The sequence below is a fragment of the Streptomyces sp. NPDC057099 genome, assembly GCF_042671245.1.
Taxonomy (GTDB): Bacteria; Actinomycetota; Actinomycetes; order Streptomycetales; family Streptomycetaceae; genus Streptomyces; species Streptomyces purpurascens.
The window spans coordinates 1-54756 of record NZ_JBHUTX010000019.1 but is presented as its reverse complement, the minus strand read 5'-3'; the positions used below and the strand labels follow the sequence as shown (position 1 = coordinate 54756).

Here is a 54756-nt window from a genome sequence, read left to right as displayed (position 1 = left end):
GTCTCGGCCGCGAACTCGGCGGTGGTGCCGAAGGCGGCGCGGGCGCGTGGAGTGGTCCACAGGAACATCTCCAGCACCAGGATGTAGGCGTGGAGGGCGGCGAGAGCCAGCACCGCGAGGGTGGCGAGGGTCGTCATGCACGCATCATTCCAGGCGTGCGCCGCGACCCCCGCCGCGCCGTCCTCGTTCCGCCGTCTTCGTTCCGCTGCCTTCGTTCCGCCGTCCTCGTTCGGCCTCCCCGGGAGGCGGCGGGCGGTGCCGGGTGGCAGATTGCGGGCAGTGGAAGGCCGGTCCGGGCCGACGCGTCCCCGCGTGTGCCGCTCGGGAGCCCGGCCCGGCCTTCCCGCTGACCCGACACGCGGGATCCACGGGGCGGGATCTACGGGGCGATGGCCTTGCGCAGGGTGTGCAGGCACAGCGTCATGGCGGAGTGCTTCGAGGCGCCGGCCGTGCGGGTGTGCGCCCAGGCCGAGTACAGCAGGGACCAGACCAGGTTGCGGACCCACTCGTCGTCCAGCTCGGAGTCGATGCTGCCGTCCGTGTGGCCGCGCCGGACCGTACGCAGGAAGTGCTGGTCGGCGGTGGTCTCCTCGTCCCAGCCGGACCAGGTCGCCAGTTGCGGCGTCTCGAACATCAGGGTGAGGCCGTCGCCGAGTTCGAAGTACTCCTGGCAGAGCCGCTCCAGGGCCTTGGCGGCCGGGCCGTCGTCGAGCCGGGCGCGCTCGGTCGCCGCCTCGACCTTCTCCAGGATGTCAGTGCCGATGGCCGTGAGGAGGTCGGAGCGCTCGGGGAAGTAGCGGTGGACGGTCGTACGCCCCACACCCGCCGCCGCGGCGACATCGCCGAGCGACGCGGTCGGGTCACCGGCCAGCAGGCCGATGGCGGCGTCGATGATGGCGCGCCGCGTGCGTGCCCGTGTCCCGCTCCCGGCCGCCCCGCCGCGCTCCTCAACCATGCGCATACGGTAGCGCGTCCTCCATGATGAAAATCCCTTGACCGTTATGGAACATCGATGTTCCACTCGGCATCATGACTGTTCCGGATGGCACGTCTCCCAAGGTGTCCGTTCCGCGGCTGCGGATCCTCTGGTCGTTCGCCCGGCCGCACCGGCGCTCCCTGGCCCTGGCCCTCGTCCTCGCCCTGGTGGCATCCGGGATGGGGCTGGCCACCCCGATGGTCACCAAGGGCGTGCTCGACGCGCTCGGCGGCTCGGACTCGCTGCGGGGGCCGCTGCTGGCCCTGCTCGTCCTGCTGGTGGTCGGCAGTGTCGTCATGTACTGGCAGTGGACGCTGCTCGGCGCGCTGGGCGAGCGCGTGGTGCTCCGGGCCCGTGAGTCGATGGTGCGGCGGTTCCTGCGGGCCACCGTTCCCGCCGTCACCCGTCGCGCGCCCGGCGAACTGGTCACCCGCGTCACCTCCGACACGGTCCTGCTGCACCAGGCCGCCACCGGCGCCCCGGTCGGCCTGATCAACGCCGTCGTCATGCTTCTCGGAACCCTGGTCCTCATGGGCGTCCTCGACCTGGTGCTGCTGGGCACGGTCGCGGTGGCGGTGGCGGTGGTCGCCGTCCTGTTCGGCGTCCTCATGCCGGGGATCGCGACCGCGCAGCGGCGCGCCCAGGACCACCTCGGACGGCTCGGCGGCAATCTGGAGGGCGCGCTGCGCGCGATCCGCACGGTGAAGGCCGGCCGGGCCGAGGACCGCACGGCCGAGCGCATCGTGGCCGACGCGCGCATCTCCGCCGAGCACGGCGTCCGCGCGAACCGCCGCGAGGCCCTGGCCTGGACGATCGCGCTGGCCGGCATCGAGCTGGCGATCATCCTGGTCCTGGGCGTGGGCGCCTGGCGGGTCTCCGAGGGGGACCTCGAGGTCTCCAGCCTCATCGCGTTCCTGCTCTACGCGTTCGGGCTGATGGACCCGATCAGCGAACTCAGCCAGAACGTCACAGCGCTCCAGTCCGGGATCGCGGCGGCGGAGCGGATCCGGGAGACGGACGACCTGGATTCGGAGGAGACGGGCGGGGGCGTGCGGGATGTCCCTGTCCGGGAAGGAGGCGTCCAGGACACCCCCGTACTGGAACTGCGGGACGTCACCGCTGCCTACGGCCCCGACGCGAAACCGGCGGTGCGCGGTGTCGACCTGGTCATCCCGCGGCACGGGCACACCGCGATCGTCGGGCCCTCGGGCGCGGGCAAGACGACCCTGTTCTCCCTGGTGCTGCGGTTCCTGGAGCCGACCGGCGGTGAACTGCTCCTGGACGGCCGCCCCTACCGGGACCACAGCCACGACGCGATCCGGTCGCGCCTGGCGTACGTCGAGCAGGACACCCCGGTCGTGCCCGGGACGATCCGCGAGAACCTGCTGCTGTCCCGCCCGGACGCGACGGACGCGGAACTGCGCCGGGTCCTGGACGAGGTGCGGCTGGCCGAGAAGGTCGACGCCCTGGACGACGGGCTCGACACGCCCCTGTCCGGCGCGGCCGTGTCGGGCGGCGAACGGCAGCGCATCGCGCTGGCCCGGGCCCTGTTGCGTACGCCGGACCTCCTGCTCCTGGACGAGGCGACGGCCCAGCTCGACGGGCTGACCGAGGCCGCCGTCCAGGAGTGCGTGCGCGCCCGCGCGGTCACCGGTGCCGTGGTCACGATCGCCCACCGGCTGTCGACCGTGATCGACGCGGACACCATCGTGGTGATGGAGGCGGGCCGGGTCCGTGCGCGGGGCAGCCACGGGGAACTGCTCGCCAGGGACACGCTGTACCGGGAGCTGGTGGAGGCCCTGCGTATCGCGGCCCCCGCCGACTGTCCGGAATCAACCATTCTCGGTTGACCAACAGCCCCAGGTTTGATCAGCTGTCCCACCTGTCTTGTTCGATTCTGATCGAGCGTTTTCGGGCTCCCTGGGGGGGAGCTTGTGACAAGTGGGGGAGTTTCCTTGATGCATCACGATGCCGTCGCGCCGCGCCGCGCCAGATTCCGCCACGGCGCGGCCGCGTTGACGCTGCTGGCGGTGACCGGCGGAACGGCTCTGACGGGGGCTTCGGTCGCCGGCGCCGCCGCGCCGGCCGGGAAGGCGTGCACGCCGACGGAGGGCTTCTCCGGGTGCCGGCTGTTCGATCCGACCGGCGTCCGCGAGGAGTTCCAGGTACCGGCCGGTGTCACGGCACTGGACGTGCGAGCGTGGGGCCAGGGCGGCGAGGGCACCCCTCACGCCAATGGCGGCGCGGGCGGCTACACCGCGGGCACGCTCCGCGTCACGCCCGGGGAGCGGCTGTCGCTCGCGGTCGGCGTCCGGCGCTTCGGTGACGCGCTCGGCGGCGCGGGCGGCACGTACTCCGCGGCCGGCGGCAACAGCAGCGGCGTCCGCGGCGGCGACGGGAAGCCGCTGCTCATCGCGGCCGGTGGCGGCGGCGGGGGCTACGGCAGCATGGATGCCGGCCAGGGAGGCCCGGGCGGAGGTGAGCGCGGCCAGGACGACACCGAGACGGAGCGCGGCGGCAAGGGCGCGGCCGGTGCCAAGGGCGGCGCGGGCGGCGGCAACGGTTCCGCGGGCGCCGACGCGTCCGGGGGCGGCAAGGGCGGTGCGGGCGGCGCCGGTTCGGGCGGCGAAGGCGGTGGCGGCGGCGCCGGTCACGCGGGCGGCGGCGGTGGCGGCGGTACGGACGAGGCCCGGGGCGACGTCGGCAGCGGCGCCGGCGGCAGCAGCTACGTCGACGCGGACCGGGTGAGCGACGCCCGTCTGCTCAGCGGCACCCGCACGGTGGCCCCCGCGAAGAACGACCCCTTCTGGCAGGGCTCCGACGAGCCGGTGCGCGGCGGCATCGCCGAGGGCGGCGTCAACACCGACCTCTCCGGCAACGGGCGGATCGTGTTCCAGTGGAGGACGTCCGCGATCGCGGAACTGGCCCAGGTCTCCGGAGCCGGCCAGACCACCCAGCCGGGCGCCGGCGCCGACCCGATGGCCGTGGTGGCCCGGGACAAGGCCGGCAAGCCGGTCGAGAACGCCTCCGTGACCTTCACGATCGAGGACCCGGACAAGCTGGGAGCCTTCTTCTTCATCAAGAACGGCGCCGACACCACGAAGCTGGCCGTGCCGACCGACGCACAGGGGCGCGCCGAGTCCGCACCGCTCCAGATGGGCGGCAAGGAAGGCGAGTTCACGGTCCGCGCCGCGGTCGACGGTGTCTCGACGGTCTTCACGGTGAAGGTGAAGAAGTCCGCCTACACCGTGTCCGTCGCGAGCGGCGACGACCAGCAGGCCGAACAGGGCGAGGCCTTCGCGGACGCCCTCCAGGCCCGCGTGGTCAAGGCGGGTGCCTCCGCACCGGCCGGTACGGAGGTGGAGTTCCGGGTCGAGGACGACAGCGACGACGCGCCCCGCTTCGAGGACGGCGAGCAGGTCGTCCGCGTCAAGACCGACGCGGCGGGCAAGGCGACGGCCCCGACCCTGACCGCCGGCGAGGGTACGGGCACGTACACCGTGGCCGCGTCCGTCGGTGACGCCATGACCCAGTTCGCGGTCGAAGTCGTCGAGGGTGATGACGCACCCGCCTCGCCCTCCCCGAGCCCCACCACCGACCCGAGCCCCTCGGCCGACCCGAGCCCCTCGCCCAGCGCGAGTGAGTCCGGGACGACCGGCGGCAGCGGTACGACCACGGGCGGCGGCACCTCGACGAACCTCGACGGCGGCAGCCTCGCCTCCACCGGCGCGGGCGGCATCGGCATCCTCCTCGCGGCGGCCGCGGCTCTGGCCACGGTCGGCTTCGCGGCCTTCCGCCTCGCCCCGCGCCTGAGGCTCCGCTCGCGCGACTGAGCCGGCCACCAGGCCGTACGGAGCCTGCCGTCAGGCCATGACGACCGCCCGTACCCGATCACCGGGTGCGGGCGGTCGCCGTTTCGGCCGTGAGAGAAGTGGCAGATGAGGGAAGGGTGCGTTTTGCGGAACCTTTGCCTGCGGGTCGGGCGTTGGTTCGGTGAGCGCGCGGGAGCGGGTTCGTGAGATGACTCCGACTATTACCGAGGTGACTCAATGGCAGTGTGGGACAAGCTCAAGGACCAGGCCAAGGCCTTCCAGCAGGGGCAGAGCGGGCACGGCGCGGCCGGTGGGCACGGGGCGACCGGCGGGCACGGCTCGGGTTCGCGGTCCGGCGGTGGCAGCAAGGCCCAGCTGGTCGGCCTGTTCAAGACACAGCTCGGGTCGCTGAAGAACGAGCTGAAGAGCGGTGCCTACCGGGACGCGAGCATGGCCATGTGTGCCCTGGTCGCGGCGGCCGACGGGCAGGTGGATCCGTCCGAGCGGCAGCAGGTCGAGTCGATGATCCTCAGCAACGACGTGCTGCAGAACTTCCCGCCGGAGCAGCTGCGCCAGCGCTTCAACAAGCATGTCGACCAGCTGACGATGAACTTCCAACACGGCAAGACCGAGGCGATGCAGGAGATCGCCAAGGCCGCCAAGAAGCCCACCGAGGCCAGGGCCGTGATCCAGACCGGCATGGTCATCGCCGGGGCCGACGGCCACTTCTCCCAGGCCGAGGCGACGGTCCTGCGCGAGGCCTGCGCGACGCTGGGGGTGTCTCCCGCCGAGTTCCAGCTCTGACCAGGCCGATGGGCGAACCGGCTCACCGGTACGGCGGCCTCGCGGGGCCGCCGTACCGATGAGGAACCGTCACCACATCCGGTACGGATCGACGCGGGACCGACCGAGGTCTTGGACAGGCCGCCCACGCCGCTGCTGTCCTCGGCGCATGGACTCCTTCTCGGACAACACCAGACATTCCGAAAACACCGGATCTGCCGGACCTGCCGGACCTACCGGACGTGCTGGATACGCCGGATACTCCGGGTTCAACCGGAACCGCGGGCCGCGCCGGAACGCCGTGCGGGCCGTCACCGCGGGAGCGGTGGTGCTGGCCGTCGCCGCGGGCGGGGCGTACGCGGCCGGTCTCGGGCCCTTCGCGCGGGACACCGGTCCCGACCCCGCCGCCGTGAAACAGGCCCGCGCGTTCCTCGCCGACTGGTCGGCCGGCCGGCTGCCGAGCGCGGCCGGCCGTACGACCAGCCCCGAGGCGGCGCAACGCGTGCTGGACAGTTTCACCGCCGGACTCGAGATCACGAAGCCCGCGCTCAAGGCCGGGGCCGCGACCGAGGCGAAGAACGGCACGGTCACCGTCCCCTTCACCGCCCGGATGCCCGTCACCGGCCTGGGCACCTGGACCTACGAGTCGAAGCTGCCGCTGCGTCGGCAGAGCGGCGGCAGCTGGAAGGTGGACTGGGCGCTGTCCGTCGTCCACCCGCGCCTGAGCGGCACCGACAAATTCCGCCTCGAACGGGAGGAGACCAAGCCCCCCGAGGTCATCGACCGGCAGGGCACGGCCCTGTCCGGCGACGAACTCCCCTCCCTCGCACCCCTGATGACCCGGCTCGGCGGACATGGCACGGACTCCGGTGCGCGCGGGGCGATCCACCTGGTCGACCGGGCCACCGGGGACGTCGAGCGCACGGAGGCCAGGTTCGGCGCGCGGACGGTCCGGGACAAGGGCCCCCTCCGCACGACCCTGCACGCCGGCTGGCAGTCCGCCGCCGAGCAGGCCCTCGCCACCCAGGCCGAGGGCAAGAACGCCGCGCTCGTCGCCCTGCGCATCGACGACGGCGAGATCCTGGCCGTGGCGAACTCCCCGGCCTCCGGCTTCAACCGCGCCCTCTCCGGCACCTATGCGCCCGGCTCCACCTGGAAGATCGTCACCAGCAGTGCCCTGCTGCTCAAGGACGCCGTCAAGCCGGACGACGTGGTGGACTGCCCCAAGTACCTCATGGTGGGGAAGCGGTTCCAGAACGTGGAGCTCTCCGAACACCCGGGCGCCACCTTCCGCAAGGACTTCACCGAGTCGTGCAACACCGCCTTCATCAGCCTGCGCGACCGGCTCTACGACGGGGAACTCGGGGATGTGGCCCGTAAGTACTTCGGCGTGGGCCAGGAATGGCACGTCGGGGCTCCCACGTACGACGGCTCGGTGCCGGCGCCGAAGGACGAGACCGAGAAGGCCGCCTCGATGATCGGGCAGGGCCGGGTGCAGGCCAACCCGCTGCTCATGGCGTCCGTGACCGCGACGGCCGTGTCCGGCACCTTCCACCAGCCCTCGCTCACCGACGGCAACGAGGACAGGACCACCACGACCCGGCTCCCCCGGGACGTCGTCACCCAGCTGCGCGCGATGCTGCGGGCGACCGTCACCGACGGCACCGCGAACGTCCTCTCCGATCTGCCCGGCGAGATCGGCGCCAAGACCGGCACCGCCGAGGTCTCCGACGCGCAGGACAACAACGGCTGGCTCGTCGCCCACCGCGGCAACGTGGCCGTGGCGTGCGTCGTCGAGGAGGGCGTCACCGGCGGCGGCTCCGCCGGGCCCATCGTCCACAGCCTGCTGGCCGCCGCTTCCGACGACCCCGAGTGACAGGAGCACCCCGCATGTCCGTCGACGGGCCCCCTTCGTCGTCCCGCCGCGCCCTCCTGGCCGCCGCGGCCCTCCTCCCCCTCGCCGGCTGCGGCACGGACGACGACCGGGACACCGACACCGACACCGGCCGGGCAGGCAGCACCCCCACGACCAGCCCGCCCACCCCCGCGCCTCCCGTCCGTCGCGCCCGTCTGGCGGACCTGGAGCGCGAGTACGGCGCCCGCGTCGGCGTCCACGCCCTCGCCACCGGCACCGGCGCCACCGTGATCCACCGCGCCGACGAGCGCTTCGCCTTCTGCTCGACCTTCAAGGCACTGGCCGCGGCGGCGGTCCTGCACCACAGCTCCCTCCGGGGCCTGGACCGGCGCGTCACCTACACACGGGCCGACCTCGAGTCCACGTCGCCGATCACCGGGAAGCACGTGGCGACCGGCATGACCCTCCGCCAACTCTGCGACGCCGCCGTCCGGTACAGCGACGGCACGGCCGGGAACCTGCTGATGCGCGACCTCGGCGGCCCGGCGAAGCTCACCGCCTATCTGCGCGAACTCGGCGACAGGGCCAGCCGCATGGACCACTACGAGCCCGAACTGCACGACGTACGACCCGACGACCCCAGCGACACCACCACCCCCCGGGCGATCGCCACCGACTTCCGCGCCCTGCTCCTGGGCACCGCCCTGCCCGCCGGCGAACGCGCCCTGCTCACCCACTGGCTCTCGCGCAACGCCACCGCCGTCGGCGCCCGGCGCATCCGAGCCGGGCTCCCCGAGGGCTGGGAGGTGGCCGACAAGACCGGTACGGGCAACTACGGCAGGGCCAACGACATCGCCGTGGTCCGCCCGCCCCGCACCGAGCCGCTCGTCCTGGCCGTCATGACCGACCGGCCCGGCTACGAGGCCGAGCCCTCGGACGCCCTGATCGCCGAGGCGACCCGGAGGACCGTCGCCGCCCTGATGCGGTGACGGGGGCTATAACGGGGCCATGATCTATCACGCCGTACCGCTCACCGTCTGGAACACCGCCCCCGGCCCGACGTACGCGCCCGACTCCCTCGCCGAGGAGGGCTTCGTGCACTGCTCCCCGGACGAGGCGACGACGCTGGCCGTCGTCAACGCCTTCTACCGGGAGGCGACCAGGCCTCTGCTGGTGCTCGCCCTCGACGAGGCGCGCCTCACCGCGCGGGTCGCGTTCGAGGCGGCGGCCCCCGCTCCGCCGCCCGGGGTGGCCGAAGGCGTCCTGTTCCCGCACGTGTTCGGCCCGCTCGACCGGGACGCCGTCGACCACGTCCTCGAGGTGCGGTGGGACGAGGAGGGCCGGGCGGCGGGGCTGAGCCGGCGGGACTGAGGGCGACCGGATGACCGGTTGAACGAGTACGACAGGATGACCGGGTGAACGAAAAGCAATCCCCCGTCGCCACTCAGGCCCTGCGCCCGGTCCGGGGTGCCGCCCGCCTCGCCGTCGTCGCTCTCGCCCTCGCCGGAGTCGCCTGGGCGGCCCGGGCGGTCTGGCACATCCGGCTCGCCCTGGCCGGTCAGCCGGCGTCCGGCCCGCCCGACCAGGGCGACGGCGTACACCGTCCCCTGAACGCGCTGGAGAACTCCTACCACTTGGTCGACTCCACGGGCGGCGCCGTCACGGCGGTCTGCGCGCTCGTGTTCCTGCTCTGGCTGGACCGCGTGCGGGACAACGCCCGGGCCCTCTCGGGCCAGGACGCCCGGTACCCGTACCTGTGGCTCTTCCTAAGCTGGATCGTGCCGATCGTGAACCTGTGGATACCCCGGGGCATGGTCGCGGACGTCCACCGGTCGGTCTTCCCCGACCGGCGGCTGCCCGCCGTCGTGAACTGGTGGTGGGGCCTGTGGCTGGCCGGTCTGGCCGGTGGAGTCGGCCTGATCTACGCCGACTCCACCGACGACGTCATCGCCCGCGCCTACACCGGCGTCTGGCCCCTGCTCGCCGCCGACCTGGCGATCATGGCCGCGGCCGGCACCGCCGCCCTCATGGTCCGCACGCTCTCCGCTGCGCAACAGCAGCGCATCGACGAGGTCGCGCGGACCGGCTCCTAGCCCCCGGTGGCCGGATCGGCCGCGGCGCAACTGCCGCCGTCGCGCGGGACCTTCAGGGACACGAGGTAGCCGTCCATCGCGTCGCGGGTGCAGTCGCTCCGGTCGTAGACGCGGTGTCCCGCTCCCTCGTACGTCAGCAGGACGGCCGTACCGCGGGTCTGCCGGCGCACCTCGGCCGCCCAGGAGAGGGGGTTGGCCGGGTCGTGCCGGGAGTGCATCATCAGCAGCTTCGGGGCCTCGGAGACGCGCAGCCGGTGCTGCGGGTTGTTCACCCGCTCCGGCCAGCCGACGCACCCGGCCAGCGCGGCGTGCACGCGGGGCGAGCCGCGCATGTGCGGTGCCGCCTGCCGCTCGGCCGCCGTCAGGCGTGCGAACTCCCGGTGGTCACGCGGCCGGAACCGCCAGTCCTGGCGGAACACCGAGAACGGCTCCGCCTTCAACGCCTCACCGGTGTCCGGCGGCCCAGCGGTGTCCAGCGGCTCACCGGTCTCCGGCCGCTGCGCGTCGAGTCGCGCCACGTACGTCGCCGCCTCGGCCCGATCCGGTCCGTAGAACATCTTGAAGACGCTCTGGGCGATGTCGTTCGCGCCGAGGGTCCGGCCCGGCCGCTCCGGATCCCGGATCTCTCCCCGGTCGGCCCGCTTCAGCAGTGCGTCCCAGACGGCCGGGACGTCGCGCCCGTGCAGGGCACACGAGCGCGTACGGTCGCACCACTTCACGAACTGGTGCCATGAGTCCTCGGCGGACCTCGCAGAGGAGACGAGGAACTCCCGTGTGCCGGTGATGCTGTGGTCGATGTTCGCGGTGAGGGACATGGCTCGGATCCGGTCGCCGTACAGCTCCGCGTACTGCTCGCCGATCAGCGTGCCGTAGGAGTGGCCGAAGAAGTTGATCCTCCGCTCGCCCAGTGCCTCGCGCAGGGCCTCCATGTCCTCGCGCAGCTCGCGGTTGTAGGCCGCCAGCCGTTCGAACTCCTCCTGGTCGCGCGGATACGCGGAGGGCCGCGCGTCCAGCAGAGCCTTCGAGCACATCACCGGACGGCTGCCGCCCACGCCCCGCGGGTCGAAGCCGACGATGTCGAACCTGGACCGCAGTTCGGCACTGAGCTGGGCCTCGGCCCGCGTCAGGGTGTAGTTCACGCCGGAGTCGCCCGGTCCTCCCGGATTGACCAGGAGGACGCCGACCCTGCGGTCCGGGTCGGTCGCCTTGCGGCGGGCCACGGCCAGGTCGAGCGTCTCGCCCTCCGGCCGGGACCGGTCCACCGGCAGCCGCAGGGTGCCGCATTCGGCCGAGGTGTGATCGGGGCACGGCTTCCAGTCGATCGGCGTCCCCGACGACGGGGACGAATCGGCCCGAGCCCCCGCCACATCTCCCCCGCCGCACCTCCCCCCATCAACAGCGCCCCGGCGACGAGCGCCCCGGCCAACCCTCTTGACCATGAACGCACCGAGTTGCTCCTGTCGTCCGACAGGTGCCTCGGGGTTGCCCCCGACAGCCCCCTACTGACCCACCAGTCCGTTCGACGGCAGGTCCCGCGCCGGGGTCGGTGTGGCCGACGGGGTGCGGGACCCGGACGTCGGGCGGGAGGTGCGGGGGTCGTCCGTGCGCCGGCCGGTCGTGTCGGGGGTCGGGGCGTCGGACGCGGAGGTCGGCACGGAAGACGGCGCGGAAGTCCGCGCGTAGGGCGGTGCGTCGGTCGGGGCGGGCGACGGCGCCGAGGACGACGCGGAGGGGGAAGGGGCGGGCGACGACGGCGGGGTGGGCAGTGGCGTGGTCGCGTCGGGCGGGGCCATCGGGATCGTCGGGGTGGCAGGGCGGTCCGGGGCGCCGAAGCGCAGGGGGAGCGCGATGAGGGCGGCCACGGCACAGCACACGCCGGCGGCTCCGGCCGCGGAGCGCAGGAGGCGTCGGCGGCTCGCCCTGCGGCGGACGGCGTCGTACTGGCCGGGTGGTGCGCCCAGGTAGTCGGGAGAGGAGGGGCGCAGGATCACGGCGAGCGGGTCGTCGGCGCCGAACCCGGCCTCGCCCGGCTCACCCGGGTCGTCGTCAAGGCGTGTGGTCAAGGCTTCTCCTCAGGTGGACGCGGAGCAGTTCCCGGGCCGCGTGCAGGTCGGCCTTGACGGTTCCTTCCTTGCGTCCGGTCAGTGCGGACACCTCCCGGATCGGCATGTCAGCGTAGTAGTGGAGGAGGATCGGCACGCGCAGTCGCTCCGGGAGCGACTGGACGAGCAGGCGCACCGAGGGGTCGGCCTGCTCGGGGTGGGGCCGTACGGCGGCTTCCGAGGTGACGCGGTGCATGGCCCGGCGCTCGCGCTCCAGTTTGCGCCAGTGGTCCCGGACGAGGTTGGCCGCGGTGACGTAGAGGAAGCCGCGGGGCTCCTCCACGGACGTCCAGCGGGCCCAGAGCCGGGTGAACGCCTCCGAGGCGATCTCGTGGGCCGTCCCGTCGTCGTCGACGAGCCGGCGGCACCAGCCGGCGAGGCGCGGGTAGAGGGCGGCGAACAGTTCGGACGCGGCCTTCTCGCGGGACCGTTTCAACGCTCTCCAGGGGTCGGGGACTCGGCGCCGCTCAGCGCGGCGAAGACGATCACGTTGTCCGCGTATCCGTCGCCGGTACGCGCTCCGCCGCACGTGATCAGCCGTAGCTCCGGGCGGTCCACGTTCCCGTAGACGTCGTCCGCCGGGAAGTCGGTTTTCGGGGTGGTCCGTACGGCCGTGACGGCGAACTCCGCCGCCGTGCCGTTCTCCAGGCGCGCCACGATCCGGTCGCCCCGGCGCAGCCGGTCGAGACGGCGGAAGACGCCGTCGCCGTACGTCCCGACCGTGACATGACCGAGGATCACCGACGGCCCGGTCCGGCCGGGGGTGGGCGAGTGCCGGTACCAGCCGGCCCGGTCGTCCGCCGTGACCGGCGGCACCTCCACCGTGCCGTCCGGGGCCAGGCCCAGCCGGATGACCGGTGTGTCGACGCCGATGGCCGGAACGAGCAGCCGGACCGGAGCGGAACGGGCCAGGGGACGCGCCCCCTTGGCCGGTACCGTCCGGGGCTTCGGCTGCCGTGCGGTGGTGGTCCCGGGGCTGCCGCACGCCGTCAGCAGGGCCGCCGGCAGCGACGCCAGTGCCGCGGTCGTGAACGCGCGCCTGGAGAACGCGGTCATGCCCCGGTCGCCCGGCGGCGGCGTACGACGAAGACCGTCCCGCCGCCCAGCGCGAACGCCGCGGCGGCGCCCGCGCCGATCGCCGTGCCGTCGCTTCCGGAGGACGAGGACGCCGGCGTCACACCGGTGTCGGGCGCGCCGCTCGGCCGGACGGAGACCTGGCCGTCGGCCGGTGCCCGGGTCGGCTCGGGCTTCGGGGCCGGGGTGCTGTCCGTCGCATCCGGTGCCCGGGTCGGTTCGGCACTGGCCTGCGGCGGGGTGCTGCTCGCCGGGGTGGACGTCGGGACCGGGCTCGGGGTCTTGCCCCCGTCGGCGAACGCGGGCCCGGTGCCCAGCAGTACGGCGGTGCCCGCGAGGGCCAGGGCGCTCAGGACGGTTCGGCGCATGGAATCGCTCTCCTTCGTCGGTCCCGCCCGATGGTCGGTCGGCGGGGTGGGTGACGGGTCGTGCGGAGAGACGAGGCGGCGGGGCGGCGGGTTGTAAAGAGATGGCAAAGTCCGATGGGGTGCGGGGCCCGCTGGGCAACACCCCCACCACCGGGTGCCATGACACGGCACCGTGAAGGGATGGCCCGTTGAGCTCCTCACCCGACTTCCCCACCGTCCCCCGCACCGCCGACGTCGTGATCATCGGCGGTGGTGTGATGGGCACGAGCATCGCCTTCCACCTGGCCGAGGCCGGGGTGCGGAACATCGTCGTCGTGGAACGCGGCGAGCTGGGCTGCGGCAGCTCCGGCAAACCGATCGGCGGCGTACGGGCGCACTTCTCCGACCCGCTCAACATCGAACTGGGCGACCGGAGTCTGCGCGCCTTCCGGGACTTCCCGGAGCGCCCCGGGGCCGACATCCGCCTCGACACCGTCGGCTATCTCTTCCTGCTCACCACCGAGCGGCAGGCCGCCGACTTCGAGGCCGCCGTCCGGCTGCAGAACTCCCTCGGCGTCCCCAGCCGTATGACCGACCCGGCCGAAGCCCGCCGCCTCTGCCCCTACGTCAGCACCGACGGGCTGGTGGCCGCCGCCCACTCGCCCGCCGACGGCCACGCCCGGCCCGCCCTGGTCGTCCAGGGCTACGCGCGTGCGGCCGCCCGGGCGGGGGTCGTCCTCGCGACCCACACCACCGTCACCGGCCTCGACACCCGCGGCGACCGGGTCACCGCCGTGCACACCGACCGCGGGCGGATCGACTGCGCCACGGTCGTCTGCGCCGCCGGCGCCTGGTCGGCACGGATCGGCGACCTGGCCGGCGTCCCCCTCCCCGTACGGCCGGTCCGCCGCCAGCTGACCTTCACCGCCCCGCTCACGCCACCCGCCCCGCGCATCCCCTTCACCATCGACTTCTCCTCCTCGGCGTACTTCCACAACAGCGACGACGGGCTTCTGTTCGGCCTGGCCGACCCCGCCGAGCCGGACGGTTTCGACACCACCTGGACCCCCGAGTGGCTGGAGCTCTTCCGCGAGGTCGTACGCCACCGCGCCCCCGACCTCGCGGCCATGGAGACGGCGGGCGGCTGGGCCGGGCTCTACGAGGTCACCCCCGACCACAACGCCCTCATCGGCCGCTCGGGAGAGGTCGTCAACTTCCTCTACGCCACCGGCTTCTCGGGCCACGGCTTCCTCCAGGCCCCGGCGGTCGGGGAGATCGTGCGCGACCTGTACCTGGACCGGGCACCCTGCGTCGACGTCGGCCCGCTCAGCGCCGACCGCTTCCGGGCGGGGGCGGGGATCCGGCCCGAGTCGCATGTCGTCTGAGCCTCCGGATATTCGGCTGCGCGAGGAGGGGAGGGCGGCTAGCATCGCCGCGATGACGACCTCCCTTGACAGATTGGGGGTCCCGTCCGCGCCAGGTGAGTGCTGATGCTCACCCACACCGCGAACGGGGACACCCCGACTTCCTTCTGGCCGCGCGTGCGCGAGTTCGCCGTGCCGCCCTCCATGATCGAGACCGCGACCGTCCGGCGGCAGGCCGGCGACTGGGCGGGTGCGTGCGCCGCCGCCGGTGTCGACGTAGACCTCCAGCCACGCGCCGTGGCCCGGGCGTACGGCAGGGAACTCGCCGCCCGGCTCCGCGCCGACCTGCGTCACCTGGCTCCCGACCTGCTGCGCTGGCACCTGCCGAGGATCGCCCCCGACGGGCTGCTGCGGCCGGGGCTGACCATCGGCCTGGCCCGGTACGACACCACGGGCCCCGCACCGCTGCAGCTCGTGGTGCGGACTCCACCGGCCTGGGCCGACGCCGGTCAGCGGCTCAGCCTCGCCCTGTGGGACGCCTCCGATACGACCGTCCGGCGTCATCCGCATCCGCGCCCCAGCCGACGGTTCCGTCTCGACCTGCACCGGCACCTGTGGGATGCCCGCCGGGTGGGGGAGCTGCGGATGCGGGCGGGGGCGGATCTTCCCGCCGCGGACGGTCGTTCGGCGGCCGGGCCGCCGCCGTACGGCCATCGCTGCGCCGTCGACCGGTGGGCGGCCGAGGCGGAGATCCTGCTGCGTGCCGAGGGCCGGTCGACCGGCCGGGTCGGTGTCCGGCTCGGGGCCCGCAACCGGCTGGTCCTGGACGTGTCCGACGGCACCCCGGTGGTGACGTCGGACGCCCCCGACCCCGCACTGCCCGTCCTGCCCGACGCGGCGACCTGGGTGCTGCCCGACCTGGAGCTGCTCCGGACCGGGGCGATCGATCCCGGGCGGCTGCATCCGCTGGTCGCCCCGGCGCTGGGGGTGGAGCGGACGGACACCTCGCGGGCACCGGAACGGGCGGGTGACCCACGGCTGGTGGACTGCCGGGGAGCCCGCCACACCATCGGCCTGGTCGACGGCGCCCTGGCCGCGCTGGACCACGACCCGGACGAGATCCGGCGCGAGGAACTGCTGGCCGCCCTGGGCGGACCACCCCTGCCCTGTCTCCAGGCCGTCGACCGGGCACACCGCCGCCCCGACTGCCTCACCGGCGTACGGGAACGCCTCCGGCACGGCGACGTCACCGGGGCGCTGGCAGCCGTGGAGAGCCTGCTGGGCCCCGAGGCGGTGCTGCGCGACGGCCCGCTGCGGGACGCGCTGGAGACGGCCGCGCGGCGGCGGATCGCCCACGGACTGTTCCGGGCGGGCCTGGAGGGGCCCTCGCCCGGCAGCCTGCGCCCCTGGGACCTTCGCCGCTCCCGGGGCCAGGGCCCGCACCCCCGCCACATGTGACCCAGAGCCCCTCAGCCCCGCACTTTTCACTCCTCCCAGACCCACAGGTGATCACACATGCCCACACGCAGCACGCCCCTGGCCGACACCACCGCCCGCCTCGACATCGCCGCCGACCTGCTGACCCTCCTGCGCGACCACACCACCGAACCCCGCCCCGACAGCCAACTGGAAGCCCTCACCCTGGCCGTGGCCGCGGATCTTCCCGTGCTGCTGTGGGGAGAGCCGGGCATCGGCAAGACGGCCGCCCTGAACCAGCTCGCCGATGCCCTGGACCTGCCGCTGACCACGGTGATCGCGAGCGTGCACGAGCCGTCCGACTTCTCGGGGCTGCCGATCGTCGGCGACGACCCCGCCGAACAGGGCGTGCCCCTGGCCCCGCCGGACTGGGCGGTGCGCCTGGTGCGGGCCGGCCGGGGACTGCTGTTCCTCGACGAACTCTCCACCGCGCCGCCCGCCGTCCAGGCCGCCCTGCTCCGGCTCGTGCTGGAGCGGCGGATCGGCGCGCTGCGGCTGCCGCCCGGCGTGCGGATCGTGGCCGCCGCCAACCCGCGTTCCTCGGCCGCCGACGGCTGGGAACTGAGCCCGCCGCTCGCCAACCGCTTCGTCCACCTCCAGTGGGCGCACGACACCGACGTCGTCGTCCGGGGCCTCGGCGGGACCTGGCCCCGGGCGACCCTGCCCCGGCTCGACCCCGCGAAGCTGCCGGACGCCGTGGCCTTCGCCCGCCGTGCCGTGTGCGAGCTGCTCACCGCACGGCCCGGGCTCGTGCACCGGCTGCCCAGCGGAGAGACCCGGCGGGGCGGGGCCTGGCCGTCGCCCCGCAGCTGGGAGATGACGCTGCATCTCATCGCCTTCGCCACCGCGGCCGGCTCCTCCCGTGACGTGCTCTCCCTGCTGGTCCGGGGCACCGTGGGGGACGGGCCGGGTCTCGAACTGCTGGCGAGCCTGGACCGGATGGACCTCCCGGACCCCGAGACCCTGCTCGCCGACCCGGCCGGAGCGGTCCTGCCCGAGCGGGGCGATCTGCGCCAGGCCGCGCTGGACGCCGTCGTCGCCGCGGTCCGCAGCCGCCCGGAGCGGCCCCGCTGGGACGCGGCGTGGGCCCTGCTGGTCAAGGCGGTGGAGAGCGGGCCCCCGGACGTCGTGGTCGTCCCCGCGACCACGCTCGCCGCCCTGCGCCGGGAGGACTGGGACGTACCGGCGGCGATCGAGCGCCTCGCCGGGGTCGTGTCCCTGTCCGGCAGGGCGGACCGCGCGGCGGCCCGGACGGCGGCCGCGGAGAGGGCCGTGGCGAAGGCGGGCCGATGACGACCACGGAGACCGGAACCGGAACCCTCGACCGGGACAAGCTCTTCGCCGCCCGCCTGCACGCCGCCCGGGTCCGCCCCTACCTCGCCACGGCCCTGTTCGCCCTGCATGTCGTGGAGTCGCGCCGGGTGCCGACGATGGGCGTCGACCGGCACTGGCGTTGTTACGTCTCGCCGGTGTTCGTGGACCGTACGCCCGTCGAGGAACTGGCCGGGGTGTGGGTGCACGAGGTGTCGCACCTGCTGCGCGACCACCACGGCCGCAGCGACCGGGTCGCCCGCGAACGAGGGCTGAGCGGACCGGGGGAGCGGCTGCGGATGAACATCGCCGCGGACTTCGAGATCAACGACGACGTCTACGGCGACGGCCTCGCCCGCCCCGAAGGAGTCGTCGAGCCGGGCGATCTGGGGCTGGCGGAGGGCGAGTTGATGGAGGAGTACCTACGCCAGTTCAGCATCGGCCCGCGCATGCAGGACCTGGCCTGGCTGGACTGCGGCAGCGGCGCCGACGGCCGGGGCCGGGAGTGGGAGTCCGGCCCCGACGGCGCGCACGGCCTGAGCGAGCAGGAACGGGACGCCGTCCGCTTCCGGGTGGCGCAGGGCATCACCGGCCGCCCGGGCAGCGCCCCGCAGGGCTGGCGACGCTGGGCCGAGGAGGCCTTCCACCCGCCCCAGCCCTGGCGGGAGTTGCTGGGCGCGGCGATCCGCTCGGCCACGTCCGGCCCCGGCGCGGGCGAGGACTACACCTACGGCCGGCCCGCCCGGCGCTCGACCGCGATCCCCGGCATCGTCCTGCCGAGCCTGCGCCGCCGCCCGCCCCGGGTCTCCGTCATCATCGACACCTCCGGCTCCGTCAGCGACGCCGAACTCGGCAGCGCGCTCCTGGAGGTCGCCGAGATCGCCCGGGCCGTCGGCGGACGCCGCGACCTCGTGACCGTGGTGCCCTGTGACGCCTCGGCCGGGTTCGCCCGCCGCCTGTGCCGCGCCGAGGGCATCCCGCTGACGGGCGGCGGCGGCACGGACCTCCGCGCCGGCTTCACCCGCGCCCTGCGCTCCCGCCCGGCCCCGGACGTCATCGTGGCCCTCACCGACGGCCAGACGCCCTGGCCGAGCACCCGGCCTCCGTGCCGCACGGTCGTGGGCCTCTTCCCACGCGGCTACGACGACCACGCCTACGACGAGTCCGACCCCGAGTACGTCCCGGACTCGCCGCCGGACTGGGCCCGGGTCGTGGACATCGGGTCGTGACGGCTCAGGGCCGGTGCAGCAGCCCTCGTTCCATCGCCACCACCACCGCCCGCGTACGGTCGTTGACGTCGAGCTTGGCGAACAGCCGCAGCAGATGCGTCTTCACGGTGGCCTCGGCGATGACGAGGCGGCGGCCGATCTCGGCGTTGGTCAGCCCGTCCGCGACCGCGTTCAGGACGTCCGCCTCACGGGCCGTGAGCGGGATCTGGGCGGGCTGACGCATCCGGGCGACGAGGCGTTCGGCGACCCGGGGCGCGAGCACCGTCTCGCCGCGCGCCGCCGCGTGGATGGCGTCGGCCAGCTGCTCACGGGTGGTGTCCTTGAGGAGGTAGCCGATGGCCCCGGCCTCCACCGCGCGCTCGATCTCCGCGTCCGTGTCGTACGTCGTCAGGATCAGCACCCGGGTGCGGGGGAAACGCGTCACGATCTCGGCCGTGGTCGCCACCCCGTCCAGTACGGGCATCCGCAGGTCGACCAGGGCGACATCCGGCGCGTGGCGCTCGACGAGGGCGAGAGCCGCGCGGCCGTCGCCCGCCTCGCCGACGATCTCGATCCCGGACTCGGAGGCGAGCAGGGCCACCACCCCGGCGCGCATGACGGTGTGGTCGTCGACCACGATGACGCGCAGCGGTCCGTCGGTCATGCGCGGGCCTCTCTCGCTTCGGCCGTCAGGGGGAGCAGCGCCAGCACCCGCGTCCCGTCCCCCAGCGAACTCGTCACCGTCAGCCTCCCGCCCAGCTCCGCCAGCCGCTTGCGCATGCCGTCCAGGCCGAAGCCCGACGACTCCGCCACCACGAACCCGGTCCCGTCATCGGTGATCTCGAGCTCCACACCGTCCGGCTGCCGGGCCAGGACCACGCCGACCGTGGAGGCCCGGGCGTGCTTGCGTACGTTGGCCAGCGACTCCTGGGTGCAGCGCAGCAGCGCGATCCGGGTCTGCTGGTCGCACTCCAGGTCCGCCAGCTCGGCGTCGACGGTGAGGCCGGTGTCCTCCGCGAAACGGTCCAGGGTGCGGCGCAGGGTCTGCGCCACCGACCCCGCCGTCGCCTGGCCGGGCCGCTGCGGTGAGCCGACCAGCTCCCGCGCCTCCGCGAGGTTCTCCCGGGCGGTGGACTCGATCGACCGCAACTGCTGCGCGCTGCGGTCCGGTTCGGAGCCCAGCCCGGCCCGGGCCGCCTCGGCGAGCACGATGATCGAGGCGAAGCCCTGGGCGAGGGTGTCGTGGATCTCCCGAGCCAGCCGCTCCCGCTCGTCCGCCGCGCCCTGCCGCTGATGCGCCTCGGACAACCGGGCCTGGGTCTCCTCCAGTTCGGTGATGAGCCGGGCCCGCTCGGCGCTCTGCCCGACCACCGAGTGCGCCCACAGCCCGATCAGCACCCCCACGCCGACCACGAGCACCGTGGAGACGAGCGTCTCGGTGAAGAACTCCACCGTCCAGCCGTCCTGCCGCAGCACGCTCGCGACCAGGGTCGCGGCCGTGGCCAGCCCCAGGAACAGCACCGAGGCCCTCGGCGTCCGCCCGAACAGCCAGTAGTGCGGCAGCGTCACCATGAACAGCCCCGCGTAGTTGCCCCGCAGATACGCCAGCCCGCCCAGCGCGACCACCAGCACCGACAGATACACGTGCGGCCGTATGACGGGGTTGGCCGGGAAGCGGTAGAGGACCGCGTAGGACACCACCACCCCGCCCAGCAGGGCCAGTGCGACGTACTTGCTCCCGTCGGGCCGGTCGATCGCGGCCAGCCCGACGGCCATCAAGGCGAACAGCAGCCAGCACACCGCGTTCCAGCGGCGCAGCGACGTGGTCCAGAAGGCGTCGGCGGTGCTCGCGGTTTCGGCGGCTTCGGCGGTGGAGCCGGCGGATACGGTCATGCCGATCAACGTACGTCGACTCCCGGACGGCTGACTGGCCTTTTCTCCGGTACGGCGAGCGCCCGCCGCACCGCCCGCGAGGGCCACCAACTGGCCTCGCCCAGCAGCAGCATCGCCGCAGGCAGGACCATCACCCGGACCACGAACGCGTCGATCAGCACGGCCGCCGCCAGGACGAAGCCGATCTGCTTCATCTCGATGATGTGGAGGAAGACGAAACTGGCGAACACCGTCGTCATCACCACCGCCGCACTGGTCACCACGCTCGCCGAGGACCGGATCCCGTCCAGCACCGCCTGCCGCGTGGACACGCCCGCGAGCGCGGCCTCCCGGATCCGGCTGACCACGAACACCTGGTAGTCCATCGACAGTCCGAAGAGGATCACGAACAGGAACAGCGGCACCCGCGACCCGATCGACCCGGTGGAGTCGAAGTCCAGCAGGCCCTCCGCCCACGTCCCCTGGAAGACCAGCACCAGCAGCCCGAGCGCCGCCGCGGCGGACAGCAGGTTCAGGACGACGCCGAGCAGTCCGAGCACGACCGAGCGGAAGGCGTACACGGTCATCGCGAACGTCACCAGCAGCAACGCGACCAGCACCAGGGGCAGTTTGCCGTTCTGGTGGGCGGGATAGTCGGCGTACCGGGCGACATCGCCGCTCACGCCGTACTCGGCGCCGCTGATCCGGCCCACGGTCACGGGCAGGAAGTCGTCCCGGAGCCGGTCGAGGGAGTCGTAGGCCTCGTCGGAGTTGCCGAGATACGGCACCTTCAGTTCGAGGGTGCTGGTGCGGTCGTCGGACGAGGTCCGGATCCGCGACGCCCCGGTGAACAGCCGGTCGTCCGCCGCCCGGCCGGCCGCTTCCTTCAGCGCGGCGACGACCTCCGCCGACCGCGAGGCATCCGCACGCACGACCACCTGATGGGTCACCCGCTGCTCCGGGAACGCCTCGTTGAGCCGGTCGTACACCCGCATCGCCGGGATGTCGCGGGAGTGGGTGTCCCGGCTCATCTCGGTGATCTTCAGCCCGGCCAGCGGGACGACCAGGGCGAGCAGGGCGAGGACCGAGACGCACAGGGTGGCCAGGGGATGCCGGGCGGCGGGCCGCAGCAGGGCACTCCACACCCGGCCGCCGCCCCGCTCACCCCGCACCCGGCGTACGGGCCTGCCGCGCTCGGCCCGCCGCCGCGCCCGGCGTTCCGCCCGCTGCCCGAGCTTGACGAGCAGCGCGGGCAGGGCCGTCAGCGAACTCGCCACCGCCACCAGGACGACCACGATCGTGCCGGTCGCGAGGGAGGAGAAGATCACGTCGGAGGCGAGATACAGGGTCGCCGTCGAGGCGACCACCGCCATGCCGGAGACCACGACCGCCCGGCCCGAGGTCGCGGCGGCCAGCTCCACCAGTGCCTCGGAGGACAGCCGCCCGCCGGAGCGGGCCCGTTCCTCCCGCTCGCGCTTGAGGTAGAACAGCGTGTAGTCGACGCCGACCGCGAGGCCGATCATCAGGATGACGTTCGTGCCGACCCCGGCGTCGGGCGACACATGCGAGACGACCATCGAGAGGCCGACCGCCGCCGCGATCGACGACAGCGCCAGCAGCAACGGCACCCCGGCCATGGTCACCGACCCGAACACGACCAGCAGCGTGAGCAGGGTGACGGGCAGGGTGATCGCCTCGGACAGCGCCAGATCGTCACTGCGCTGCTGGTCGACCCCCTTGCTGACGGACGGACTCCCGGTCTCCTCCAGCAGCAGCCCTGCGTAGCCCTTCTGCACCGCCGAGGTCTGCGCCACGAGCGCGTCGACCTTGTCCTTGGCGTCCCGCTCCTCGCCCTTCAGCGCCACCTCGACCATCAGAATTCGGCGGTCCTCGGACAGCAACGGGTCGGCCACGCCCGCCACTTCCGGCAGCCGCCGCATCCGCTCGGTGAGATCCTTCGCCGCGGCCCGGGCGGCGCCCTGGTCCAGAGCACCGCCCGAACGGGAGGAGATCAGCACCTGCTCGGCGGACCTGCGCTCCAGATGCGCCTCGGCGGCGAGGGCCTCGGCCCGCCCGGCCTCGCCGACCCGGTAGTCCGCCGTCTTCGCACTGTTCGTACCGACGGCACTGCCGACCCCCAGACACAGCACCACGAACACCAGCCACCCGACGATCGCCCGCCAGGGGTGCCGCGCACTCCAGCGCGCCACACGCACAGTCAATGAGTTCATGCCCAAAAGGGTTGCTGAGCAGGGCAGTTGCCGGACAGAGGCACTCGGTTGAACCTGCCGTCCACCGGTCGGTGGACCCGGGCCCTGGGGAAAACCCCCGGCCCTTCAGCCTCAGCCGGGCTTCAGCACGACCGCCTGCCCGCCCGCCGGAGCCATCGCCACGTCGAGGGTGTCGGCCCGGGTCACGGTCCGGGTCCCGACCACCACCGGGGTCTGGTACGGGTTCGCGCCCGGGGTGCCGTCGGCGTAGACCGTCGCCGTGTACGTACCGCGCCCGAGGAAGGACAGCGGGAGGGCGAGCGTCCTGGACGACTCGTCGGTCATGGCGCCGAGGTACCAGGTGGAGCCACTGCGGCGGGCTACGGCGACGTACTCGCCGATCGAGCCGGCCAGGGTCCGGCTCTCGTCCCAGGTCGTGGGAACGGCGTTGAACCAGGGCAGCCCGGGCCAGTTCGCCGGGTTGCCGTACTTGGACGGCTTGTCGTACCAGAAGAGGAAGTTGAGCGGCTGGTAGTAGACGGCGGCCATGGCCATCTGGTGGGCGTTGGTCGTCTTGTCGCGGGACTGGCCGTAGCAGATCGTGTAGTCCATCGGGCCGCCGATGTTGCGGGCGAACGGCAGCGTCACATTGTGCGTGGCGGTCGGGAACTGCTCATTGCCGCGCACGCCCTCCAGGCTGATCCAGTTCGGGCAGGTCCGCTCGTAGCCGAACGGCCGGACGTCGTCGTGCATGTCGATCAGCAACTCGTGCTTGGCCGCCGTCTTCGCCCAGTCGATGATCTGGCCGGTCATCGACCGGGTGCCGTCGTTGATGAACCCGAGCTTGATGCCCCGCACGCCCCAGCCCTTGTAGAGACCGAAGAGCGAGTCCGCGTCGGTCAGCGCCAGCCGGTTGACGTAGAGGAAGACACCGATGCCCTGGCTCGTGGCGTACGAGATGACCGACGGCAGGTCGATCGCGGCGATCGGGCCGGTCGCGTCGGGTGTGGTGAACTCCGGGCCGTACCAGCCGGCGTCGTACTCGATGTACTCCAGCCCCCGGGCCACTGCGAAGTCGACGCCCGCCAGTCCGGCCGCGGTGGTGAGCTCGCAGCGGAAGACCTTTCCGGGCTTGATCCAGGAGGGGGCGGGGAGGGTGTTCGGCGGGGCCAGGTTCAGCACCAGCTCGGCGTTGTCGACGAGTTCGGCGTGGGTGGCGCCGATGACGACGGCCCGCCATGGGGTGGCGAACGGGGTGGTGACGGTGGAGGCCGTCTCCACGGGTCCGGTGCCCCGGGCGGTGTGCTCCATGAGGAAGGCGGCGAGGGTGTTCGGCTCGCCGGCGACCGAACCGAGCATCAGGCGGGGGTAGTCGACGCGCGCGGACTCACAGACGCAGGCGATGAGGCCGCCGGGGAGGGTGGCGGCCAGGGGGAGGTCGGTGAGCGGGCCGTTGTCCGTGGTGGCGGTGCCGGTGACGGGTATGGAGCCCGGGGCCACCGGCTCGTAGGCGTTCTCGTCGCGGGCGCTGTAGACGGTGGTGCCGTCCGGGAAGACGAAGGTGGTCAGTTCGTCGGTGATGGTGGCGGCGCCGTGGTCGAGGAGGAGGTAGCGCAGGGCGACGCCGGTCCGGTAGGCACGGACCTCGACGGCGAAGCGGATGCCCGTGCCCTTGTCCTTCAAGTCCCAGCGCTGCTCCTGGTAGTGGTCGGTGACGGTCGCGTTGCGTCCGTAGACCGGGGTCCAGGTGGAGCGGTGGGTGCGGTGCCGCTGTCCGGTCACCCGGACAGCGTTGCCGAGGACGGTGCCGTCGGCGAGCCGGATACCGAGGGCCGAGGCGCCGATCACCGTGCGGCCGTCGCGCCGGGCGGACCAGCTGAGTGTCCCGTGGGTGACGGACAGCGTGACGGAGGTGCCGCCCCTGCGGGCGGTCACGCTCTCTGGGCGGTCCGGTCGGCTGTCGGCGGCGTACGCGGGGCGCGTGGTGACGATCCCCGCCGCGGCCAGCCCGGCACCGGCGGCCGCGCCCTTGAGCACGTCCCGGCGGGCCCGTTCTCCCGAAGCTCTCATCGTGAGGGACCTTTCCCTTGCGGTAATAGGGTAGTAACCGTTTTCTGTGAGGGGCGAGAGCAGTTGTACGCGCCGCCGCGAAGGCGGGTCAAGAGGCCGGAGCCACCGGGAGACGCGAACACCCCGGGTGCCCGGGCCTGGTGCGGCCCGGGCACCCGGGGTGCCGTCGTGCATGGTCGTGCGGGGTCGGTCAGCGCAGGGCGCCGAGGCGGTCGAGCCGCTCGTTGACGCCGTTGCGGAGTTCGCCGAGGGTCGTGCCGGGAGGCGCCACCTTCGGTGTGGAGGACGGTGGCTGGGTCTCGTCCGCGCAGGTCGTGCCGCGCGCCGGGACCTTCAGGTCCACCAGGTAGCTCGTGACGGCGTCCGTCGCGCACGCGCTGCGCCCGAAGGCGGTGTGCCCCTCGGCCTTGAAGGTGAGCAGCCGGCCGTTGTCCAGCTCCCGGGACAGGGCCACCGCGTCCTGGTACGGGGTGTCCGGGTCGCCGGTGTTGCCGACGACCAGGATCGGGGCGGAGCCCTTCGCGCGGAAGGAACCGTCGTAGCGGCTGACCTGTTCGCCCTTCCACTGGGCACAGGCGGTGGCGTGCTGGTGGTCGTAGAGCGGCGGTCCGTAGGCGAGGGCCGGGCCGAGCAGCGGCGCGGCCTTGGCGAAGCCGGTCACCTTCCGCTTCAGCAGGGCCGTATCGCGCGGGTAGGCCTTGTCGGTGCACTCGACGACGACGTTCGGGTTGAGGAAGTCGTAGCTGGCCGCGGACGGCGGCCGGAGCAGGAACGAGGTGTTGTCGCGCTGCTGGGCCTTGCGCAGGGCCTCGCCTAGGGAGGGCCAGATGACCTTGCCCTCGTTGATGTTGAACAGGATGCGGTAGACGAGGGTGTAGCCGTTGGCCTGCCCGCCGTTCGTGGTCGGTACGGGGCTGGCGTCGAGGTCGGCCTTGAGCTTCTCGAACGCGGCCCGGGGGTCGCCGTCGCCGAACCCACAGGTCTCCTGGTCCGCCTCGCACCAGTCGAGGAAGCGGCTCATCGCGCCGTCCAGGGCCAGGTACTGGGGCCGGTCGTAGGCGTACGGCTGGTTCGCGTAGTGCTCGGGGTTGTAGGCGCCGTCGAGCGCGAGGGCACGCACCCGGTCGGGGAACAGGGCGGCGTAGACGGTGCCTATGTAGGAGCCGAACGACCTGCCGTAGTACGTCAGTTGCTCCTCACCGAGGGCCTGACGCAGCAGGTCGATGTCCCGGGCGACGTACTCGGTGCCGACGTACGGCAGCAGGTCGCCGGCGTTGTCCTGGCAGGCCTGGTCGAACTCGGCGGCCTGGCGCACGGCGGGCTCGTAGGCGTCCGGGCCGGGGGCGCCCTTCGCCGCGGTGATGGCCCGGGTGTACGTCGGGTCGTCCCAGCACTGGACCTGCGAACTGCGCCCGACGCCGCGTACGTCGTACCCGAAGACGTCGAAGGAGTCGCGCAGGGCGGCCGGCAGCTCGGCGTAGTTCCCGCGCACGAAGTCCACGCCGGAGTTGCCGGGCCCGCCGGGCTGGAGGAAGAGCGTGCCCTTCTTCTCGGCCTGGTCCGTGGCCTTCTTGCGGATGACCGCCAGGGTGATCGTCTTGCCCTGCGGGTCGCGGTAGTCCAGCGGCACGTCGGCGTTCGCGCACTCGAAGCCGTCCTGGCAGTCGGACCAGGCGAGGGACGGCACGGCCGGCTGCTTGCCGGTCTCGTCCGGCTGGGCCGCCATCACCTGGGCGGCGGTTCCGGCGACGGCGAAGGAGACGGCTGCGGCGAGGGCGATCTTCAGGCGCGGGAGGCGTCTGCGTGCGCGGGTGCCGGTGCCGTGATCTCGTGTGGTCACTGTTTCCCCTCGGGGGCGAGTGGTTTCGTTGAAGTTTCTAGCTCACTCGGGAGGGGAAGGGGAGCGGGAGCGGGCTCAGAGTTCCTCTTATGGGGGCCTTGTCACGGAATCTCTCCCATACCCACCGGTAGTTGCGACGCCGTTCACCTGAACTCCGGCCCTCACAGGCCGAAGAGCTTCGCCCCGTTGTCGTGGCACACGGCCCGCAGCCACTCCTCCCCGAGGCCCAGCCGCTCCAGTGCGTGGAGCTGGTGCGCGTACGGATAGGGAATGTTGGGGAAGTCGGAGCCGAGCAGAATGCGGTCGCCGAGCGCGGTCAGCCGGGGCAGGGCGCGGCGGGGGAACGGCATGAACCCCTCGCTGAAGTCGGTGAACGCCATCGTGGTGTCCAGCCGGACCTCCTCGTACCGCTCGGCGAGGTCGAGGAACTCCTCGTACTCGGGCATCCCCATGTGCGCGACGATCAGCCGCAGCCGGGGGTGGTCGGCCAGCACCCGGGCGATCGGCCCCGGCCCGGTGTGCTCGCCGGGCGCGGGCCCGGACCCGCAGTGGATCACCACGGGGATCCCGGCCTCGGCGAGCACTCCCCACGCCGGCCGCAGCAGTTCGTCGGCCGGGTCGTACGCCCCCACCTGCACATGCGCCTTGAACACCCGCGCCCCCGCCTCCACGGCCTCCCGGACATACGCCTCGACCCCCGGCTCCGGGAAGAGCGTCGCGGTGTGCAGACAGTCGGGCGTACGCCGCGCGAAGTCCACCGCCCAGCCGTTCAGCCAGGGGGCCATGCCGGGCTTGTGCGGATAGAGCATCGCGGTGAAGGCCCGCACGCCGAACTCCCTCAAGATCCGCGCCCGTTCGGCCTCCTCCTCCCGATAGGTGATCGGCCACTCCATTCCCCCGGTGAGCGGCCCCATCCCGTCGAAGTACTCCCAGACCTTGTGCAGCACCCGCTCGGGCATGAAGTGCGTATGCACGTCGACGAGGCCGGGGAGCCCGAGCCGGCCCCAGAAACGGCGGACCTCATCGCGCTCGAGGGGCTCGTGGGGCGCGTCACCGTGATCGTCCATGGTGCCCACGATCGGGGCGGGTGGGGTGGCGGGGCCAGGGCTTTGCGCGGGGGGTCCGTGAGGGATCCGTCACCCGGGGGTCGCGCTCGGCCCTTGTCTGCTGGTGGAGCCGGCTGTTCGACCGCCACTTCTCTGTTCCGGCACGCGTGCCGGACCGAGGCGAGGGCACGCCAGTGCCCTAATCGCGTTGACCGCCCCCGGCAGGCAGTGCTGGAGTCGGCACGTGGACAGCATCCCCGCCAACCGGCGGTTCTGGAACCGGATCAGCAGCGCCTACCAGCACGAGCACGACCCGCAAATCGGCGCCACACCCCGGCTGTGGGGCATGTACTCCATCCCCGACGCGCACCTGCACGCCCTGGGCGACGTCACCGGCAAGCGTGTCCTCGAACTCGGCTGCGGCGCCGGCCAGTGGTCCAGGGCGCTCGCCGCCGAGGGCGCCACCGTGGTCGGGCTCGACCTGTCCGAAGCCCAGCTCGCCGCGGCAGCTCGCGCGATGGGAGCGGCCTGCTACCCGCTGGTGCAAGGCGCCGCCGAACACCTCCCGTTCGCCGCCGACAGCTTCGACCTGGTGTTCTGTGATCACGGCGGGCTCAGCTGGGCGCCCCCGCACCTGGCCGTGCCGCAGGCCGCACGCATCCTGCGCCGCGGTGGACGCTTGGTGTTCAACGTCGCCAGCCCATGGTTCGAAGCCTGCTACGACGAAGCCGGCAGCCGCGTGACCACGACGCTGCAGCAGGACTACTTCGGGCTGGACACCATCGCCGAAGGCCAGGGTGCGACCAGCTATCAGCTCACCTACGGCGACTGGGTCAGGGTCCTGCGCGGCGCGGGTCTCGTCATCGACGACCTCATCGAGCCGCGGCCCGAACTCGGAACAGCCAACGGCTACAACGAAACCGACCCGCCTGACTGGGCACACCGCTGGCCGGCGGAACTGCTCTGGGTAACCCACAAACCGTGAGTTCCGCCGCGCCGGCGGACCCCGCGGCGCCGGCCGTCACCCAAGCGCTCATGGGATACGGCTCGCCCCGGAGCGCTCCAGGGCGATCCCGGCCGTTGTCACCGATAGCCGTGATGAGCAGGATGACGGGCATGGCGGTGTCCCCGGCAACACGGCAGCTCTGCGACGCATCAGGCCTTGGTCCGGCTGAGCGGAGGCCGGGTCGACAGGCTTCGTTCGTGGCTCGCCGAGGTCGAGCAAAGACCGGAGACCGTCTTGTGGTTCGGCGAGCCGCCCTCTGACGTCTCTCCGGAGACTCATGCCTTCGGGGTGGAGTTCATGAACGGCTTCATGGACAAGAGTGGAGCTGCATTCGGGGCGGCCCTCCCGCAAGAGGGCGTCCCGGGAGACCTTGCTGCGGGGGTCTTACGGGCACGGTGAGGCGTTGGCGAGGGCGCTGAGCACACTCGATCGGCACGGCTCGGGCAAGCTCGGCTGGGTGGATCCATACGGCGACACGCTGTTCAACGAGCAGGAAGCTCAAGTCGCCCGTCAGGAAGTCACCGCCCTGACGCAGCGGTGTACTGACGAGCAGCAGATGGCGGCTTTGCTGGACCTTGCCGAGCTTCTTGAAGCGTGTGCCGCGACGCGGGGCAGCTTTCTGTGGTTCATGGGCGACCAGCCGGACTTGACCATTGCTCTGTGGCGGGTCGGGGGTGAGCTGACGGACGCGGTGTGGTGGAGCAGCCGGCGGGCGAGGTCGTTTTCTCAGACGCGGCCTAGGCCGCCGTACTGCCCCGATCGTCGCTTGCCGGCATCCGCAGGGTGTGGTCACCGAAGTCGGCAACCAGGTCCAACCTGCCGCCGAGCGCCTCTACGTAGCGTGCGATGACATCAAGAGTGGCGCCCTCTCCGTGCTCGATCTGGGACACGCGGGCGACGCTCACCCCCATGCGGGCAGCCACGTCCTTCTGAGCCAACCCGTACTGCTTGCGCGCCTCGGCGAGTTGGTACCCCCGGGCTTCCGCCAGCAGCCGGCGCGAACCGGCTTTCACTTCGCCGGGATCCACACCCGCCGAGTAAAGCTCCTGCTCCAGGCTCTCCCAGTCCTGCGGGGTCTTCTTGGGCATGTGTACTCCTCAGTCCTCCGTGTCGCCGGTGTAGTCGCGATAGAGCTGTTCGGCCAAGGGGATGTCGTGGCGGTACCAGCGATCCCAGTTTCCCGCCTTGTCGCCGCCCAGGAGCAGCAGGGCCGAACGACTCGGATCAAAGGCGAAGACGATACGGATCTCGGACCGACCCCCCGAACCCGGCCTCAGTTCCTTGAGGTGATGCAGGTCCGACCCTTTCAGCCGGTCGACGAGGGGACGTCCCAGAGTGGGGCCCGCCTCACGCAGCGCTGCGACTGCCTGGGCGACCTGGGAGGCAGAGCCGAGATCCTCCTTGATCAGCCGCCTGAACCAGCCTGCGTACTCGGTGACTTTGATTGCCCAGCTCAAGACGACTCCCCTCGACTCCAGCATCTGCAGTTTAAGGAATCCCTTAAACTGCGGCAAGCGGAGCCCTGACTCATGTGGACGATCCCGGCGTGCAGACGTGGCCGCGCTGTCTGCCGATCATCCCGCCGCTCACAAAGGACCCTCACTCCCCGGACCCCCTATACACCGCCCCCACCCGCTCCCGAAACGGCCGCCGCCCCACTGCCTCCGCCACCTCCCCCAGCAACACCCCAAGCGGCATGGACAACTCCGCGTCCAGTCCCGCCATCGCCGTGGCCTCCCACTCCGCCTCGATCCGTGGGAGCAAGGCGTGGGCCTTCGGGGGGCAGATCGATCAGGCGGCAGTATCGGCGGCATCAGGCATGCGCCTCATTGTCGCCACGGTCGACGCCCGGTGGGGTGATCCCGATGGCTGCAAGGTTCCGCGCCTCCTGACTGGCCGGATCGAAGGGCTTCGCCGCGGTGAGGACGACCCGAGCGTTCTCGGGGGTGATCACCGTGACGTCGCGGGTGTTCCAGGGAGTGTCCCGTGGACCGTCGACCGAGTCCGGGCGCAGCGCACGGCAGGCCTCGACGAGTGAATCGACCTGGCCGAGCACGCACGCGAAACTGACGCTCATCGCCGGTGCCTCCTCCGGAACGCTCGCCGCCGAGACGAGGAGTACGTCCTGGAACGCCCACCGGCGCAGATGCACCAGCCTGCCGGGGATGCCGAACAGCTCGAAGAACCCGAGCCCACGAGTCCAGAAGTCCACCGACGCCGCCAGATCGCCGGTGGGGATCGTCACGAACGCGGGCATCCCGTAGATGCCGCGGAACAGCTCCGGCGCAACCGCGTCCGGCCCGGGATCGGGCACGGGACTCATCTCGAACGCGTCGTAGTAGTCGCTCATGCGCACCACCCTGCGGCCTCACGCGACGTGAGGGTCAAGCCGGACGAAATCCAGTGGAGCGGCGCCGCTGTGTGCCCTTACCGTGCTGCCGACCCAGGTCCCCTGAGCAAGGACGTGCCGTTGTACACCGTGTGAGACCTCCCGAGAGCTGATCTGTCGCGCGTCGCGCACATGCGCCGCGCTGCTTCTTGCTGCGGACTTCTCACTGGAACCGGTGCATTTCTGTGCTCGAAAACTGGGTGGTCATACCCACCTGCCTGCCGCTCGTCCAACGCCGTTGCCCCACATGCGCGTCCCAACGCTTCCGGGCGAACGGCAAGTTCCGCGTCAACGCCCACCACAAGCTGCTCGACGCCTGGCTCCTCGTGCTCTGCACCGCTTGCGGGGAAACGGCGAAGCTCACGGTCCTGGAGCGGATGAACGTGCGCTCCGTACGACCTGAGCTGCTGGACCGGCTGCACGCCAACGACACCAGTCTGGCAGCCGAGTTGCTCCAGGACCCGGTGGTGCGGCGCCGCAATCGCATCGCCCTCGACTGGGACGACGCCTGGCGTCTCGACACCGGCGGATGGGATCACCTGGACCGCGAGGTGATCGACGTATCGGTCCGCTTCGCGGCGCGGATCCCGGTCCGGCCGGTGCGACTGATCGCTGAAGGCTGCGGTCTTTCCCGGGCCGAGGTCGAGAGGCTGATCGGGGAGGGGAAGCTCGTTTCGGCGGTCCGGCTGGGCGGCAAGCTCTCCGGCGACTTCACCTTCACGCTCAAGCGCTGAGCCGTCTCCGTGTCAGTCGATGCGGGCGCACAGGTCGTCCGTAGTCCCCCGGACGAGATGGAATGCCTTGTATCCGGTGGCGCTGATGTCCATCGTGTAGACGCCGTCGACGATGTACAGGCCGCGCGGCAGGGTGCCCTGGTCCTCCCCTGTGCCGACCAGCACCGGGCCGTGCACGGCCCAGAGTTGTGAGCCGTCGGGCCGGTACTCGACGACGGCCGAGCCGCTCGCGTCGGCGTCGTAGGCGGCGCCCGTCGCGGTGTTCGTGACGCGGATGACCAGGTCTCCCTTGTAGGCGACCCGGCGCTCGGAACCGTCGGGGTGGGTGCTCAGGACGCGCCGCACCACCTCGTCCACGACGGGCTCGCCGTGCACGGGGAAGTCGCAGCGCACGCCGGCGGCGACTTCCCACGGCGTGGAGGGTGCCGGTTCCCAGCCGCCTCCGGTGGCGGTCGTCGCCGCCGTCGCGGGCTGCGTCCCGAGGAGCGCGGCAAGTGTGAGCGTCGCGAGGGCGGTTCGTCGCATGGTTCTCCCTGGTCGGAGGGGTGGAAGGAGGGCTCGCCGCAAGGGCGTGCGCCAGTCTGTCCCCGGCCTCTGACCAAAGCCTCACCATCCTCGGCGTGGACACGGGCACTCCTTCCGCGTCCTGGGCGACACTGGTCGAGTGATTGTCGAACGTGCGTACGCCCACCTCTCCTCGTACGACGAGGACGCCTGGCCCTGGTCGGTGCCCTGCGTCCGACAGCTGCTCGACGAGGGGCTGCGCTTCACCGCACCGGTGACCTTCCTGGTCGGTGAGAACGGCTCGGGGAAGTCGACGCTGGTCGAGGCGCTGGCGGAGGGGTTCGGTCTGGACTCCTACGGCGGCTCCCACGACTGGCGCTACGCCTCCCCGCGCGGCAAGTCGGCGCTCGGCGAGCGGATCAAGTTCGACGCGGCCTCGCGCGGGCGCCGTATGGTCACCAGCTGGTCGGCTCGCAAGGGCTTCTTCCTCCGGGCCGAGACCGCGCTCGACGCGCTCGGCAGGGAGGGCTTCTCGCCGGACTCGGTCAGCCACGGCGAGGGCTTTCTCGCGGCGTTCCGCGGGAAGTTCCTGCACGCCGGGCTCTACGTCCTCGACGAGCCGGAGGCCGCGCTCTCCTTCTCCTCCTGCCTCGAACTCATCGGGCACATCGACCGGTTGGCCAAGGAAGGCGGCCAGGTCATCTGCGCCACGCACTCCCCGCTCCTGACCGCCCTGCCGGGCGCGGACATCGTCGAGGTCGGCGAGCACGGCCTGCGCAGAGTCGCCTGGCAGGAACTCGGCGTCGTGGACCACTGGCGCCGCTATCTGGCCGACCCGCACGCCTATCTGCGGCACATCGTCGAACCGTAGACGACACCACCGGAGCGTCGTGCGGACCAGCCCTTAAGCTGCCCGGTACCCATGGAGTTCCAGCTGCTCGGTCCGTTCGCCGCCCGCCACGAGGGGCGGCCGGTCCTGGTGGGCAGCCGCCGCCAGGAACGGTGTCTGCTGGCGGTTCTGCTGCTGCACGCGGGCCGTGCCGTTGCGACCGGACGCCTCATCGACCTGCTGTGGGACGGCGACCCGCCCGCCTCCGCCCGCGCCACCGTCCACACCTACGTCGGCCGGCTGCGTGCCGCGCTCAGGCCGTACGGGGGGGGCCGTCGAGACCCGGCACGACGGGTACGCCGTAGAGCACGGCCAACACCGTGTCGACGCGGAGGAGTTCACGGCTCTCCTCGCGGAGGCGGCCGCCGCCGGGACCCCCGCCGAGCGGATTCGCCGCTACGACGATGCCCTAGGGCTGTGGCGGGGCGAGCCGCTCGCGGACGTGGCCGACGAGCGGCTGCGGACGCGGCTGGGCGGCATGCTCGCCGAACTGCGGCTGTCCGCCCTGGAACAGCGGGCGGAGGCGCAGCTCGCCGTGGGGCGGCACGACCGGGTCGCGGCGGACCTGACACCCCTGCTCGACGAGCACCCGACGCGTGAACGGCTGGTCGCCGCCCTGATGACCGCCCTGTACCGGGCCGGCCGCCAGGCCGACGCACTCCGGCTCTACGACAGCACCCGCACCCTCCTCGCGACCGAACTCGGCATCGAACCCCACCGTGACCTGCGCACCCTGCACGAACGCATGCTGCGCGGCGACCCCCGGCTGGACCGGCCCCCCGGCCCCGTCTACGCGGTACGGGTCGGCGACCAGTGGCTGCCGTGGAGTACGAGCGGACACCCCGCGCTGGAGTTCTGCAACACCTACGCCGGGTGGGGCGGGGACCCGCTGCCCGGATCGGACTGGCTGTCGGGCTACGCCGCGCTCGCCGTATGGGCCGGGCATCTGGACCTGATCGAGGAGCGGACGGTCGCCCGGCTGCGGGAACAGGCCGTACGCGAACCCGCCGAGGCCGGGGCCGCGCTCGACGAGGCCCGGCGGTTCCGTACGGACCTGTACGCCTGTCTGACCGATCCACAGGACGGCCGGGCCTTCAAGGCGGTGGCCGGGGTGGTGGAGGACGCCGCGCGGCTCTCGGTCTTCACCCGGGGCGAGGACGGCCTGGGACGCTGGCGGCCGTCCCCCTCCGCCGGGCTGCGCCTGCCCCTGTGCGCGGTGGCGCGCAGCGCGGCCGAACTGCTCGCCGACACCCGCCGCTTCACCGTCCGCGCCTGCTCCAGCCCGGACTGCGGCTGGCTGTTCCTCGACGAGAGCGGGCGGCGGAGGTGGTGCAGCCTGGGGACGTGCGGGGCCGCATGCACCCCGAAGGTCCGCTGACAGTCGCCTGCGTCAGACAGCGCGCGCGTTCCCGGTCGGCCGGAACCGGTCCGTAGCCGCCAGCACGGCATCCGTCGTGGCGTCCCCGGACAGCCCGTGTCCCTCCCCGCCGATCAGCACGAGCTCCGCGTCCGGCCACCCCCGCGCCAGCTGCCACGCGATGTCCGGAGGCCCGCTGATGTCCATCCGCCCGTGGACCATCACCCCCGGGATCCCGGCCAGCTTCCCGGCGTCACGCAGCAGGGCCCCGTCCTCCAGGAAGCCCGCGTGCCGCCAGTAGTGCGTGACGAGTCGGGCGAAGCGCATCCTGAAGTGCGGGTCCTCGTACCGGGGATCGGGCTTGTGCCCGGGGTGGGTGGACACGTGCACGTCCTCCCAGCGGCACCACTCCCGCGCGGCCCGCTCCCGTACGGCCGGATCGGGGTCGGCGAGCATCCGGGCGTACGCCTCCACCAGGCTGCCGTCGCGCTCCCCCTCGGGTACGGCGTCCCGGAACCGGGCCCATTCCTCGGGGAAGATCCGCCCCATGTCCCGCGTGACCCACTCGACTTCGCGGCGCGTGGTGTTGGTGACGCTGAACAGGACCAGTTCCGACACTGATCCCGGGTGCTGCTCGGCGTAGGCCAGCGCGAGGGTCACACCCCAGGAACCGCCGAGGACCAGCCACTCCTCGATGCCGAGGTGCCGCCGCAGCCGCTCGGCGTCCGCGATCAGATGCTGTGTCGTGTTGGCGGCGAGCGGGGTCAGCGGATCGGCGGCGTCGGGCGTGCTCCGCCCGCACCCGCGCTGGTCGAGGAGCACGATGCGGTACGCCGTCGGGTCGAAGAGCCGCCGCCAGAACGGCCCCGCGCCGGATCCCGGCCCGCCGTGCAGGACGAGAGCGGGCTTGCCGGTCGGATTCCCGCAGGTCTCCCAGTAGACGCGATTGCCGTCGCCGACGTCGAGCATGCCGTGGTCGTAGGGCTCGATGGGGGGATAGAGCTCGGTCATGCAGGACACACCCTCCCGACATATAACAGCGCTGTTAGATTAACAGGATGAGAGACACCCCGGATCCGGCCGCCGTAGGAACACTGCTCCGCCACGTCCTGGAACTGCTCGACGGCGACGTGTCCAAGATCTACGAGGAACAGGGCCTCACCGAGTACCGGCCCCGCTTCTCCCCGGTCGTACGCGCCCTCCTGGCCGAAGGCCCGCTGTCCGTACGCGACTTGGCGGCCGCGATCGGCGTCACCCACTCGGCCGCGAGCCAGACCGCGGCCCAGATGGCCCGCGCGGACCTCGTCACCCACACCCCCGACCCCCTGGATGCCCGCCGCCGCCTGATCGACCTGACTCCGAAGGCCCGTGCGCTGCTGCCGCGGATCGAGGCGGAGTGGGAGGCCACGGTGGCGGCGATGGCGGAGCTGGACGCGGAGTTGTCCATGCCGCTTGGGGTGTTGCTGGGGGAGGTGGTGGAGGCGGTGGGGAGGCGGTCGTTTCGGGAGCGGGTGGGGGCGGCTTATCGGGGCCCGGGGAGTGAGGGTCCTTCGTGAAGTGGGCTATACGCGGGTGCCGACGGCGATGGTGTCGTTGCCCGCGAGCCGCAGGATCGCCCGGAGGATGATCGGCAGACGGCGGTCGTCGAGGTCCTGCACGGCCGCGATGGTGGTGAGCCCGATGCCCACCATCGACAGGACCAGGCTGAGGAACGCGCGCTGCTGCTCATCCAGGCCCAGCGTGTACTGGCGCCCCGCCAGCCGTTCGAAGCAGGACATGGCGCCGCCGTTGGTGTCGACGATCAGGGCGTACCGTGCGGCGGCGGTGTCCAGGATCGTGCGCTCCTCAGCCAGCGCTTGAACGGCGGCCCGAGCACTCGGCGACTCCGCTGTGCGCACCAGTTGCTCGCACAGTTCCTGGAAGTCATGGGTGGGGGTCACGCCGAGGCCTCCGCGGAGTGTCGATAGCTGCCGAGGTGGGCTGCGGTGAGGCGAGCACGGGCTTGTCGGTACTCCCCGTACAGCCGGTCGCTTTCCGCGCAGGGGGGTTCGGCGTTCGCGCCCGTCTCGTCCGCGGTTCGACAGGTCCGGCAGCTCGCGCAGTGCTCGGCCAGACGCAGGAACGCGGTCTGCTCCGGTGTCCGGCCCGTCGGGCCGGGGGCGCTGAGGATCTCGTAGTGCTCGCACAGGGCGCCCAGGACCCGGGCGAGCCTGCGGGCGTACATCACGCCGCAGCCCGGTGCGGCGCGGCTGAGTTCGGGGGCACGGAGTTTGCCTCGGACCTCCTCGACGCAGGCTGTGGCGCCATGGCGGGCGAGGCTCCCCTCCGGCAGTCGTCCGGCCGCGCGCTCGACCTCGGGCGCGAGCAGCTCGAGGTGGCCGCGTAGTCGGGCGATGAGGGTGTCCAGCTCGCGGGCGGGTGGTGGAAGGGTGTCCGGTCCTGAGTCCGGGCCGAGCACCCGTTGCGCAGTCTCGCGCATGGTCGCGAGGTCTGGTGGGTCTGCTGCCCAGGCTTGCGGGTCCGTAGCGGTCATGGTGTCGACGCTCCTCGCAGGGTCTTGTCGTGCCGACAGACGCTAGAAGCGCGGTGTATGAGACCACTATTGATGTGCATATATGTGCATCCAAGGTCACGCCTTCGGCTGATGGCACTCTGGCGCCCTTGACCGGTGGCCTGGTGGCGGGTCAGCTGTGTTGCACAGTCCTGCACATCATCTTGATGGAGGCAGCCGTGCCGCTACTGTTCATCGGCATCGACCCGAACACCGGAGACCACGAATCACCCACCGTCTGGGTCGACGAGGAGAAGAAGGAACTCGTTTTCCAGGGGTGGAAGCCGTCGCCTGAACTCGAAGCGGAAGTATCCGCGTTCGAGGTGCCGGGCCATGCGGTCGGCATCCCCGAGAACGAAGCAGTGGTCCGTATCCCCGCCAGGATGGTGCCGATGATCAGGGAGGCATGCGATGCCGCCGAACGTGCCGCCGCCCGCGTTCACTGACCTGCTCGCCGGCGCCACCCGGTCCGCCGTCCACCTCGAGATGCGGGACGCGTACGCCGTCGACTACGAGTCCGGGCCGTTCGCCGAGTGGCGTCGCGGACACCGGCATGATCCCGCCGACCGGACTTCCTGGTGGCGGCCCTGGCTGAGCCTGGTCGAGGAGACGGTCGCGCGTGGCGTCGTGATCCGACGGGCCCGGATCGTGTCGGAACCGGTCAGCGAGTACACCCGGTTCCTGCACAGCTTCACTTTCACGAACGTCGCCGCCGGTGAGCTGGTGCGCTGGCTTCCCCGGCGCCGGGCCTCCGATCTCGCGCTGCCCGGCAACGACTTCTGGCTGTTCGACGACCACACGGTGTACTGGAACCACTTCACCGGCGACGGCGTATCCGTCGGCGGTGAAGTCTCCGAGGACCCGGCGGCGGCGAAGCTGTGCGCCGAAGCCTTCGAGGCAATGTGGCCTCGCGCCGTTCCGCACCACCAGTACGAGATCCACTGACCCGGTACGCATCAGACAGGCCAGCTCATGTCCTTCTCTCCCTCCTCGTCCGCCCAGGCCGCGCGCGAGGTGGTTGCCCAGCGGCTGCGTGACCTGCGCAAGACCGCAGGGCTGACGGTCACTGAGCTGGCCGGCCGATGCGAGTGGCACCACGCCAAGACCTCCCGGATCGAGAACGCGCGCACGGCGCCCACCGCCACGGACATCCGTAAGTGGTGCGGAGCGTGCGACGCTGTCGACCAGGCCGAGGCCCTCATCAACCAGTCACTCCACGCCGAGTCCATGTACACGGAGTGGCGCGGCCAAGTACGAGCCGGACTCAAGGCATTGCAGGCCAGCGAGCCCCGGCTCTTCGAGGACACGGAGCTCTTCCGGGTCTACTCCTCGACGCTTGTGCCCGGCCTGCTCCAGACGGAGGGATACGCCGCAGGAATCCTCGGGATCAGCGCACGCTTCCGTGATGTCCCCGTCGACGACAGTGCCGAAGCCGCACGCGCCCGCGTGGACCGATCACGCATCATCCACGAGCCAGGACACCGCTTCGTGTTCGTGGTCGAGGAGGATGCTCTGCGGCACCAGATCTGCGGCGCCGACGAGATGGCCGCCCAACTGGGCTACCTGCTCACCGCGGGAGCACTGCCCCAGGTATCCCTCGGCATCATTCCCATGTCAGCGCCCAGCCGGGCCCAGTGGCCGCGGGAGACCTTCCACGTCTACGACGATCGGCTGGTGTCCGTCGAACTCGTCTCGGCCAGAGTGAAGATCACCCAGCCCTCCGAGATCGCCCTGTACCTCCGGGCCTTCGAGCAACTCCGCGGCGACGCCGTGTACGGAGCGGATGCCCGAGCCCTGATCGTGGGAGCCATCGAAGCCTTGCGCTGATCTCTGCGGAGCCGACCGGAGTCTCGATCAAGTTTGCTTATTCTCAATGGCGTTGGAGCGGGAGCGGGAGCGGGCGTCGTCTACTGTGTCGCGCCATGACGGTCCTGATCATCGGCGGTAGCGGGTTCCTGGGTACTGAGCTGGCACGCCAAGCGGCAGCGGCCGGACACGCGACGGCCGCGACGTTCGCGTCCCGTCCCGGCACCGCTCCCGGGGTCGCGTGGCACGCCCTCGACCTGCGGGATCCCGAACGAGTCGAAGCCGTCGTGGCAGAGATCGGTCCGCGCCTCGTCATCAACGCGACGAGCGCCGAATCCGACTGGGCGGTCACGGCCGAGGGTCCTGTCCGGCTGGCGATGGCCGCTGCGGAGTACGGCTGTCGCCTGGTCCATGTATCCAGCGACGCGGTGTTCTCCGGCACCCGCATCCATTACGACGAAAACTGCCTCCCCGACCCTGTCACCCCTTACGGCGCGGCCAAGGCCGCAGCGGAGACAGGGGTCCGTTTCGTGCACCCGGACGCCGTCATTGCTCGCACCTCGCTGATCATCGGCGACTGGCAGTCACTGCACGTACGCCTGGTGCACGACCTCGCGGCAGGTACGCGGAACGGCGTCCTGTTCACCGACGACATTCGCTGCCCCGTCCATGTCGCCGACTTGGCCGCAGCCCTGCTGGAACTCGCGGCGGGCGACGCGACCGGCGTGCACCATCTGGCAGGAGCCGATGCCGTCAGCCGTCATGAACTCGGGACCCTGATCGCCAGGCGCGACGGGCTCGACCCCGCCCGACTACCCACAGGCCTGCGGGCCGACAGCGCACTTCCCGGAGCCCTCGAGGTCCGCCTCGACAGCCGCGCCACCCAACGCAAGCTGCACACCACGTTGCGCGGTGCCCGACAGTTCCTCGCGTTGGGATCTTGAGCGACTGCAGAGCGGGCCGTGTCGGCGCATGCTCACTCGTCCCACCCTGCCCGATCATCGGCGCGCCCGGTGAACGCCCGCCCGCAATGCCCGAGCAGCTCACGCACCGCAGGGCCGTGTGTCCCCTTCCAGATCAGGGCCAGTAGAGCCAGTGTCGTCACGTCGTCGAGGGGGCGGGTGACGAGCCGGTCTGCATGGCTCGTGGCCATCGACTCGCTGAGGACGGCGACGCCGAGGCCGCGGGCCGCGAGGGCCGCGATGGCGTCCGCGGCGCTGGCCTGGAGGGCGATCGTGGGGTGGAGGTCCTGTGCGGCACAGGCGCGGTCGAACACCGTGCGCAGGCCGGTGCCCGGGGGCATGCAGATGATCGGATGGGGTGCCAGGTCGCGCAGAACGACCTGCCGCTGTTCCGCCAGGGGATGCCCGGCCGCCACGGCTACGACGAGCCGTTCGCTGATGAGCGTCAGCGCCTCGAGCCCCTCGGGGGCGGGCGTCGCGGTTCCGACGAGGGCCAGGTCGACGGTGCCGGTGCGGACGGCCTCGACGAGCCGGTCGGAGTTGTCCTCCAGTAGGGAGATCTCGACCCCTGGGTGCGCTTGGTGGAACGCGGAGAGCGCGTCGAACAGGGGCGTGAGGGTGCAGCCGATGACCATCCCGACCACGAGCTGCCCCCGGATCAGGTCGGTCACCTCGTCGACCGCCCGGCCCACCGCCCCGGCCGCCGCGAGGGTCGCTCGGGCGTGGTCGAGTGCTGCCCTGCCCGCCGCGGTGAGGGTGGCGGTGCGGGTTGAGCGGTCGAACAGCTCGGCACCGAGTTCACGTTCCAACTGGCGGATCTGAGCGCTGACGCCGGACTGGCTGATGTGCACGCGCTCGGCGGCCCGCGTGAAGTTCCGCTCCTCGGCGACCGCGACGAAGTACTCGAGCTGCCTCAGTTCCATGACTGGGGATTCTAGTGAGCAGTAGATCCATCTGTTGGACTTCTGATCCCGGGGTGAGCACGCTGGACGCAGGCATCGACCCTCTACGACCTTCTACGACGTTCAGGAGATCCGCCATGCCGGAGTACGAGAAGGCCCTGCGCCCCGAGGACCTCACCCGCTTGTTCGTCGAGCGGTCCAACGCCGGTGACGCGGCCGGGGTCGCCGCGCTCTACGAAGAGGACGCGGTGCTGGCCTATCCGCCCGGTCAGCGGACGGTGGGGCGGGACGCGATCCGCGCGCTGTGGGAGAAGGTGCTGGCCGACCGCCCCCGCTTCGAGCCGGAAGCGCCCCTGCCGACGCTGGTCAGCGGTGACATCGCCCTGACCTCGACCCCGCCGAAGGACGGGACCGGCGCCCGCGCCCAAGTGGTCCGACGCCAGCCCGACGGCAGCTGGCTACGCGTCCTCGACCAGCCCGAGTTCACCCCGCCGCCCACCAACTGAACGCCCCTTCAGCCGATCCGGCCGAGTCGAGCGCGCCCCGCCGGGTGAACGCGACGTCGAACAGCCCGAGTTCGCCCCACCCGCCCGGCCGAACGCGCCCTCGGCCGACCCGAGTCGAGACCCGCCCCCAAGCCGAACGCCCCCCAAGCGACCCGACCAGATCCCACCCACCGCCCGACGCCCAACCCCAACCCCTACCCCTACCCCCTGGCCCCTACCGCCGGCGGCCCCCCGTACTCTCCCTCCGCACCAACCGCGTAGGCACCAATGTCGTCCCGAACTCCGCCCCACCCTCCCGCAGTTTGCCGAGCACCCCCTCCACACACAGCCGCCCCACCTCCGCGAAGTCCTGGTGGATGGTGGTGAGGGGCGGGAGGAAGGACGCGGATTCGGGGATGTCGTCGAAGCCGATGACGCTGATGTCGTCGGGGACCCGGCGGCCGCGTTCGTGGAGGGCGCGCAGCAGGCCCAGGGCCATCTGGTCGTTGGCCGCGAACACCGCCGTGCAGTCCGGCTCGTCGGCCAGGCGCAGACCGGCCCGGTAGCCGGACTCGGCGGACCAGTCGCCGCGGACCAGGGGCGGTGTCACCCGGCCCGCGGCCGTCAGCGTGTCGCGCCAGGCGTTGGCGCGGCGCTGGGCGGCGAAGGAGCCCTCGGGGCCGGCGAGGTGCCAGACCGTGTCGTGGCCGAGGTCGAGGAGGTGCCGTACGGCGTCACGGGCGCCGCCCGCCTGGTCGGTGTCGACGACGGTGTAGCGGTCGCCGGCGTCCGAGTCGGCCACCACGACCTGCACGCCGGGCGGGAGCGAGACCGTCGCCGCGTCGAGGAGGTGGATCTCCATGATGACGATGACGGCGTCCACGGCGAGTTCGCCCAGGCGGGAGAAGGCGCCGTTCACCTCGTCCTGGGTGGGGACGGCGACGGGCAGCAGGGTGACGGCGTAGCCGTGCTGGGCCGCGGAGGTGGCGATGGCCTCCAGGGTGCGGATGTTGCCCATGGTGGAGAGGGAGAAGGTGATCACGCCGAGGGTGCGGAACTCGCCCCGGCGCAGCGCCCGGGCCGCGCTGTTGGGGCGGTAGCCCAGTTCGCGCATGGCGTCCAGGACCTGCCGGCGGGTGTCCTCGGTGACGCCGGGGAAGCCGTTGGAGACGCGGGAGACCGTCTGGGAGGAGACGCCGGCGAGCTGGGCGACGTCGGCCATGGACGCGCCCTGGCGGGGTCGGGCCGCGCGCCTTCTCGTACGGCTCGTGCCCATTGATTCGCTCTCGCCGTCCACTGTGCCCACCTGCCCCTCGCTCCCCTCGCCGCCCACCTGGCGCGAAAAATTAGGTCCGGAACGACTCCTTGACCCCTGAGATTCGGACAGTGTAGACATCCCGCCAGTGGATGTTTACGTAAACATTGCCTAGTAGAAACCGTACTAGAAGGCGCCAAACCGCACCAGAAGCCCTGGAGTACTCGAGATGGCACACCGCACCCGCAAGAGAAGGCTCCTCGGCGCCATCGGCGTCACCGCCCTGGCGACCGGAACCGTCCTGGCCACGACCACCCTGCCCGCCGCGCACGCCGAGACGACGTCGCAGACGGCCGCGGCCGGGGTCACCGTCCGGCCCGACCCCTCCTACTCGGGGGAGAAGTTCGAGGGCTGGGGCACCAGTCTGGTCTGGTTCGCCAACGCCACCGGCGACTACCCGCCCGCGATCCGGGAGAAGCTCTACAAGCTCCTCTTCGGCGACGAGGGCCTCGCGCTGAACATCGCCCGCTACAACATCGGCGGCGGCAACGCCCCGGACGTCAAGGACTATCTGCGGGCCGGCGGGGCCGTCGAGGGCTGGTGGAAGGCGCCGGCGGGCACGACCCGCGAGGACGTCGACTGGTGGGACGCCGAGGACTCCGGCGACTGGAACAAGAACGCGGACAAGACGCAGCGCTGGTGGGTCGACCGCATCAAGAAGGACATCACCCACTGGGAGACCTTCAGCAACTCCCCGCCGTGGTTCATGACCGAGAGCGGCTACGTCTCCGGCAACTTCGACGCGGGCAAGGACCAGCTCAAGCCGGAGTCGGTCGAGGACTTCGCCAAGTACCTGGTGGGCGCGACCGAGCGGCTGGAGAAGGCGCACGGGATCGACGTCGACACGCTGGACCCGTTCAACGAGCCCAACACCGACTACTGGGGTACCAAGCTCGGCCCGGACGGCGAGCCGACCGGCGGACGCCAGGAGGGCGCCCACATAGGCCCCGAGATGCAGCAGAAGGTGCTGCGGGCGCTCGGGCCCGTGCTGGACAAGTCCAAGTCGGACGCGAAGATCTCGGCGATGGACGAGACCAACCCGGGCACCTTCGCCACCAACTGGAACTCGTACCCCCAGGAGGTGCGTGACCTCGTCGACCAGATGAACGTCCACACCTACGGCACCGGGCAGCGTACGACCGTCCGTGACCTGGCCAAGGCCGCCGACAAGCCGCTGTGGATGAGCGAGGTCGAGGGCGACTGGGGCGACGGCCAGAGCTTCACCGACATGCGGCCCGGGCTGGGGCTCGCACAGCGCATCGTCGACGATCTGCGTGAACTGGAGCCCAAGGCCTGGGTGTTCTGGCAGCCCGTCGAGGACTACGACAACATGAAGCCGGGCGGCGAGTCCGCGAAGGGCGGCAACTGGGGCGAGATCCAGCTCCCGTTCAGCTGCACGAAGACGGACACGCTCAAGTCCTGCCCGGTCTACACGAACACCAAGTTCGACACGGCCCGCAACTTCACGCACTACATCAAGCCCGGCGACCGGCTGATCAAGACGAACGACACGTCCAGCACGGCGGCGGTCTCCCGCAAGGGCGACGCGGCGACGGTCGTCCACGTCAACAGCACGGCCGAGGCCCGTGAGGTCACCCTGGACCTGTCGAAGTTCGGCCGGGTCTCCTCCCGCGCCACCGTCACCCCCGTGGTGACCAGCGCCGACGGCAAGCTCGATCAGCAGAAGGCCGTCCGCGTCAACGGCAAGCAGGCCACGCTCACCGTGCCCGCCCAGTCCGTGACGTCCTTCCTCGTCAAGGGCGTCTCCGGCACCGCCAAGGACGCGGCGGAGCTGCGCAAGGGCCACACCTACCGTCTGACCGGCGCCCAGAGCGGCAAGGACCTCACCCTCGCCGACAACGGCACGGGCCTGGTCATCCGGAGCGCGAACGCCTCCGACCCGAGCGGTCAGGAGTGGAAGGTGGAGCAGATCCGCGGGAGCGACAACCGCAAGCGGTACGTCTTCACCGAGACGTCCGCCGACAAGCGTCTGGCCATCCGCGACGGCAAGCTGGTCGCCGAGCCGGACGAGGGCCGTCGGGACAAGGCCGCCGAGTGGATCATGTCGTCGACCGGTGACGGCACATGGACCCTCGTCAACGCCGCGACGGGTCAACTCCCGGACGTCTCCGGCCAGTCCACGAACGACGGCGCGTCCGTCGGCGTGTGGCAGCCGAACTCCGGGGCCAACCAGCGGTGGAAGGTGACGGATGTGACGGGCCGCTAGCGCTTCGCCCGGCGTACGCCCTTCCACGACGCCCCCGCCTGCCGTCGCCGCATGGTGACGGCCGGGCCGGGGGCGTCGTGCCGCCAGGGACGGAGCTTCTCCGGGTTGCGTACCGCCCAGATGTGCCTGATCCTCTCGCCCGCGATCTCGAACGCGAACACGGTCGCGATGGTGCCGTCCTGCCGCGCCACCAAGCCGGGCAGGCCGTTGACCGTGCACTCCACGAACGTCGTGCGGTCGCCCGCCGCACGGGCGATCCTGGCGTAGGCACGGGCGATCCGCTCACCGCCCACGAGCGGGTGCAGGTGGGTGACGGCCAGCCCGCCGCCGTCGGCGGTCGCGGTGGCGTCGGGGTCGAGCAGGTCGATCAGGGCGTCGATGTCCTTGGCCTCCCACGCCGTTCTGAACTGCCGGACGATGCCGGCCTGCCCGGCACTCGGGCCCGCCGGGGACCGCGCGGTGCGGATGCGACGGCGGGCGGACGAGGCGAGTTGGCGGCACGCCGCCGGAGTGCGGCCGACGATCTCGGCGACCTCTCCGAAGGGGTAGCGGAAGACGTCGTGCAGGACGAACGCGACGCGCTCGGCCGGGGTCATCGCATCGAGGACGACCAGGAAGGCCATCGTCACCGATTCGTCGAGGGTGATCCGATCGGCCGGGTCGGTCCCGCCGGCGCCGGAGCGCCCGGTGATCCACTCCGTGGGCTCGGGCAGCGGTTCCGGGATCCAGTCGCCCACGTACGTCTCCCGCCTGGCCCGTGCCGAGCCGAGCAGGTTCAGGCAGATGCGGCCGGCGACCGTCATCAGCCAGGCGCCCGGCGACTCGATGGCCCGCTGCTCGCGTGGGGACAGGGCGTACCAGCGGGCGTAGGTCTCCTGCACGACGTCCTCGGCGTCGGCGAGGGACCCGAGGAGCCGATAGCCGAGGTTGATCAGCCGGCGCCGCTCACTCATGATCGCGCTGAGGCCCTGATCGCCCTGATCGCTCTGAAGGTCGCCGGGCTCGGCTCTGGTGGTCATGGTCCGGCCGTCTCCCTCGCTCGGTTTCTGCCGCTACCCGTTACGACAAGACAGCCCCGCGGAATGTGACGCCGATGCGCCGCCTCACATTCCGCGGGGCTGCGTGGTCGTAACGGTGAGGACGACAACAGGACCGAGAGGCGACTTCCATGAACGACTTCCAGACCATCGCGGACCGCGTCGAGATCGAGGCACTGCGCGGCGAGTTCACCGACGCGGCGATGATGCGCGACCGGCCCCGCCTGGCGTCGCTGTTCACACCGGACGGTGCCCTGCGCATGCCCAACATCCCCGTCGAGCTGGTCGGCCGCGAGGAGATCCGTGCCGGGGGCGAGAGGCTGCAGAGCCAGTGGGACTTCTTCGTGCAGACCACACACCCCGGCACGATCGTGCTCGACGGCGACACCGCGACCGGCCGCGCCTACATCCAGGAACTCGCGCGCACCCTCGACGGACGCCAGGGTCTGAACTACGCCGTCTACCACGACCGCTACCAGCGCACCGTGGAGGGCTGGAGGTTCGCCGAGCGGGTGTACGAGGTCAGATACCTCGACACCTCCCCGCTGGCGGGCACGGCGCCCCAGGCGGGGACCGGCCCGGCGGAGGCCACGGCCACCCCGGCTCCGGCCCGGCCCTTCGCCGACCCGGCATCGGCCGAACGACTGGAGCGGGCAGCCGCCGCGCTGCGTGCGGGCGGCTTCGCCGCCGAGATCCTCGACGACGCCGCGGCCGCCCGCGCCCGCGTCAAGGACCTGGTCCCCGAGGGCGCCAGTGTGCTCACCGGAGCCAGCGAGACCCTCCGGCTGTCCGGCATCGACGACGACATCAACACCGGGGGCCGCTACGACGCCGTCCGGCCGCGCGTCCAGGCCATCGACCGTGCCACCGGCGCCGACGAGATCCGACGGCTGGTCGCCGGCCCCGAATTCGTCGTCAACAGCGTGGCCGCGGTCACCGAGACCGGCTCGCTCGTTCTCGCCTCGGGCAGCGGCAGCCAGCTCCCCGCCAACGCGGGCGGCGCCGCCCACGCGGTCTGGATCGTCGGCGCGCAGAAGGTGGTGCCCGACCTGAGCACCGCCCTGCGCCGCGTCGAGGAGCACGCTCTCCCGCTGGAGAACGCCCGCGCCCAGGAGGTGTACGGGAGGCCCAGCGCCGTCAACCGCCTGCTCATCCTCAACGCGGAACCCCGCCCGGGGTGCGGCACCGTCCTGCTCCTCCGGGAGGCCATCGGCTACTGACCCGGTCCGGGGTCCGTTCGACATGGCCGGTTGATCCGTTGCCCGCCCCCGTGCCGTGCACCAGGATGCGGGGATGCGTTTCTCGGTCAACCTTCCGAACTTCGGTGACTTCGCCGACCCCCGGACCGTGGCGAAGGTCGCCGTGGCCGCGGAACAGGCGGGGTGGGACGGGCTGTTCGTCTGGGATCACGTGCTGCATCGAAGGCACGGGGACAGGCCCTTCGGGGATCCCTGGATGCTGCTGACCGCCGCCGCGCTGGCGACCTCCCGGATCAGGCTGGGCACGCTGGTCACCCCGGTCGCCCGGCGGCGCCCGCAGCAGCTTGCCCGGCAGGTGGCGACGCTGGACGCCGTGAGCGGGGGGCGGGTCACCTTCGCCACGGGGCTGGGCGGGCCCATCGAGGACGAGTACGCGAGCTTCGGTGACACCACGGACCCGAAGGTGCTGGCCGAGCGGCTGGACGAGGGCCTGGACCTGCTGCGGCGCTACTGGTCGGGTGAGCCGGTGAACCACGAGGGGCGGCACTACCGGGTGCGGGACGTGACGCTGCTGCCCGCCACGGTGCAGCGTCCCCGGCCGCCGGTCTGGGTCGCAGGCTTCTGGCCGAGCCGCCCGCCCATGCGCCGGGCCGCGCGCTGGGACGGAGCGGTCCCCCTGTTCCACGACGCCCGACACGGCCATGTGCCGCCTGTCGACCAGGTCCGCGACCTGGTCGCCTACCTCCGCGACCAGCGCACGGACCGGTCCGGCACGCCCTTCGAGATCGTCCTCGGCGGTGCCACACCGGGCGGCGACCCGGCCAAGGCACGTGATCTCGTCGGCCCTCTCGCCGACGCGGGAGCCACCTGGTGGGACGAGCGGCAGATCCAGACCGGCGAGGACATCGACCGGCTCGCACCGGTGCTGCGCCGTGTCGAGCAGGGTCCGCCGGTCCTGTAGTGACCTGGCGTGCACACCTGGCGTGATCCCGCTCGGGGCACGCCCTCACGTGCCAGCACTCGCCGACCGGCTCACGCTGCTGCTGGGCGATCCGGAACCGGCCCGGGACATGGGCCGCAAGGGCCGGGAACGGGTGCGGGGGCAATGGGGGTGGGACGGGGCCCACGAGCACCTGACGTCCCTGCTGGGGCGGGCTGAGGGCATGGAGCCCAGGTCCCCGAGACGGCCCCCATAACCACCCTCGTCAGCGCTGCTCGACGGCGTCGACCATCCGCAACGCGCGCCTGACGGTCTCCGCCAGGGACGGCCCGGCCGCCGTGTCGGACCGCAGCGCCCAGTCCTCCACCGCGACGCGCATCGCGGTGTTCAGCACGCCCGCTTCGACCCGGACCGCGAGATCGCCGACGGGCCGGCCCGTGCGGTCGGCGATCATCTCGGCGAACGTCGCCTCCGCGTCGTAGTGCGCCTCCAGCCACACCGCGCGCAGCCCCGGCTCGTCACGGCAGAGCAGCAGCAGGTCGCCCAGGGTCCGCAGGCGGGGTGTGGCGTCGTCGTCGTACCGGACGCTCAGGATCGCCTCGGCGAGTGAGCCGTGTTCGTCGCGGCCCTCCCGCAGATGCTCCGTCAGCAGTTCGAGACCCGTGGTGAGCAGGGGGCGTACGCACTCCTCCTTGGAGCGGAAGTACCGCCACAGCGTGCGCGTCGACACTCCCGACGCGGAGGCGATGTCCTCCGCGGTCACCGCCGCCACGCCCTTGGCGGCGAAGAGCCGGACCGCCTCCTCGGCGATCTCCATCCGCGTCTCGGCGCGCCGCCGCTCCGTCAGCGGTGGCCGCCCCGTGGCACCACCTGCTCGTCCGGCCATGCGCCCTCCTCGACTTGCCCTGCTCACCCTATTTTACGTCGCACCGAGTCTTACTGGCGTGAAACGACCTACTGGCACGACGCGTCTTTATGTCGCACTGAGACAGAAACCATTACTGTGCCTGGCACCGGGTCGACGTCACGAGCAGAGGAGCGCCATGGGAGCCACGGGTCTGTCGGGCAAGAGCGTCATCGTCACCGGAGCCGCCTCCGGCATCGGCCGTGCCACCGCCCTGCGGTTCGCCGGGGAGGGGGCGAAGGTCGTGGTCGCCGACCTGAACGAGGAGGGCGCCAAGAGCGTCGTCGCGGCCATCGAGTCCGAGGGTGGAACGGCCGTCGCCGTCACCGGCGATCTGAGCGACGGCGCGGTGGCCGAAGCGGTCGTGGCCGCCGCGGTCGGCACCTTCGGCGGCATCGACGTCCTGGTCAACAACGCGGGTGTCATGGACAGCATGTCCGCCGCCGCGGACGTCACCGACGCCGAGTGGGAACGGGTGCTGCGGGTCAACCTCACGGCACCCTTCCTGCTGGCGCGTGCCGTCCTGCCGCACATGATCGCCGCGGGCGGCGGAGCCATCGTCAACACCGCGTCCGAGGCGTCGCTGCGGGGCAGCGCGGCCGGGACGGCGTACACCGCCTCCAAGCACGGGGTCCTCGGCCTCACCCGCTCCCTCGCGGTGATGTACCGGGACCAGGGCATCCGCACCAACGCCATAGCCCCGGGCGGCACGGCCACCGACATCACGGCCGACGTCCACATCGACCGGGAGGCCCACGGACCGTCCGTCGTCGGCCGGCACTTCGTCAACATGGGCCGCATCTGCGCACCGGAGGAGCAGGCCGCCGCCATCGTGTATCTCGCCTCCGACGCGGCGAGCGGCGTCAACGGCGTCATCCTGCCGGTGGACAACGCCTGGGCCGCCGTCTGACCCCGCCCGCCCCCTCACCTACGGCACCGCGAGAGGAAGAGGACTTCATGTCCACCCCCCACACCCCCGTGTCAGCCCTGGACTTCGACCCGGACGCCCTGCGTGAGCGCTACCGCGCCGAGCGCGACCGGCGGATCCGCCCGGACGGCAACCGCCAGTACCGCCGTACCGCGGGCGAGTTCGGCCACTTCGACGAGGACCCGCACGCCGAACCCGGCTTCACCCGGGAGCCCCTGCACGACCACGTCGAGGTGGCGGTCGTCGGCGGCGGATTCGGCGGACTGCTCGCCGCCGCCCGGCTGCGTCAGGCGGGCCTGCGGGACATCCGGATCATCGAGAAGGGCGCCGACGTCGGCGGCACCTGGTACTGGAACCGGTACCCGGGGATCCACTGCGACATCGAGTCGTACGTCTACCTGCCCCTGCTGGAGGAGCTCGGCTACGTCCCGAAGTGGAAGTACGCGCCGGGCGAGGAGATCCGGGAGCACGCCGAGGCGATCGCGCGGCACTTCGACCTCTACCGCGACGCCTGCCTGCGGACGCAGGTGAGCGAACTGCGCTGGGACGAGGCCGAGTCCGTGTGGGTCGTCGGCACCGACCGCGGCGACCGGATGACCGCACGGCACGTCGTCGTGGCGACCGGCCTGCTCAGCCAGCCCAAACTGCCCGGGATCGAAGGCATCGAGACCTTCAAGGGGCACATGTTCCACACCAGCCGCTGGGACTACGACTACACCGGCGGCGACGCGAACGGCGGCCTGACCGGGCTCGCCGACAAGCGCGTGGCCCTCATCGGCACCGGCGCCACGGCCATCCAGGTCGTCCCGCACCTCGGCAGGGACGCCCGGCACCTGTACGTGTTCCAGCGGACCCCGTCCTCCGTGGACGTACGCGGACAGCGCCCCACGGACCCCGAGTGGGCCGGTTCGCTGAAGCCCGGCTGGGCCCGGGAGCGCAGGGACAACTTCCTCGCGGTCGTCACGGGCGGCCGGGCCGAGAAGGACCTGGTCGCCGACGGCTGGACCAGCAGCGCCCGCCTCCAGCAGAAGCTCATCCCGACCAACAACTACGACGCCCTCACGCCCGAGGAGCGCGAACGCCTGGAGGAGATCGCCGACTTCCAGAAGATGAACGAGCTGCGGGCCCGGGTGGAGAGTGTCGTCCAGGACCCGGCGACGGCCGAGAAGCTCAAGCCCTGGTACCGCTACATGTGCAAGCGGCCCACCTTCAGCGACCTGTACCTGGAGACCTTCAACCGGCCGAACGTCACCCTCGTCGACACGGCCGACCACGGCGGCGTCGAGCGCATCACCGAGCGCGCCGTCGTGGTGGGCGGGGTGGAGTACGAGGTGGACTGCGTCGTCTTCGGCACCGGCTTCGAGGTCGGCGTCTCCGGCCTGCTGTCCGGGCAGCTCCCCGCGTACGGCAGGGACGGCGCCGCCCTGCTGGACTCCTGGCGCAAGACCGGCCCGCGAACCCTGCACGGCTTCTACAGCCGGGGCTTCCCCAACCTGTTCATGCTCGGCTCCGTACAGAGCGCCAGCTCCGTGAACTACGTGCACGTCCTGGACGAACAGGCCACCCATGTCGCCGAGGTGATCGCCGAGGCGGTCGAGCGCGGGGCCCCGTGCGTGGAGCCGACGGCCGAGGCGGAGGCCGCCTGGGGCGACACGATCCGTCGGAAGTCGGCCGACCTGTACGCCTTCCAGTCCGAGTGCACCCCCGGCTACTACAACGCCGAGGGCATGCCCAGGCCCCGCAGCGAGTCCTACGGCGACGGCCCGGTCGCGTTCTACGAGCTGATCAGACGCTGGCGCGCGGAGGGCGGCATGGACGAGGTGCTGGGATCGTGACGGGCGGTCCGAGCAGGTACGACGCGAGTGAGATGCGCAGTCCCGGCCGGCGGGCCACGCGCCTCAACTCACCCAACCCGCTGTGGGGTTCCAACGGCGTGGCGTTCGGCCCGGACGGGCGGCTGTACGTCGCCCAGTTCCTGGCCGGGAAGATCAGCGCCGTCGACCCGGCCACCGGGGACGTCGACGTCGTCGTGCCGATGGACAGCCCCGTCGAGTCGCCCGACGACCTGGCCTTCGGGGCGGACGGCTCGATGTACATCGCCGACCTGGTCCCCGGCCGGGTGTGGCGCCGCAGCCCGGATGGTGAGTACGCCCTGGTCTCCGAGGAGGTGAAGGTCCCCAACGGCATCACCTGCGTCGGCGACCGGCTCTTCGTCAACGAGATGAAGATGAACGGCCGTCTGCTGGAACTCTTCCCCGACGGCGGCGACCCGGTCGTCCTCACCGACGGGCTGGCCTTCGGCAACGCGATGCAGCTCGGCCCGGACGGCTGCCTCTACTACCCGCACATGATCAGCAGGCAGGTGTGGCGCATACCGCCCGACGGCGGGGTGCCCGAGGTGGTCGCCGAGGACGTCCACGACCCGGTCGCGGTCCGCTTCGACCTGGGCGGTGTCCTCCACGTCCTCTCGCGCGGCCCCGAGGGCATCGTCACCCGCGTCGACCTGCACGGCACGGGCACGCGCTCGCTCGTCACCAGCGGGGTGACGGGCCTGGACAACGCCGCGTTCGACGCGGAGAACCGCATGTTCGTCTCCAGCTTCGCCAGCGGCGGCATCACGGAACTGCGTCCCGACGGCCGCACCCGCCCGGTCGTGCCCCGGGGCCTGGACGGGCCCTACGGCGTGACGATCGACCTCGGCGGCACGGTCTACGCGGCCGACCACTACCGGCTGGCCCGCCCGGAACACCCCGACGAGGGCGGCTCGGGCGACGTCGCTACGGAGATCCTCCAGCCCTTCTTCCACGGCATCACGGCCGACGGCGAACTCCTGCACACCACCTCCCAGTTCGGCACCGTACAGACCTACGACCCCGCCACCGGCACGACCCGGCTCAGGGCGAACGGCCTGAACCAGCCCCTGGGCATCGCGACCCGGGCCGACGGCGCCCTGATCGTCGCCGAGACGGGCGCGGGCCGGGTCCTCGCCATCGACGGCACCGACACGGTGACCGTCCTCGCCGAGGGCCTCGACCACCCCGTGGACGTGGCCTTCGACGCCGAGCAGCGCTGCTACGTCAGCGACGACCGACGCGGAGCGATCCTGCGCCTCGACGAGGGCGGCGAGGCGGTGCCGCTCGCGGAGAACCTCGGCGCCCCGCAGGGCCTCGCCGCCCACGGCGACGAACTCTTCACCGTGGACACCGAACACCGCCGCCTGTGGTCGCTCTCCCTGACCACGGGCACGGCGCGCGTAGAGGCCGAATCACTCGCGGTCGGCCTCCCCCCGACCACCGTCCCCCGCCCGTCCCCCGCCCTCTTCACCCACCAACTCCCCGGCCTGGCGCCCCGCTTCGCGGGCCTCACCGCCGCCCCGGACGGTTCCTTGCTGTTGTCCGCGAACGGGGAGGGGACGGTGGTGCGGCTGTCTCGGGCGCGGAGCGACCCGTAGCGGCACCTGGCAACACGAACGGGGCGGCACGGAGCGTGGAGTGCGCTTCGTGTCGCCCCGGGGGGGGTCAGCGGCGGCGGCCCCGGGAGGGCCTGCCGCGGCGGGCGCGCGAGGCCGTGCCCGTGCGGGCGGGGCGGTTCTCGGCGGGCGGCGGGGTGAGGACGACGGGCACGCCCGAGGGCGCCTGGGCGCCGGTGATGCGGTTCAGCTCGGCCTCGCCCGAGCGGACCCGGGTGATCCGCGGCGTGATGCCGGCGTCCGCCATCAGACGGGCCGTCTCGCGCCGCTGGTGCGGCAGGACCAGCGTGACGACGGTGCCCGACTCGCCGGCCCGGGCGGTACGGCCGCCCCGGTGCAGATAGTCCTTGTGGTCGCCGGGCGGGTCCACGTTGACGACGAGGTCGAGGTTGTCGACGTGGATGCCGCGGGCGGCGACGTTGGTGGCCACCAGGACCGTGACCTCGCCGTCCTTGAAGCGGGCCAGGGTCCGGGTCCGCTGGGACTGGGACTTCCCGCCGTGCAGGGCCGAGGCGCGCACCCCGACGGCCAGCAGCTTCTTGGCCAGCCGGTCGGCGGCGTGCTTGGTGTCCAGGAACATGATCACCCGCCCGTCACGGGCGGCGATCTCCGTCGTGGTGGCGTGCTTGTCGTCGTCCTCCACGTGCAGCAGGTGATGCTCCATCGTGGTGACCGTGTTCGCCGACGGATCGACCGAGTGGACCACGGGGTCGTGGAGGTAGCCGCGGACCAGGCGGTCGACGTTGCGGTCCAGCGTGGCCGAGAACAGCAGCCGCTGGCCGTCGGGGCGCACCTGGTCGAGCAGGGCTGTCACCTGCGGCATGAAGCCCATGTCGGTCATCTGGTCGGCCTCGTCGAGGACGGTGACCGAGACCCGGTCCAGCCGGCAGTCGCCACGGTCTATGAGGTCCTTGAGCCGCCCGGGCGTCGCGACGACGACCTCGGCACCGGCGCGCAGCGCGCTCGCCTGGCGGCCGATCGACATCCCGCCGACCACCGTGGCGAGCCGCAGCCGCAGCGCGCGGGCGTAGGGGGTGAGCGCGTCGGTGACCTGCTGGGCCAGTTCCCTGGTGGGCACGAGGACGAGGGCCACCGGCTGCTTGGGCTCGGCCCGCTGCCCGTCGATACGGGCCAGCACGGCCAGGCCGAAGGCGAGGGTCTTGCCCGAGCCCGTGCGGCCACGGCCCAGGACGTCCCGCCCGGCCAGCGAGTTCGGCAGCGTCGCCGCCTGGATCGGGAAGGGCTCCACCACGCCCTCGCCCCGCAGCGCGGTCAGCAGCCGCTCGGGCAGGTCGAGGTCGGCGAACGCCTCGACGGCGGGCAGGGCCGGGGTGAGAGTGGCGGGCGGCGCGAATTCGCCGCCGGGCGCCGTACGACGCCGGGGGCCGCCGCGTCCCGCGCCGGACGCGCGGGAGGAGTTGTTCCGGCCGCCCGTCCTGCGTGAGTGGGGCGAGCCGTTGTTCTTGCGAGCGGTGCGATCCAAGGGGATCCTTCCTCGATGCGGCACGTATCGGGGAATTCCCGGAGGTCAGACGGCCTCTGGGGGCCGCACCAGGATTCGCAAGAATGAGCCGGGTATGGGGTGAAACGTGGTAGGGCCTGTCTGACGAATCCCCGTCGTCCGCCCGAAGGGCGGGCTCCGCGGCGTCTGGCGCGTGCGATCGCAAGGCGCCGGAGCGCTCTCGTGGCGGAGCCACGTGGGCGCTCCGGCAA

Annotated in this window: 52 protein-coding genes and 1 pseudogene (1 of these 53 only partly in view); 28 read left to right on the top strand and 25 right to left on the bottom strand. The window is 72.0% G+C overall.

Going from position 1 to position 54756, the window contains the following annotated elements:
• Positions 1 to 137 carry the start of a DUF1304 domain-containing protein gene (locus ACFT4A_RS23455; protein ID WP_382833052.1) on the bottom strand. It extends 226 nt beyond the left edge of the window, so 137 of the gene's 363 nt are visible here — the first part of the coding sequence; its start codon is at positions 135 to 137; its stop codon lies beyond the left edge, outside the window.
• Between the two features lie 242 nt (positions 138 to 379).
• Entirely contained in the window at positions 380 to 955 is a 576-nt protein-coding gene (locus ACFT4A_RS23450; RefSeq protein WP_382833050.1) for a TetR/AcrR family transcriptional regulator, read from the bottom strand.
• A 74-nt stretch (positions 956 to 1029) separates the two neighbouring features.
• On the opposite strand from ACFT4A_RS23450, the gene ACFT4A_RS23445 reads away from it, so the two are divergent.
• The 7 genes from ACFT4A_RS23445 (at position 1030) to ACFT4A_RS23415 (ending at position 9519) form a co-directional block, all read left to right on the top strand.
• Positions 1030 to 2826 carry an ABC transporter ATP-binding protein gene (locus ACFT4A_RS23445; RefSeq protein WP_382833048.1) on the top strand — a complete coding sequence of 599 codons (1797 nt, stop codon included), beginning with the start codon at positions 1030 to 1032 and terminating at the stop codon, positions 2824 to 2826.
• 108 nt (positions 2827 to 2934) lie between these two features.
• Positions 2935 to 4809: a hypothetical protein gene (locus tag ACFT4A_RS23440; protein WP_382833046.1), complete on the top strand. Its 1875-nt coding sequence runs from the start codon at positions 2935 to 2937 to the stop codon at positions 4807 to 4809.
• A 216-nt stretch (positions 4810 to 5025) separates the two neighbouring features.
• Positions 5026 to 5592 carry a tellurite resistance TerB family protein gene (locus ACFT4A_RS23435; RefSeq protein WP_382833044.1) on the top strand — a complete coding sequence of 189 codons (567 nt, stop codon included), beginning with the start codon at positions 5026 to 5028 and terminating at the stop codon, positions 5590 to 5592.
• Positions 5593 to 5872: 280 nt separating this feature from the next.
• Positions 5873 to 7447 (top strand): penicillin-binding transpeptidase domain-containing protein, encoded by a 1575-nt coding sequence (locus ACFT4A_RS23430; protein ID WP_382833043.1) that lies wholly within the window; start codon positions 5873 to 5875, stop codon positions 7445 to 7447.
• A gap of 14 nt (positions 7448 to 7461) precedes the next feature.
• Complete coding sequence (gene bla / locus ACFT4A_RS23425) at positions 7462 to 8415, top strand: class A beta-lactamase (RefSeq protein WP_382833041.1); 954 nt, start codon at positions 7462 to 7464, stop codon at positions 8413 to 8415.
• A 19-nt stretch (positions 8416 to 8434) separates the two neighbouring features.
• The gene (locus ACFT4A_RS23420) at positions 8435 to 8797 is read left to right on the top strand and encodes a DUF952 domain-containing protein (RefSeq protein WP_382833039.1); all 363 of its coding nucleotides are present in this window, start codon (positions 8435 to 8437) and stop codon (positions 8795 to 8797) included.
• Positions 8798 to 8841: 44 nt separating this feature from the next.
• Positions 8842 to 9519 (top strand): DUF4328 domain-containing protein, encoded by a 678-nt coding sequence (locus ACFT4A_RS23415; RefSeq protein ID WP_382833037.1) that lies wholly within the window; start codon positions 8842 to 8844, stop codon positions 9517 to 9519.
• Here the strand turns inward: ACFT4A_RS23415 and ACFT4A_RS23410 are convergent.
• From ACFT4A_RS23410 to ACFT4A_RS23390, 5 genes are all read right to left on the bottom strand, one after another.
• On the bottom strand, positions 9516 to 10886 hold the full coding sequence (locus ACFT4A_RS23410; protein ID WP_382833035.1) for an alpha/beta hydrolase: 1371 nt from the start codon (positions 10884 to 10886) through the stop codon (positions 9516 to 9518). The genes ACFT4A_RS23415 and ACFT4A_RS23410 overlap by 4 nt on opposite strands.
• A gap of 132 nt (positions 10887 to 11018) precedes the next feature.
• Positions 11019 to 11582, bottom strand: a complete 564-nt coding sequence (locus ACFT4A_RS23405) for a hypothetical protein (RefSeq protein WP_382833033.1) — start codon at positions 11580 to 11582, stop codon at positions 11019 to 11021.
• Positions 11566 to 12057, bottom strand: a complete 492-nt coding sequence (locus ACFT4A_RS23400) for an RNA polymerase sigma factor (RefSeq protein ID WP_031113208.1) — start codon at positions 12055 to 12057, stop codon at positions 11566 to 11568. Before ACFT4A_RS23400 ends, ACFT4A_RS23405 begins: the two co-directional genes overlap by 17 nt.
• Complete coding sequence (locus ACFT4A_RS23395; protein ID WP_382833031.1) at positions 12054 to 12677, bottom strand: class F sortase; 624 nt, start codon at positions 12675 to 12677, stop codon at positions 12054 to 12056. Before ACFT4A_RS23395 ends, ACFT4A_RS23400 begins: the two co-directional genes overlap by 4 nt.
• Positions 12674 to 13063 carry a sortase-dependent protein gene (locus ACFT4A_RS23390; RefSeq protein WP_382833029.1) on the bottom strand — a complete coding sequence of 130 codons (390 nt, stop codon included), beginning with the start codon at positions 13061 to 13063 and terminating at the stop codon, positions 12674 to 12676. The genes ACFT4A_RS23395 and ACFT4A_RS23390 overlap by 4 nt, the downstream gene beginning before the upstream one ends.
• A gap of 188 nt (positions 13064 to 13251) precedes the next feature.
• Here ACFT4A_RS23390 and ACFT4A_RS23385 point away from each other — a divergent pair, with 188 nt between their 5' ends.
• The 4 genes from ACFT4A_RS23385 to ACFT4A_RS23370 all read left to right on the top strand — a co-directional run bounded on the left by ACFT4A_RS23385 (position 13252) and on the right by ACFT4A_RS23370 (position 18422).
• Entirely contained in the window at positions 13252 to 14427 is a 1176-nt protein-coding gene (locus tag ACFT4A_RS23385) for an NAD(P)/FAD-dependent oxidoreductase (protein ID WP_382833027.1), read from the top strand.
• A 105-nt stretch (positions 14428 to 14532) separates the two neighbouring features.
• Positions 14533 to 15864: a hypothetical protein gene (locus ACFT4A_RS23380; protein ID WP_382833025.1), complete on the top strand. Its 1332-nt coding sequence runs from the start codon at positions 14533 to 14535 to the stop codon at positions 15862 to 15864.
• A gap of 57 nt (positions 15865 to 15921) precedes the next feature.
• Entirely contained in the window at positions 15922 to 17175 is a 1254-nt protein-coding gene (locus ACFT4A_RS23375) for an AAA family ATPase (RefSeq protein ID WP_382833023.1), read from the top strand.
• The gene (locus ACFT4A_RS23370) at positions 17172 to 18422 is read left to right on the top strand and encodes a VWA-like domain-containing protein (protein WP_382833021.1); all 1251 of its coding nucleotides are present in this window, start codon (positions 17172 to 17174) and stop codon (positions 18420 to 18422) included. Before ACFT4A_RS23375 ends, ACFT4A_RS23370 begins: the two co-directional genes overlap by 4 nt.
• Positions 18423 to 18426: 4 nt before the next feature.
• On the opposite strand, the gene ACFT4A_RS23365 is transcribed toward ACFT4A_RS23370, so the two are convergent.
• From ACFT4A_RS23365 to ACFT4A_RS23340, 6 genes are all read right to left on the bottom strand, one after another.
• Positions 18427 to 19065 carry a response regulator gene (locus tag ACFT4A_RS23365; protein WP_382833019.1) on the bottom strand — a complete coding sequence of 213 codons (639 nt, stop codon included), beginning with the start codon at positions 19063 to 19065 and terminating at the stop codon, positions 18427 to 18429.
• The gene (locus tag ACFT4A_RS23360; RefSeq protein ID WP_382833017.1) at positions 19062 to 20294 is read right to left on the bottom strand and encodes a sensor histidine kinase; all 1233 of its coding nucleotides are present in this window, start codon (positions 20292 to 20294) and stop codon (positions 19062 to 19064) included. The genes ACFT4A_RS23365 and ACFT4A_RS23360 overlap by 4 nt, the downstream gene beginning before the upstream one ends.
• Positions 20295 to 20299: 5 nt before the next feature.
• Positions 20300 to 22504: an MMPL family transporter gene (locus ACFT4A_RS23355; RefSeq protein WP_382833015.1), complete on the bottom strand. Its 2205-nt coding sequence runs from the start codon at positions 22502 to 22504 to the stop codon at positions 20300 to 20302.
• Between the two features lie 111 nt (positions 22505 to 22615).
• Positions 22616 to 24553 (bottom strand): glycoside hydrolase family 97 catalytic domain-containing protein, encoded by a 1938-nt coding sequence (locus tag ACFT4A_RS23350; RefSeq protein ID WP_382833013.1) that lies wholly within the window; start codon positions 24551 to 24553, stop codon positions 22616 to 22618.
• A 190-nt stretch (positions 24554 to 24743) separates the two neighbouring features.
• Positions 24744 to 26279, bottom strand: a complete 1536-nt coding sequence (locus ACFT4A_RS23345) for an alpha/beta hydrolase (RefSeq protein ID WP_382833159.1) — start codon at positions 26277 to 26279, stop codon at positions 24744 to 24746.
• Between the two features lie 275 nt (positions 26280 to 26554).
• On the bottom strand, positions 26555 to 27460 hold the full coding sequence (locus ACFT4A_RS23340; protein ID WP_382833011.1) for an amidohydrolase family protein: 906 nt from the start codon (positions 27458 to 27460) through the stop codon (positions 26555 to 26557).
• Positions 27461 to 27683: 223 nt separating this feature from the next.
• Between ACFT4A_RS23340 and ACFT4A_RS23335 the strand changes: the two genes are divergently transcribed.
• Positions 27684 to 28424 carry a class I SAM-dependent methyltransferase gene (locus ACFT4A_RS23335; RefSeq protein ID WP_382833009.1) on the top strand — a complete coding sequence of 247 codons (741 nt, stop codon included), beginning with the start codon at positions 27684 to 27686 and terminating at the stop codon, positions 28422 to 28424.
• A 758-nt stretch (positions 28425 to 29182) separates the two neighbouring features.
• On the opposite strand, the gene ACFT4A_RS23330 is transcribed toward ACFT4A_RS23335, so the two are convergent.
• The 3 genes from ACFT4A_RS23330 to ACFT4A_RS23320 all read right to left on the bottom strand — a co-directional run bounded on the left by ACFT4A_RS23330 (position 29183) and on the right by ACFT4A_RS23320 (position 30795).
• Positions 29183 to 29533: a helix-turn-helix domain-containing protein gene (locus ACFT4A_RS23330; protein ID WP_382833007.1), complete on the bottom strand. Its 351-nt coding sequence runs from the start codon at positions 29531 to 29533 to the stop codon at positions 29183 to 29185.
• Positions 29534 to 29542: 9 nt separating this feature from the next.
• Positions 29543 to 29926: a type II toxin-antitoxin system RelE/ParE family toxin gene (locus ACFT4A_RS23325; RefSeq protein WP_382833005.1), complete on the bottom strand. Its 384-nt coding sequence runs from the start codon at positions 29924 to 29926 to the stop codon at positions 29543 to 29545.
• Between the two features lie 332 nt (positions 29927 to 30258).
• Entirely contained in the window at positions 30259 to 30795 is a 537-nt protein-coding gene (locus ACFT4A_RS23320; RefSeq protein ID WP_382833003.1) for a VOC family protein, read from the bottom strand.
• 224 nt (positions 30796 to 31019) lie between these two features.
• Here ACFT4A_RS23320 and ACFT4A_RS23315 point away from each other — a divergent pair, with 224 nt between their 5' ends.
• Positions 31020 to 31568, top strand: a complete 549-nt coding sequence (locus tag ACFT4A_RS23315) for a DUF1062 domain-containing protein (RefSeq protein WP_382833001.1) — start codon at positions 31020 to 31022, stop codon at positions 31566 to 31568.
• A gap of 12 nt (positions 31569 to 31580) precedes the next feature.
• On the opposite strand, the gene ACFT4A_RS23310 is transcribed toward ACFT4A_RS23315, so the two are convergent.
• Positions 31581 to 32093, bottom strand: a complete 513-nt coding sequence (locus ACFT4A_RS23310) for a hypothetical protein (protein WP_382832999.1) — start codon at positions 32091 to 32093, stop codon at positions 31581 to 31583.
• A 139-nt stretch (positions 32094 to 32232) separates the two neighbouring features.
• Here ACFT4A_RS23310 and ACFT4A_RS23305 point away from each other — a divergent pair, with 139 nt between their 5' ends.
• The 3 genes and pseudogenes from ACFT4A_RS23305 (at position 32233) to ACFT4A_RS23295 (ending at position 34339) form a co-directional block, all read left to right on the top strand.
• The gene (locus tag ACFT4A_RS23305) at positions 32233 to 32943 is read left to right on the top strand and encodes an AAA family ATPase (protein WP_382832997.1); all 711 of its coding nucleotides are present in this window, start codon (positions 32233 to 32235) and stop codon (positions 32941 to 32943) included.
• 51 nt (positions 32944 to 32994) lie between these two features.
• Positions 32995 to 33165, top strand: a pseudogene (locus tag ACFT4A_RS23300) (SARP family transcriptional regulator); the annotation flags it as partial.
• A gap of 40 nt (positions 33166 to 33205) precedes the next feature.
• Positions 33206 to 34339 carry a BTAD domain-containing putative transcriptional regulator gene (locus ACFT4A_RS23295; protein ID WP_382832995.1) on the top strand — a complete coding sequence of 378 codons (1134 nt, stop codon included), beginning with the start codon at positions 33206 to 33208 and terminating at the stop codon, positions 34337 to 34339.
• Positions 34340 to 34351: 12 nt separating this feature from the next.
• Here ACFT4A_RS23295 and pip read toward each other — a convergent pair whose 3' ends face one another.
• On the bottom strand, positions 34352 to 35329 hold the full coding sequence (gene pip, locus ACFT4A_RS23290) for a prolyl aminopeptidase (RefSeq protein WP_382832994.1): 978 nt from the start codon (positions 35327 to 35329) through the stop codon (positions 34352 to 34354).
• 47 nt (positions 35330 to 35376) lie between these two features.
• Here pip and ACFT4A_RS23285 point away from each other — a divergent pair, with 47 nt between their 5' ends.
• The gene (locus tag ACFT4A_RS23285; protein ID WP_382832992.1) at positions 35377 to 35874 is read left to right on the top strand and encodes a MarR family winged helix-turn-helix transcriptional regulator; all 498 of its coding nucleotides are present in this window, start codon (positions 35377 to 35379) and stop codon (positions 35872 to 35874) included.
• 6 nt (positions 35875 to 35880) lie between these two features.
• On the opposite strand, the gene ACFT4A_RS23280 is transcribed toward ACFT4A_RS23285, so the two are convergent.
• A complete protein-coding gene (locus ACFT4A_RS23280; RefSeq protein WP_382832990.1) occupies positions 35881 to 36258 on the bottom strand; it encodes a hypothetical protein in 378 nt (125 codons plus the stop codon).
• Positions 36255 to 36797, bottom strand: a complete 543-nt coding sequence (locus ACFT4A_RS23275; RefSeq protein WP_382832988.1) for a DUF6415 family natural product biosynthesis protein — start codon at positions 36795 to 36797, stop codon at positions 36255 to 36257. The genes ACFT4A_RS23280 and ACFT4A_RS23275 overlap by 4 nt, the downstream gene beginning before the upstream one ends.
• 251 nt (positions 36798 to 37048) lie before the next feature.
• On the opposite strand from ACFT4A_RS23275, the gene ACFT4A_RS23270 reads away from it, so the two are divergent.
• The 4 genes from ACFT4A_RS23270 to ACFT4A_RS23255 all read left to right on the top strand — a co-directional run bounded on the left by ACFT4A_RS23270 (position 37049) and on the right by ACFT4A_RS23255 (position 39619).
• Complete coding sequence (locus tag ACFT4A_RS23270; protein WP_382833157.1) at positions 37049 to 37315, top strand: hypothetical protein; 267 nt, start codon at positions 37049 to 37051, stop codon at positions 37313 to 37315.
• Complete coding sequence (locus ACFT4A_RS23265; protein ID WP_382832986.1) at positions 37281 to 37814, top strand: DUF6879 family protein; 534 nt, start codon at positions 37281 to 37283, stop codon at positions 37812 to 37814. The genes ACFT4A_RS23270 and ACFT4A_RS23265 overlap by 35 nt, the downstream gene beginning before the upstream one ends.
• 27 nt (positions 37815 to 37841) lie before the next feature.
• Entirely contained in the window at positions 37842 to 38696 is an 855-nt protein-coding gene (locus ACFT4A_RS23260; RefSeq protein WP_382832984.1) for a helix-turn-helix domain-containing protein, read from the top strand.
• A 95-nt stretch (positions 38697 to 38791) separates the two neighbouring features.
• Positions 38792 to 39619, top strand: coding sequence for an SDR family oxidoreductase (locus tag ACFT4A_RS23255; RefSeq protein WP_382832982.1), 828 nt, complete (start codon positions 38792 to 38794; stop codon positions 39617 to 39619).
• A 32-nt stretch (positions 39620 to 39651) separates the two neighbouring features.
• Here the strand turns inward: ACFT4A_RS23255 and ACFT4A_RS23250 are convergent, their stop codons facing one another.
• Entirely contained in the window at positions 39652 to 40560 is a 909-nt protein-coding gene (locus ACFT4A_RS23250; protein WP_382832980.1) for a LysR family transcriptional regulator, read from the bottom strand.
• A 116-nt stretch (positions 40561 to 40676) separates the two neighbouring features.
• On the opposite strand from ACFT4A_RS23250, the gene ACFT4A_RS23245 reads away from it, so the two are divergent.
• Positions 40677 to 41045 carry a YybH family protein gene (locus ACFT4A_RS23245; RefSeq protein WP_382832978.1) on the top strand — a complete coding sequence of 123 codons (369 nt, stop codon included), beginning with the start codon at positions 40677 to 40679 and terminating at the stop codon, positions 41043 to 41045.
• Between the two features lie 214 nt (positions 41046 to 41259).
• Here ACFT4A_RS23245 and ACFT4A_RS23240 read toward each other — a convergent pair whose 3' ends face one another.
• A complete protein-coding gene (locus ACFT4A_RS23240) occupies positions 41260 to 42246 on the bottom strand; it encodes a LacI family DNA-binding transcriptional regulator (RefSeq protein WP_382832976.1) in 987 nt (328 codons plus the stop codon).
• 262 nt (positions 42247 to 42508) lie between these two features.
• Here ACFT4A_RS23240 and ACFT4A_RS23235 point away from each other — a divergent pair, with 262 nt between their 5' ends.
• Positions 42509 to 44566 carry a glycoside hydrolase gene (locus ACFT4A_RS23235; RefSeq protein ID WP_382832974.1) on the top strand — a complete coding sequence of 686 codons (2058 nt, stop codon included), beginning with the start codon at positions 42509 to 42511 and terminating at the stop codon, positions 44564 to 44566.
• Here ACFT4A_RS23235 and sigJ read toward each other — a convergent pair.
• On the bottom strand, positions 44563 to 45585 hold the full coding sequence (gene sigJ, locus ACFT4A_RS23230; RefSeq protein ID WP_382832972.1) for an RNA polymerase sigma factor SigJ: 1023 nt from the start codon (positions 45583 to 45585) through the stop codon (positions 44563 to 44565). The two genes, ACFT4A_RS23235 and sigJ, sit on opposite strands and share 4 nt — an antisense overlap.
• Before the next feature lie 149 nt (positions 45586 to 45734).
• Here sigJ and ACFT4A_RS23225 point away from each other — a divergent pair, with 149 nt between their 5' ends.
• Positions 45735 to 46823: a nuclear transport factor 2 family protein gene (locus ACFT4A_RS23225; RefSeq protein WP_382832970.1), complete on the top strand. Its 1089-nt coding sequence runs from the start codon at positions 45735 to 45737 to the stop codon at positions 46821 to 46823.
• Positions 46824 to 46896: 73 nt separating this feature from the next.
• On the top strand, positions 46897 to 47763 hold the full coding sequence (locus ACFT4A_RS23220; RefSeq protein WP_382832968.1) for an LLM class flavin-dependent oxidoreductase: 867 nt from the start codon (positions 46897 to 46899) through the stop codon (positions 47761 to 47763).
• 244 nt (positions 47764 to 48007) lie between these two features.
• On the opposite strand, the gene ACFT4A_RS23215 is transcribed toward ACFT4A_RS23220, so the two are convergent.
• Positions 48008 to 48628, bottom strand: a complete 621-nt coding sequence (locus tag ACFT4A_RS23215; protein WP_382832966.1) for a TetR/AcrR family transcriptional regulator — start codon at positions 48626 to 48628, stop codon at positions 48008 to 48010.
• A gap of 157 nt (positions 48629 to 48785) precedes the next feature.
• On the opposite strand from ACFT4A_RS23215, the gene ACFT4A_RS23210 reads away from it, so the two are divergent.
• Genes ACFT4A_RS23210 through ACFT4A_RS23200 form a run of 3 tightly spaced genes read left to right on the top strand, consistent with a single transcriptional unit; the run spans position 48786 to position 53025 of the window.
• Positions 48786 to 49556, top strand: a complete 771-nt coding sequence (locus ACFT4A_RS23210) for an SDR family NAD(P)-dependent oxidoreductase (RefSeq protein WP_382832964.1) — start codon at positions 48786 to 48788, stop codon at positions 49554 to 49556.
• Positions 49557 to 49603: 47 nt separating this feature from the next.
• Positions 49604 to 51409, top strand: coding sequence for a flavin-containing monooxygenase (locus ACFT4A_RS23205; protein WP_382832962.1), 1806 nt, complete (start codon positions 49604 to 49606; stop codon positions 51407 to 51409).
• Positions 51410 to 51441: 32 nt separating this feature from the next.
• Positions 51442 to 53025, top strand: a complete 1584-nt coding sequence (locus ACFT4A_RS23200; RefSeq protein ID WP_382833155.1) for a hypothetical protein — start codon at positions 51442 to 51444, stop codon at positions 53023 to 53025.
• A gap of 67 nt (positions 53026 to 53092) precedes the next feature.
• Here ACFT4A_RS23200 and ACFT4A_RS23195 read toward each other — a convergent pair whose 3' ends face one another.
• On the bottom strand, positions 53093 to 54526 hold the full coding sequence (locus tag ACFT4A_RS23195) for a DEAD/DEAH box helicase (protein ID WP_382832960.1): 1434 nt from the start codon (positions 54524 to 54526) through the stop codon (positions 53093 to 53095).
• Positions 54527 to 54756: the final 230 nt, after the last annotated feature.

Excerpts from the sequence above, each read along its gene's own strand:
- ACFT4A_RS23205 (WP_382832962.1), top strand. The coding sequence starts at position 49,604 with ATGTCCACCCCCCACACCCCCGTGTCAGCCCTGGACTTCGACCCGGAC.
- ACFT4A_RS23365 (WP_382833019.1), bottom strand. The coding sequence starts at position 19,065 with ATGACCGACGGACCGCTGCGCGTCATCGTGGTCGACGACCACACCGTC.
- ACFT4A_RS23350 (WP_382833013.1), bottom strand. The coding sequence starts at position 24,553 with ATGAGAGCTTCGGGAGAACGGGCCCGCCGGGACGTGCTCAAGGGCGCG.
- ACFT4A_RS23450 (WP_382833050.1), bottom strand. The coding sequence starts at position 955 with ATGGTTGAGGAGCGCGGCGGGGCGGCCGGGAGCGGGACACGGGCACGC.
- ACFT4A_RS23420 (WP_382833039.1), top strand. The coding sequence starts at position 8,435 with ATGATCTATCACGCCGTACCGCTCACCGTCTGGAACACCGCCCCCGGC.
- ACFT4A_RS23285 (WP_382832992.1), top strand. The coding sequence starts at position 35,377 with ATGAGAGACACCCCGGATCCGGCCGCCGTAGGAACACTGCTCCGCCAC.
- ACFT4A_RS23240 (WP_382832976.1), bottom strand. The coding sequence starts at position 42,246 with ATGGCCGACGTCGCCCAGCTCGCCGGCGTCTCCTCCCAGACGGTCTCC.
- ACFT4A_RS23255 (WP_382832982.1), top strand. The coding sequence starts at position 38,792 with ATGACGGTCCTGATCATCGGCGGTAGCGGGTTCCTGGGTACTGAGCTG.
- ACFT4A_RS23440 (WP_382833046.1), top strand. The coding sequence starts at position 2,935 with ATGCATCACGATGCCGTCGCGCCGCGCCGCGCCAGATTCCGCCACGGC.
- ACFT4A_RS23435 (WP_382833044.1), top strand. The coding sequence starts at position 5,026 with ATGGCAGTGTGGGACAAGCTCAAGGACCAGGCCAAGGCCTTCCAGCAG.
- ACFT4A_RS23265 (WP_382832986.1), top strand. The coding sequence starts at position 37,281 with ATGCCGCCGAACGTGCCGCCGCCCGCGTTCACTGACCTGCTCGCCGGC.
- ACFT4A_RS23250 (WP_382832980.1), bottom strand. The coding sequence starts at position 40,560 with ATGGAACTGAGGCAGCTCGAGTACTTCGTCGCGGTCGCCGAGGAGCGG.
- ACFT4A_RS23260 (WP_382832984.1), top strand. The coding sequence starts at position 37,842 with ATGTCCTTCTCTCCCTCCTCGTCCGCCCAGGCCGCGCGCGAGGTGGTT.
- pip (WP_382832994.1), bottom strand. The coding sequence starts at position 35,329 with ATGACCGAGCTCTATCCCCCCATCGAGCCCTACGACCACGGCATGCTC.
- ACFT4A_RS23245 (WP_382832978.1), top strand. The coding sequence starts at position 40,677 with ATGCCGGAGTACGAGAAGGCCCTGCGCCCCGAGGACCTCACCCGCTTG.
- ACFT4A_RS23220 (WP_382832968.1), top strand. The coding sequence starts at position 46,897 with ATGCGTTTCTCGGTCAACCTTCCGAACTTCGGTGACTTCGCCGACCCC.
- sigJ (WP_382832972.1), bottom strand. The coding sequence starts at position 45,585 with ATGACCACCAGAGCCGAGCCCGGCGACCTTCAGAGCGATCAGGGCGAT.
- ACFT4A_RS23445 (WP_382833048.1), top strand. The coding sequence starts at position 1,030 with ATGACTGTTCCGGATGGCACGTCTCCCAAGGTGTCCGTTCCGCGGCTG.
- ACFT4A_RS23320 (WP_382833003.1), bottom strand. The coding sequence starts at position 30,795 with ATGAGCGACTACTACGACGCGTTCGAGATGAGTCCCGTGCCCGATCCC.
- ACFT4A_RS23275 (WP_382832988.1), bottom strand. The coding sequence starts at position 36,797 with ATGCGCGAGACTGCGCAACGGGTGCTCGGCCCGGACTCAGGACCGGAC.
- ACFT4A_RS23235 (WP_382832974.1), top strand. The coding sequence starts at position 42,509 with ATGGCACACCGCACCCGCAAGAGAAGGCTCCTCGGCGCCATCGGCGTC.
- ACFT4A_RS23345 (WP_382833159.1), bottom strand. The coding sequence starts at position 26,279 with ATGGCGGCCCAGCCGGACGAGACCGGCAAGCAGCCGGCCGTGCCGTCC.
- ACFT4A_RS23210 (WP_382832964.1), top strand. The coding sequence starts at position 48,786 with ATGGGAGCCACGGGTCTGTCGGGCAAGAGCGTCATCGTCACCGGAGCC.
- ACFT4A_RS23225 (WP_382832970.1), top strand. The coding sequence starts at position 45,735 with ATGAACGACTTCCAGACCATCGCGGACCGCGTCGAGATCGAGGCACTG.
- ACFT4A_RS23375 (WP_382833023.1), top strand. The coding sequence starts at position 15,922 with ATGCCCACACGCAGCACGCCCCTGGCCGACACCACCGCCCGCCTCGAC.
- ACFT4A_RS23340 (WP_382833011.1), bottom strand. The coding sequence starts at position 27,460 with ATGGACGATCACGGTGACGCGCCCCACGAGCCCCTCGAGCGCGATGAG.
- bla (WP_382833041.1), top strand. The coding sequence starts at position 7,462 with ATGTCCGTCGACGGGCCCCCTTCGTCGTCCCGCCGCGCCCTCCTGGCC.
- ACFT4A_RS23390 (WP_382833029.1), bottom strand. The coding sequence starts at position 13,063 with ATGCGCCGAACCGTCCTGAGCGCCCTGGCCCTCGCGGGCACCGCCGTA.
- ACFT4A_RS23395 (WP_382833031.1), bottom strand. The coding sequence starts at position 12,677 with ATGACCGCGTTCTCCAGGCGCGCGTTCACGACCGCGGCACTGGCGTCG.
- ACFT4A_RS23310 (WP_382832999.1), bottom strand. The coding sequence starts at position 32,093 with ATGCGACGAACCGCCCTCGCGACGCTCACACTTGCCGCGCTCCTCGGG.
- ACFT4A_RS23380 (WP_382833025.1), top strand. The coding sequence starts at position 14,533 with ATGCTCACCCACACCGCGAACGGGGACACCCCGACTTCCTTCTGGCCG.
- ACFT4A_RS23355 (WP_382833015.1), bottom strand. The coding sequence starts at position 22,504 with ATGAACTCATTGACTGTGCGTGTGGCGCGCTGGAGTGCGCGGCACCCC.
- ACFT4A_RS23215 (WP_382832966.1), bottom strand. The coding sequence starts at position 48,628 with ATGGCCGGACGAGCAGGTGGTGCCACGGGGCGGCCACCGCTGACGGAG.
- ACFT4A_RS23330 (WP_382833007.1), bottom strand. The coding sequence starts at position 29,533 with ATGCCCAAGAAGACCCCGCAGGACTGGGAGAGCCTGGAGCAGGAGCTT.
- ACFT4A_RS23200 (WP_382833155.1), top strand. The coding sequence starts at position 51,442 with ATGCGCAGTCCCGGCCGGCGGGCCACGCGCCTCAACTCACCCAACCCG.
- ACFT4A_RS23360 (WP_382833017.1), bottom strand. The coding sequence starts at position 20,294 with ATGACCGTATCCGCCGGCTCCACCGCCGAAGCCGCCGAAACCGCGAGC.
- ACFT4A_RS23370 (WP_382833021.1), top strand. The coding sequence starts at position 17,172 with ATGACGACCACGGAGACCGGAACCGGAACCCTCGACCGGGACAAGCTC.
- ACFT4A_RS23325 (WP_382833005.1), bottom strand. The coding sequence starts at position 29,926 with ATGCTGGAGTCGAGGGGAGTCGTCTTGAGCTGGGCAATCAAAGTCACC.